Here is a 55924-nt window from a genome sequence, read left to right as displayed (position 1 = left end):
ATGCGGCGGAAAGCGTTTCGGCCGCCCTGCTGATGCTGCTTGAAGGCGCAACGCTGATGGCGCGGATGGGCCGGCCCGACGCCGCCATTCGCGATGCCCGCAGTGCGGCAATGGCCATTCTCGCCACGCGGGAGAGACCGCAATGAGCGCGACAGTCATCAGCCTGGCATTGTTCGCCGCGATCCTGCACGCCGGCTGGAACGCGTTTCTGCGAACCGGCAGCGACAGGCTTTGGACCGTCACGGTCATGAGCTTCTCGGCAACGATCGCCGCCATTCCGTTGGCGATCTTCAATCCCCTTCCGGCGGCGTCGGCCTGGCCGTATGTCATGCTCTCGGCCTGCCTTCAGGTCGGCTACAGTCTCTTTCTGGTGGCAGCCTACCGTTATGGCGAATTGGGACAGGTCTACCCGATCGTTCGCGGCTCGGTGCCGCTTCTGGTGACGCTAGGCGGTTTCGTTCTGGCAGGCGAGCGTCTGAGCTGGCATCAGTCGCTTGGCGTCGTTCTCGCCGCGCTCGGCATCATGAGCCTTTCGCTTGGCAAAGGGCGCGCGGCAACGACATCAATCCTATATGCCCTGGCGACCGGCACGATCATCGCCGCCTATGCGACGGTCGATGCTATCGGTGTCCGATCGGCGGGAAGTTCAGGCGCCTACACGGCTTGGGTGCTGTTGGTCTACGGCGTGCTGCTGCCGGTCACCTTCATCATCTGCCGCGGCAAGCTCACCGTTGACTTTCGTTCGCCCGATGCGCTGAAGGCGCTCGGCGGCGGGATTTTCGCCTTGGTTGCCTATGGCGCCGTGCTCGCAGCCTTCGCGCTCGGGCCGGCCGGTCCGATCACCGCCATGCGCGAGACGAGCGTGGTTTTCGCGGCGCTGATCGGCCGGCTGTTTCTGGGAGAGACCCTGACGCCGAGACGTATTGCGGCTTGCGGCGTTGTCGCTCTAGGCGCGATCTGCCTCGGCTATCAAGGGTAATGCTGTTCCCGCCGCGCTAAGCCCCTGCCCGCTTGCGGCGCTCGTACATCATCACCAGCGTTTCGGCCGTCAGCGCCGGCTTCTGCTCGCCCTCGATCTCGACGGTGTTGGCTGCCTTCATAAGATACTGGCCGGGACCACGGTCCTCCATGGAAAGCAGCGTGGTGCGCAGCCTGATGCGCGCGCCGGCTTTGACCGGCGCCAGGAAGCGCACCTTGTCGAAGCCGTAGTTGAAGGCGGCCTGGGTGTTCTCCGGCACGATGCCCATCTCCAGCGCCAGCGCGCCGATGATCGACAAAGTCAGGTAACCATGCGCGATCGTGGTGCGGAACGGGCTCTGCCGTTTCGCCCTTTCGGGGTCGACATGGATCCACTGATGGTCGCCCGTGCATTCGGCGAACTGGTCGATGCGCTGCTGGTCGACCGTCGTCCAGTCGGACACGCCGAGTTCCTGCCCGGACATCGTGCGCAACTGTTCGAAGGTCGGCGGCGTTCTCGGCCGTGCTTCCGTCATTCCGGGTTTCCCATCACTCTTGCCTGTCTCCCGACCATGAAGCGGCGGCCTCTGTCAATTCGCCGCCCCGCGATTTTCGCCGGTAGAGTTGATGCTTTTACGGCAAGCCGAGAACGCTCGGCCGACAGGGCCGGTTGCATCGCATGTCGGTCGATGGTGGATCCGAAAGCGCCGGATAGGCTATTTCTTTTCGTAACCGGCGCGGATCTCCGCCATCGCATCCCTGATCCGGTCGCGCAGTATCTCGACCGATTCGGTGCTGGATTTCCGCACAAGGCCAGCCACCTCGCTGGCATTCTTCAGCGTCGTCTCGAACGACCTGCGGGCAAATTCAGCCTGCTTGGTCATGAGGTCCTGCGGATTGCCGGGCGTCTGGTAATTCTGCGCCATCCGCGTGATCTCGTGCATGGCATTCTGCACCATCTCATGCTGCCTCGCCAGCACCGAGGATGCCCCTGCCGCACCCGCCCTTGCCGATTTTTCCAAGGCTTCGAGATTCTTGCGATGATGATCCAGGATCGCCTGGACATCGACATTCGGCAGCTTGAGGTCGCGACCGAACCTGCTGAACATGTCGAGGAACGAATAGGATTCCGGTTGTTTTGCCATGCTCTGCCTCCCGTTTTGCCGCGTTCGCGGCGCCCTCAAAAGCAATTCCAGGAAAAGTGTGTAGCGGTTTTCCGCCCGGAATTGCTTAAGACCCAAGGCAGAATAGTGCGCCTTGGGCCAGCGTCAATTGACGAGAAACAGCCGCTCCGCCGTATAGAGCGCCAGCCCGGCAAGCCCGCCGATGATCATGCCGTTGAAGCGGATGTATTGCAGGTCCTTGCCTATGTTCGTCTCGATCAGCCGCGTCAGCTGCGCCAGGTCCCAGCGCTTGACCTGGTCGGCGATGAATTTCGACACGCCGCTCTTCTGGCTGTCCACGAACGAAGCCAGCGCCACGACAAAACCCTGGTTCATGTCGGCCCTGATCTGGGCGTCGTCGGCCAGATGCCTGCCGACCTCGACGAACATGTTGGCGAGGTGCGCGCGGATCGTCGAATTCGGCGCATTGATGTCCTGCTCGATGAACAGGCGCAGGCTTGTCCACGCATCGCCGGCCAGCGCCTTCACCTCCGGACGGCCGAGAAAATCGCGCTTCAGCTTCTCCGCGCGCCTTGCATATTGCTTCGAGGTCCTGAGCCGCTCGATGAAGCCGAGCGCGAAGCGGTCGAATTCGGCGCGCATCGGGTGATCTGGATCGGCCCGCACCTCATCGAGCAGAGAGCCCGCCGAAGCGACGATCTTCTTCAAGAGATAGGCATCGGCGCGAAACAGGTTGAACAGCGACGGCAACTCCTCGCGGATCTTTTCGCGCATCGTCTCGAGCGCCTCCTCGTCGTTGAGGAAACGCCCGATCACCCTGGTGAACTCGTCGAACAGCTTCTGGTGCCGGCGATCGTCGGTCAGCGTCGACAAAAGATCGGCCGCGAGCGGCGCCAGCGGCACCCTTTCGATCTGCTCCAGCATGCGGCTGGTGACGAAATCGCGCAGGCCGGATTGCTCCACCGCCGTCAATGTCTGCGGCACCAGCCGCGCGACAAATCGCGACAGGCCGGCTGCGCGCTCGGCATCGGCCAGCCAGTCGGCGACCAGGGCGGCGAAGTCGACCTCGGCGAGCTTTTCGCGCACCGGCTCCGGCGCCAGGAAATTGGCCTCGATGAAGCGGCCGAGATTGTCGGCGATCCGGTGCTGGTTCTCCGGGATGATGGCCGTATGCGGGATCGGCAGCCCGAGCGGCCGTCTGAACAGCGCCACCACGGCATACCAGTCGGCGAGCCCGCCGATCGTCGCCGCCTCGGCGAAGGCCGCGACGAAGCCGAGCCACGGATGGCTGCCCTCGAAGGACTTAGCGAGCGCAAAGACGAGGATGCACAGCGCGAGCGCTGCGGCGGCGATGAATTTGGTCCGCCGCAACGCCGATAGCTTCGCCTTGGCATCGGCGTCGAAACGAACCGGCGCGAAAGCCGGAGTTGATTGTGACATGGAAGGCCGTTCCCTGTTGCACCCGCATCTATCTAGTGGCTGCGCCGTCAAAACGCTCGCTCGAAGCGCAGAAGCGATATCCGGCGACTATCCGCGCCGGCTTGCACAAAAAGTTGACACGATTATTCAGCTATGTACCGGTCCAGTCTGGAATTGTTCCAAACTATGGGCCATATTCGGCTCAAGCTAATATTTCGCGAGGATACCATGCGGCTCACGCGCCAGACCAACTATGCGATGCGCATCCTGATGTATTGCGCCGCAAACACCGACAGGCTGAGCCGCATCCCCGAGATCGCCGCCGCCTATTCGGTGTCGGAACTGTTCCTGTTCAAGATCCTGCAGCCGCTGGTCGAGGCCCGCTTGGTCGAAACCGTGCGTGGCAGGAATGGCGGCGTGCGGCTCGGCCGTCCGGCCGAACAGATCAACCTGTTCGATGTCGTGCGCGTCACCGAAGAGAGCTTTGCCATGGCCGAGTGTTTCGAGAACGACGCCGCCGAATGCCCGCTGGTCGACAGCTGCGCCCTGAATTCGGCGCTGCGCGAGGCGCTCAACGCCTTCTTCGCCGTGCTTTCACGCTACACGATCGCAGATCTCGTCGCGGCGCGCCCGAATGTGCGCAGCCTGCTCGGCATCGACCTTCTGGAGCAGCGCGCGCCTGCTGCGTGATCAAGACCTGGCGACCTGCTTCTCGAAGGCCACCGCCCACGGCTTCCCGGGTGTGGCGCCACCCTCGACTTCGTCATTCTAGGGCGGAGCAAGGAGCGCAGCGACGCAGCGCAGACCCTAGAATCCATTCCGTGACGTGCGAGCGCCGCGGCGATGCAGAACGAGCGGCGTCGGCGCCAGCGCTCGTTCTGGACCGCTGCTTTCTTCGGTTGATGTCACGGAATGGATCCTCGGGTCTGCGCTGCGTCGCTACGCTCCTTGCTCCGCCCGTGGATGACGAAGTTCGCCGCCAAGCCTACGCCGCCGACTGCGGCAATACGAACGGCACGCTTCCCGCAGGCAATACGCCGACCTTCAGCCTGCAGTCGAACACCTTCTCGATCAGCTCGTCATTCAGCACGTCCGTCGGCGAGCCGGCGGCGGCCAGCTGGCCGTGGGAGAGCACGAAAATGCGGTCGGCGTACATGGCCGTCAAGTTGAGGTCGTGCAGGATCGCCACCACGCCGCCGCCGCGCCGGACGAAATCACGCGCGATGTTCATGATGATGAGCTGGTGCTTGACGTCGAGGCTGGAGACAGGCTCGTCGAGGAAGAGATAGCGCGGCCTGCCCTCGAGCACCGGCGCCCAGACCTGGCAGAGCACACGGGCAAGCTGCACGCGCTGCTGCTCGCCGCCGGAAAGCTCCTGGTAGAAGCGGCCGGCAAAACCGTCGAGGTCGACGCGCGCCAGCGCCCGCTCCGGCAAACGCGCATCCTCGCCGGGCAGCACGCCGGAGCGCCCGCCGATCAGGCCGAGGCGAACGATCTCGCGCACCGTGAAGGGAAAGGACAGCGCCGTCGATTGCGGCAGCACCGCGCGCAGCGTGGCTGCCTCGCCAGGCCTCATGGCCGACAGGTCGCGGCCGTTGAGCGTGACGATGCCGGTATAGGCGAGCTCGCCGGTCAGCGCCCTGAGCAGGGTCGTCTTGCCGGACCCGTTCGGTCCGACGATGGCCGAGACCTCGCCGGGCCGTGCGGCGAAATCGACATGCGAGACGATGCGCTTGCCGCCGATCGCCACCGAGATGTCGCGCGCTTCGATCATGGCAGCTCACAGATCAATGACGCCGCGCTTGCGCAGCAGGATCCACAGGAAGAACGGCGCGCCGGCAACCGCCGTGACGATGCCGATCGGCAATTCGGCCGGCGCGACGATGGTGCGGGCGACCGCGTCGGCTAGCAGAAGCAGCGAGGCGCCGAGCAGGGCGGAAGCCGGCAGCAAATAGCGGTTGTCCGGACCGATCGCCAGCCGCAGGACATGCGGCACGACGATGCCGATGAAGCCGATGCCGCCGCTGACCGCGACCGAAGCGCCGACCGCCGCCGACACCGCGACAATGGCCGTGTATTTCAGCCGCTGCACCGGAATGCCGAGATGACCCGCGGTCGCTTCGCCCAGCGCCAGCGCGTTGAGGCCACGCGACAGGAACGGCATAGCGGCCATCGCCAGCACGATCACCGGCCCCACGGTGCCGATCTTCGGCCATGTCGCGCCGGCAAGCGAGCCGAGCTGCCAGAAAGTCAGGTCGCGCAACTGCCGGTCGTCGGCCATGAAGATGAGGATGCCGGTGAGCGCCATGGCAAGGGCGCTGATGGCGATGCCGGCAAGCAGCATCGTGGCGACCGACGTCCGCCCCTGGCGCGTGGCGATGGCATTGAGCAGCAACGTCACCGCCAGCCCGCCGAAGAAGGCCGCGAGCGGCAGCGCGAGCGTGCCGAATGCAAGCGTGACGGGCGCAAGCCACGTGGTGCCGAGCACGATGATCGCCACAGCGCCGAGGCTGGAGCCGGCGGAAACCCCGATCAGGCCGGGATCGGCAAGCGGATTGCGGAACAGCCCCTGCATCACCGCGCCGCAGACGGCGAGCGCGGCGCCGATCAGCGCGCCGAGCAGCACGCGCGGCATGCGGATGTCGTAGACGATCAACTGGTCGCGCGCGGCCAGCGCCGCGTCGGCGGGCATGGCGCCCGTAAACCAGTCGCAGATGACGCGGACGGCGGAGGCGTCGGAGGCGCCCGACGTCAGCGACAGGAACACGCAGAGCGCGAGCGCCAGGCACAAGAGCAGGATGACAAGCCTTGCCCGGGCCGAGCGGTCGCCATCGGCCGCCATCACCCTGACCGCGCCGGCAATGGACTGTTCGGCCATCGCCGCTCAGTCCGTGACCTGGTTGCCATAGAGCGAGACGGCAAGATCATGGATGGCTTCGGCCGTGCGCGGGCCGAAGCCGAGCAGATAGCCGCCCCACATGCTGATCATCTTGCGGCTCGTGCCCGCCGGTGTCGAAGCGACGGCCGGGTTGGCGAACAGCTCCTCTTCCGAGATCGGCGGTCCGCCGCCCTTCATCGTCAGGATGACATCCGGCCTGGCGCTGACGATCGCCTCGTCGGTCATCCCTTTGTAGCCGGAAAAGCCCTCGACCGCGTTGACCGCGCCGGCAAGCTTGATGATGCCGTCGGCCGCGGTGTCGCTGCCCGCGGCAAGGATCTTGCCGCCTTGCGTCGACAGCACGAACAGCACGCGCTTGCGATCCTTGATCGCAGCCGTCTGCCTTTCCGCCGCCGTCAGCTTCGCGTCCGTCTCCGCGGCGAGCTTCTCCGCCTTCGCCTCGACCCCCAGCGCCTTGCCGACGATGCGGATCTTTTCGAGGATACCCTCACGATTGTAGTGGTCCGGCACCTCGATGAAGGGCACGCTCGACTTCTTCAGCACGTCGACCGCTTCTTTCGGACCGCTGCCGTGCAGCGCCAGGATTCCGGTCGGATTGACCGACAGGACACCCTCGGGCGAGAGCGCGCGCATGTAACCGACATCCGGCAGCTTCGCCGCCGCCTCGGGATAGTTGCTGGTCGAATCGCGGGCCACGAGACGGCCTTCCTCGCCGAGCGCGTAGACGATCTCGGTGATCGAGCCGCCTATGGAGGCGATCCGCGAGGTGTCCGAAAAGACGGCCACCCCCTCGTTAGCGCCAGCCGGCGGCGCGGTGAACGCAAGCAGCACACCGAGCATCGGCGCAAGCGCCGCGCGGAAACTGAGAACAAAGCGCATTGGGTGCTACCTCATGCAGCGGTCGGATTGGGGATGCGGGGCAGGTTCTCGGCCAGGAGGCGCCAGTCTTCCCGCTCGCCTTCGCCTTCATGACGCTTGCCGAAGAACTGGATGATCATGTCGCCATTGGCGTCATAGGCCTCCAGCGACGTGACATGACCGTCCTTGGTGGGCTTGCGCACCGCCCAGACCTCGTGGATGTGGTCGGTCCTCAGGTGCAGATGGAAGGTTTCGTCGAGCACGTTGATCCACCGCCCCATCGGCTTGACCGACTTGATCGGACCGGAATGGATCTGGATGCAGCCGCGGTTGCCCACGAAGCACATGATGGGCATCTCGCCTGCCGCCGCGTGATGGAACATGGCGCTCACCGCGTCGTTGTCGAGCAACCAAGCATAGTCCTGGCCCACCATGCGCACCGCCTCGCGGCGATTGAGCTTCAGCGTCTTCAGCATGCCGAAGAACTGATGCACGTCGGTGAGCCGGCTCCAGCGGTCGCGCAGATCGTCGATCGAGGCGGCAGAACCCTGCCTCTCACCCTCCCCTTCCGCCGCGCTTGGGAGGATCGCGACGGTCGGCTCCTGGTTCGACGATTCGAGGCTCGCCACCAATTTCTGGTAGGCATAGAGATTGGATGCGGGCTTCAGATGCACCTTGTGCACCGCCTCGCCCGCCGCATCGAAGAACTGCAGACCGCGGCGGATTTCGCTGCCGTCGCGTTTCTCTACGGCAAAGCCGTGCGCCCAGACCTTCGGGAAGATGCGCAGGTCGATGTTTTCGCCGAGCACCATGGCGTTGTGGTTGCCGGTGACGACCTTGTCGTAGACGCCGATCTTTTCATGCACGGCGCTTTCGTTGCGGGTCAGCGCCATCACCTCGCCGACCGCCTCGAGGCCGGTCAGCAGATCGTTGACGCGCGGCTCGACGCGGACAGCGCCGACGCCGCACTGCGCCGCGACCAGCTCCGCTTCCGAAATGCCCAATTGCGCCGAAAGATCGCGCTCCCGCATTTTCGGATTTTCTTCTCGCGCCCGCCGGATTCCCTCCGGCGACGGCTTAACGCGCTGGTCCATGACTTCCACCTGCAATGTCTTCCACCTGTGATGTCTGATCTGTGCTCGCCTGCCCCACCGCCGATCCTCACTTGTTGAGGATCAGCTTGCCCTGGCGGGTGATCTTCAGGCGGTAAAGCGCGCCGTGATGCTCGATGCCGATCTCGTGTTCACCCTGGAACAGCGTGTTGCTGGACAGCGTCCTCACCGCCAACGGCACCCTTTCGTAACGCATCTGCGTGTCCTCGGGGCGGCGGACGCGATAGCGGAAATCGTTGGGATTGTGCGTGTTCATCGGGTCGGTCCTTTTCTCTGACGGCCACCTTGGCCGCAGCCTCGTAAAATGCCGATTAAATTCTTGACTCGAATAATCATGTTTATTAGTCAGTGCATTACCGGACTAAATGAGTCAACATTTAAGACGCCGGACGTGATCAAAAATGCGAGCGAGCCACTGGCCAGCCAGCTGTGAGCCTGAATCTGGAGTTGGGGCATGGGGTTGGTGACTTGGGGACGGACGGGCCTGGCGGGCGACAGCGCGGGCCCGGGCTTCCGATCGTTGGCGCGGGCGGTGACGATATTGATGGCCGGTTCGGCGGTGATCGCGCTTGGGGCGCCCGCCGCCAAAGCGCAGCAGGCCGCGCAGCCGGCGGCCGACCAGCAGCAGGCCGATCAGAAAAAGAAGGCTGATGAAAAGGCCGCGGCCGAAGGAACCCTGCTCGACAAGATCCTCGTCATCAGCCGCACGGGCGAAACGGCGATCCAGTCGCTGGCCTCGGCCAGCCATGTCGACCAGGAGCAGCTCGACCGCCGCATGGCGACCACGCCGAACGAAATGCTGCTCGGCGTGCCCGGCGTCGCCGTGCAGGCCGACGCGCGCCGCGTCAGCTCCAGCATCAACATCCGCGGCCTGCAGGATTTCGGCCGCGTCGCGGTCATCGTCGACGGCGCCCGGCAGGACTTCCAGCGCTCGGACCACGGCACGCAGTCGACCTTCTATGTCGATCCCGAGCTCATCAAGTCGGTCGACGTCATCCGCGGTCCGGTCGCCAACACCTACGGTTCCGGCGCCATCGGCGGCGTCGTCTTCTTCGACACCAAAGACGCAGCCGATTTCCTCAAGCCGGAAGAGACCTGGGCCGGATCATTGACCGGGCGCTATGAAAGCAACGGCAAGGGCTGGACCACCAGCGCCACCGGCGCCTACCGGATCAACGAGAACTGGGACGTTCTGGGCAACATCGTCTACCGCGACTATGACGACTACAAGAACGGCGGCGGCGACACCGTTGCCGGCACCGGTTTCGACGTGTTGAGCGGCCTGCTCAAGACCACCATACGCCCGACCGAGAACAGCGAATTGAAGCTCGGCTGGGTCGGCTCGGGCGACGGATGGACGGAAACCAGCGGCGGCGTGCCGGCCAATGACGTCGATCTGAAGTCGAACACCTTCACGGCCCGCTACAACATCAGCGACGACGCCAGGAGCTGGCTCGACCTCCACATCAACGCTTCCTACAACAAGACAGTTCTCGACCTGACCACGCTCACCGCGCAGAACCGCTTCGACCCGACCACCGGCCTGCCCGTGGTGCTGCCGGCCGGCTCGCTGTCCACTTTCGACGTCGGCACGACCGGCATCGACATCTGGAACACGTCGCGCTTCGAGACGGCGAGCGTCGCCCACGAATTGACCTATGGCGGCGACTGGGTCGGCGACGATGTCGAGACCGGCGGCACGGCCGGCGGCGACAGCTTCTACACGCCGTCCGGCAAGCGCAACGTCTCCGGCGCCTATATCCAGGACAAGCTGACCTGGGAGTGGCTCGAGGTCATTGGCGGCCTGCGCTACGACAATTACAGCCTGAAGGACGACACGAATGAGACCTCCGGCGACCGGGTATCGCCGCGCATCACCATCGGCGTCTCGCCCTTTGAAAGCGCCGGCTTGGCCGGCCTGCAATTCTATGGCACCTACGCGGAAGGCTATCGCTCGCCCTCGCTGACCGAGACACTGATCAGCGGCAACCATCCGGCCGGCGTCAGCTTCCCGTTCCTGCCCAACCCGAACCTGAAACCCGAGACCGGCAAAACCGTCGAGTTCGGCGTCAACTACAAGCAGAACGACATCATCGAGGGCGGCGACGCGCTGCGGCTCAAGGCTGCCTATTTCAACAACAATGTCGACGACTACATCGACGGCGTGACGCTCTCGCCCTTCGATCCGACCAGCGGCTGCCCGTTCGGCCCGGGCATTCCGATCTGCTTCCAGTACCAGAACTTCGCCAAGGCCAAGATCGACGGCTTCGAGCTGGAAAGCGTCTACGACGCCGGCTGGGGCTATGCCGGCCTGTCCGCCTCCATAATCAATGGCCACACCATCTCCTATGAAGGCGAGCGCGCCGACCTGGCCACCGTCCCCTCTTCCCAGGTGACGGCCCAGCTCGGCCTGCGCTTCCTCGAGGACAAGCTGACCGTCGGCGGCGAAGTGCAGTACAACGGCAAGCCCAAGGGCAATCCGGTGGCCAAGGACTTCACGCTGGTCAACGCCTTCGCCAGCTACCAGGCGACGGACAATCTCAAGCTCGACTTCCGCGCCGACAATCTGTTCGACGTCAAATACACCAACCCGCTCAACGGAAGCACGACCGCCGTCCTCTACGAACCCGGCGTCACGCTGAAGCTGGCGGCAACCATGCGCTTTGGAGGTTGAGGAAGACATGAAACGCTTGACGGCATCCTTTCGTCTGCTGACCTCGACGTTTGCGATGTCGCTTGCGATGGTGCCGGCGTGGGCCCAGTCCGCGCCGGCTCCGGCCCTGAACCTGGAGCTCAATGCGGCACAGCCTTCGGACAAGGGCTGCCGGCTGACCTTCGTCGTCAACAACGCGCTCGGCGCCGACCTGTCCAAGGCGGCTTTCGAGATTGCGCTGTTCAACGAGGCCGGAATCGTCGACCGCCTCACGGTGCTCGATTTCAAGGACCTGCCGGCCGGCAAGACCAAGGTCACGCGCTTCGACCTCGCCGGCGCCGACTGCGGCAAGCTCAGCCGCGTGCTGATCAACAGCGCGACCGAATGCGCCGGCACCGGCGTCGAGCCGGCGGCCTGCATGCGCGGCCTGAAGACCTCGACCAAGACCGCCATCGCTTTCGGCGTATAGCGGTGGGACTGCATCTGGCCTTCCCGCTTGACGCAATGGCGTCGCCTGCCTGCGGTCCGCCGCCATGGGCGGCAACCGATCTTGATTTGACAATTCCTTGTCGCGTGCGGCAGGTCTCGGCGCGAGACATGCAGGATATCGATCACCCTTCCGATGCAGGCAGTGAACTGGCGATCAAGCCGGCCGAGCCGCTCATGCGGACGCGGCAATCCGCCGGAGACCGCAGATGGACGGTGGCGATCATCGCCTCCGGCCTGCTCCATGGCGCCGCCGCGGCGGCGTTTCTGATCGCACCCGCGGGGACTTTCGACTCTGCGGACGCGATCAGGGCCGAGGGCGCCGACCAGTCCGGCGCCAACGTCATCGGCAGCGCCTTGGATGACCAGGCGTCCGGCGCGGTGGATGTTACCCTGGTGCCGGATCCGCAACCGGCAAAACGCCAGGCTGTCCAGCCCGCTCCGCCGGCCGAGCCGCCGCAGCCGGTAAGTGAACAGGTGACGCCTCAGCCTCCGCCGGAAGCCGTCAAGGAGCCGGCCCCCACGCCGGATATCCTGGCGGCCGCCACGCCGCGCCAGGATGATCGGAGCGTCCCCACGGACAGCAAGCCGACGCCTGCGATCGAGCCGCAAAGCATACAAGCGCCCCCTGCCGAGCCTGGGCAATCACCGGTCCCGAGCACGACATCGAGCGCGCCAGCCGGATCGGCGGGGCCAAGTGAAACCGTTGAACCGCGCGGCACGGCGGATGGCGACACGCGCGATGCGCCGGTCATCGCCAGCAAGGGGAAGAAACAGGCCGCCGGCAATGCGCTCGAATCCCGCTACAGCGGTGAAATCCAGAAGAAGCTTGCCCGCGCCAACCGTCGCGTTTCGAAATCGATCCAGGCCAAGGCTCGCAACAATGCCAGGGTGGTTTTCGTCGTCGCGGCCGACGGCAGCGTCAGCGACCTGCAGCTCGCTGAGAGTTCAGGGTCCGCCGAGCTCGATCAGTTCGCTTTGACGCTGGTGCGCAAGCAGGCACCATTCCCTCCCATTCCACCCGAGACCGGAAAATCAAGTTGGGTGTTCAAGGCGCGGATCGGCCCTTTTTAAACCTTCGCCACCCTAAGAATTCGTCCATTTCGAAAGGAACCAGATGTATATCGCCATGAACCGCTTCAAGGTCCAGAACGGCTCGGAAGAAGCCTTCGAGGACGTCTGGAAGAACCGCGATTCAAGCCTCTCCGAAATGCAGGGTTTCAGGGAGTTCCACCTGCTGCGCGGCCCGGTCAACGACACCGAGGGCTATACCCTGTTTGCCTCGCACACCGTCTGGGCAAGCCAGGAGGATTTCGTCGCCTGGACGAAATCGGAGAACTTCCGCGCCGCCCATCGCAATGCCGGCGGCTCGAAGGTGCATTATCTCGGCCATCCCCAATTCGAGGGCTTTTCGGTCGTCGAAGGCGCCTGAAACGCGCCTCCGCCAAAAGGGCTGGTCTCGAGCTGACTATGCAGCCGCCAGCAGGCTGGCGTTACCGCCTGCGGCCGTCGTGTCGACGCAGACCGCGCGCTCATGCGCGTAAGCCGCCGGGTTGAGCACCTCGCTGACCAGCGGCACGATCGGACCGGAGCGCTCGGCGATCACCTTGCGCACGATCCGCGCCGCCTCCGGCGTGCCGGAGAAGGCGACGACATCGACCCGCAGCGAGCGCGCCTCGACCGGGTCGGGCCGGCCGTCGATGGCCGCCAGCGGCAGGCCCTTGCCGGTCAGCGCCGACAGCGCCGCCGGAGCGCCCGGCGCCACCGCCAGCACGGCATTGCCGGCCGCGAGCGCCTGGATCGTCTGCGAAAGCAGCGTCTCGGCATCCGGGCCGAGGCACAGCACCCTCCCGCGCGGCGACAGCGACAGCGTGTTGGCTTCGCCGGTCGGTCCCGGCAGGTCGACCTGGCCGAAATCGAGGCTTGCTGCGGCGGCGATTGCCGCCGCGCCCTTGCCACGCAGATGCTTCCTCAGGATCGCCACGCGATCCGGCCGCGTCGACCAGCCGCCGAGCGTCGGATCCGGCAGATTGTCGGCAAGCTCCGTCGCGGTCACCTTGTGACCCTCGCCAAGCTCGGTGCCAGCCTCCGGCCCCTTGCGGAAACGGCGCAGGTAATGCGGCCCGCCGGCCTTCGGGCCGGTGCCCGAAAGCCCCTCGCCGCCGAAAGGCTGCGAGCCGACGACGGCGCCGATCTGGTTGCGGTTGACATAGATGTTGCCGGCATGGATGCCGTCGACGAAATGCTGGACGCGGCCCTCGATGCGGGTGTGCAGGCCGAAGGTCAGGCCGTAGCCCTTGCGGTTGATGGCGGCGATCACCGCGTCGATCTCGTCGGCATCGAAGGTCGCGACATGCAGCACCGGGCCGAACACCTCGCGCTCCATTTCCTCTATGCCTTTGACGCGGAAGACATGCGGCGCGACGAAACGGCCGGTTGCCGGCGCTTCCAATTTCGCGATCAGCCGACCCTCCAGACCTTTCTTCTTGCAATAGTCGCTGATCGAAGCTTGCGCCTCATCGTCGATGACCGGGCCGACATCGGTCGAGATTGCCCAGGGATTGCCGATAGTGAGCGCTTCCATCGCGCCTTTCAGCATCTGCAGCATCTTCTTCTCGACGTCCTTCTGGACGTAGAGCACGCGCAGCGCCGAGCAGCGTTGGCCGGCGCTCTGGAAGGCCGAGGCGAGAATGTCGCGCACCGCTTGCTCCGGCAGCGCGGTGGAATCGACGATCATCGCATTCAAGCCGCCGGTCTCGGCGATCAGCATGGCATCGGGCGCCGCGGTTTCGGCCAGCTGCTTTTCGATCAGCTTGGCAACCTCGGTCGAGCCGGTGAAGCAGACACCGGCGATGCGCGGATCGGCGGTGAGCGGCGCGCCGACCGACGGGCCATCGCCCGGCAGAAGCTGGATGACGTCCTCCGGCACACCGGCCTCGCGCAGCATCTCGACGGCGCGGAAGGCGATCAGCGGCGTCTGCTCGGCCGGCTTGGCGACGACCGAATTGCCGGTGACCAAAGCCGCGGCGATCTGGCCGGTGAAGATCGCCAGCGGGAAGTTCCACGGCGAGATACAGACGATCGCGCCGCGCGCTTGCGTGCCCGCTTCGGCATTCGCCGCCTCGGTCGCGTAGTAGCGCAGGAAGTCGACCGCCTCGCGCACCTCGGCGACCCCGTCGGCCAGCGACTTGCCGGCCTCGCGAGTGGCGAGAGCGAAGAATTCGGCGGCATTGGCTTCGTAGAGGTCGGCGGCGCGGTTGAGGATCGCGGCGCGCTCGGCAACCGGGCGCTTCGCCCAGGCGGGTTGCGCGTCGACGGCGATGCGCACGGCGGACGCCACCTGTTTGGCCGCCGCCTCATGCACGGTGCCGACGACCTCGTCGGGCTTTGCGGGACTGACGATCTGGCGCGGCTTACCGTAGCCGGCGGCGCGCGTGACCGGCTTGGCGTGCCAGCGGTCCGTCCCGGCGAATTCCGCCCTCGCCTTCTCGATGGCCGCAAGCGTCACCGGATCGGTGATGTCGAAGCCCCTGGAATTGCGGCGTTCGGCGCCGAAAATCGCGGCGGGGCGCGCAATCGCCGGATTGGCGGCCGGCCCCTGCGTCTCGATGGCCTCGAGCGGATCGCGCGCGATCTCCTCGGGCTCTACCTCCTCGTCGGTCAACTGATGGACGAAGGAAGAGTTGGCGCCGTTTTCCAGCAGACGCCGCACCAGATAGGCGAGCAGGTCCGAATGCGCGCCGACCGGCGCATAGATGCGGCAGCGCGTGCCTTCGGCCTGCCGCACCGTCTCGTGCAGCGCCTCGCCCATGCCGTGCAGGCGCTGGAACTCGAAGCTGTCGCGGTCCTTCGCCATCGACAGGATGGCGGCAACCGTGTGCGCGTTGTGGGTGGCGAACTGCGGGTAGATGCGGTCGGTCATCGACAGCAGCTTTTTCGCGCAGGCCAGATAAGAAACGTCGGTGTTGGCCTTGCGGGTGAAGACCGGATAACCGGACAGGCCGAGCGTCTGCGCCCGCTTGATCTCGGTGTCCCAATAGGCACCCTTCACCAGCCGCACCATGATCCGGCGGTCGTATTTTTTCGCGAGCGCATAGAGCCAGTCGATGGCGAAGGCCGCGCGCGGCCCATAGGCCTGGACGACGACGCCGAAACCGTCCCATCCGGCGAGCTCCGGCTCGGCCAGCACGCGTTCGATGACGTCGAGCGACAGGTCGAGCCGGTCTGCTTCCTCGGCGTCGATGTTGAGGCCCATGCGCGAATGCCGCGCCGCTAGCGCCAGCGACAGAAGCCGCTCGGCCATCACCGGCAGCATCTTTTCCTTCTGCGCCTCTTCGTAGCGCGGGTGCAGGGCCGAGAGCTTCACCGATATGCCGTGGTTGTAGCGGATGTCGGGCCCGTTGGAGCCGGAATCGAGCGAGGAGATCGCGTCGGCATAGGCGCGGTGGTAGCGCAGCGCATCGGCTTCCGTGCGGGCCGCCTCGCCCAGCATGTCGAAGGAATAGAGATAGCCCTTCTGCGTCATCGGCCGGCCGCGCTTGATCGCCTCGGCGATGGTGCGTCCGAGCACGAACTGCTCGCCCATCTCGCGCATGGCGGCGGCCACCGCCTTGCGGATCACCGGCTCGCCCAGCCTGCGCACCATGGCGCGCAGCGTGCCTTCGATGCCGCCCTCGCCTTCGTCGAGCACGCGGCCGGTCAGCATCAGCGCCCAGGTCGAGGCGTTGACGAAGATCGAGCTCGAGCCGCCCGAATGCGCCGACCAGTCATGCGGCGCGATCTTGTCGGCGATGAGGTCGTCCATCGTCTCGGTGTCGGGCACGCGCAGCAACGCTTCGGCCAGGCACATCAGCGCCACGCCTTCCTTGGTCGATAGGCCGTAGGCCGAGAGGAAGACCTCCATCAGCCTGGGGTCGGTCGAGCCGCGCACCGCCCGCACCAGATCGGCCGCGCGGGCCGAGATCGCCTTGCGCTCCGGCGCCGAAAGCCCCGCCGTCGCCGACAGGCGCTTCACCGCCTCGTCTTCGTCGGGCAAATAATTGGCGCGGATCTGCTGGCGGATGGCGTCGAGCGGCATGTCGGGTCCATGAAAGCGAGCGTGAGCGAGCGGTCTGGCGGTCGCCGGACCGAATGGCGCAAGCTAGCACAGCTGCGAATTTCAGTCGGTCCAAAGAAATCGACAAAGCAGTCCGTTCGATCTATCATATAGGTATCCTTTCAATCGTATTGACTGCAATATCGATGATTGAAGACCAATTGGACCGCATCGATCGCAACATCCTGGCCGCGCTTGGGCGCGACGGCCGGCTTTCCATGTCGGAACTCGCAAGCAAGGTCGGCCTGTCGAAGACACCGGTTCAGGCGCGCGTGAAGCGGCTGGAGAAGGACGGCTATATCAGAGGCTACCGCGCCGTCATCGACCGTGAACGCATGGGCGAAGGCCATGTCGCCTTCGTCCAGGTGAAGCTGTCGGACACGCGCTCGGCGGCATTGGACGCGTTCAACCGCGCGGTGCAGGGCGTGCCGGAGATCGAGCAGTGCCACATGATGGCGTCGAGCTTCGATTATCTCTTGAAGGTCCGCACCACCGACATCGCCGCCTATCGGCGGGTGCTCGGCGAGCGCATCTCGGCCCTGCCCCATGTCGCCCAGACGTCGACCTTCGTGGCGATGGAGACGGTGAAGGATCGCTAATCCGACAGCGTTTTCAGGAAAGCTATCAGCGCCGCCCGCTCGCGCTCGGAAAGGTCGAGCGGGTGCACTTCGGAAACGCCTTCGACGGCAAGCGGCGCTTTCGAATAATGCGCAACCACCTCGTCGAGTGTCGAGAACTGGCCGGCATGCATGTAGGGCGGCCGGCTTGCGGCGCCCCTGAGCGACGGCGTCTTGTAGGCGCGCATGATCTGCGGACCGTCCTTGACCATGAAGCGCAGCTCGCGGCAGGCGCTTTCGTCGCCGTCGCGGAATTTGCCGAAGCAGTTGAACGGGTCGGCCTCGACCTGCGCCACCGCATCGACGCGCCCGCGGTCCGGCGGCAGCCCTTCGACCGGCGGCACGCCGGTGTTGTGGAAGGAATTGTCGGTGAAGCGCGGACCATTGTGGCAGGTCACGCAGTTGGCCTTGCCGATGAACAGCTTCAGCCCGAGAATCTCCTCCGGCGAGAACGCGGCGTCGCCTTGCGGCGCTGCCCCGGTGGCCAGATCGATGGCGAAGCGGTCGAAGCGCGTTTGCCGAGGCTCGATCGAGCGTTCGAAGGCGGCGATCGCCTTGCCGATATTGGCATAGACGCGGTTGACGTCGTCTTGCTGGCCGGCGGGCATGGCGTTCCACGCCGCCTTCTCGGCATCCGTGCCGAGCGGGCTGGCGTTGGCCGGCACGGTCGAAAGGTCCGGCAGCGGCCCGAAGATGCGTTCATAGCGCTCGCCGAACCGCTTCTTGATGTAATGCGCGAAGGCGGCGCGGTTTCCCGCCTGCTCCAGCGGATTTTCCAGCGGCGTCAGCGCCTGCGCCCACAGGCTGTCGCGCCTGCCGTCCCAGAAGAACCAGGGATCGCGCGCCACGCCTGCCAGCGGCATGGTGCGGCGGTTGGTGCGGCTGACGCCGACCGCCTGCGGCAGGTCGTCCTGGAACTGGCGGTCGATCTTGTGGCAGGTCGAGCAGGACACCGTCCCGTCGCGGCTCATGCCGACATCGAAGAACAGCGTCGAGCCAAGCGCGGCGGCCGCCGGCACATCCGCATACTGGTTCGTGGTGTCGGGTTTGAGCGAGGGCAAGGTGTTCAACGCCAGTGAGGCGATGGTCTTCTTCTCCGCATCGCTGAACTGCGGCTTGCCGCAACCGCCGAGGAGCAAAAGCGTCGCCAATGCGAGCAGACCTGCAACGCTGGCCAGCCGTCTCATCGCCCGCTCACAACACGACGTTGAAGACGACGGAATCGGACCCGGCCGCCGCCGAAATACCGAAGTGCAGCTGCCACCAGCCGCTCATCGTGAACTTCACGCCGTCGATGCGGTAGCGTCCGTCGCCGAGGTAATCGGTCGCCTGCGGACTGGTCGGCAGGCCGTGGTCGTGCTGCGGCATCCCGCCGGAGACGGTGATGGCTGCCCCCTCCACCGGCGCGCCGGCGGCGGTCTTCAGCGTCAGCAGCCAGGACTGCAGCTCGCCCTGCCGGATCACGCCGCGCTCCGGCTCGAAGCTCGCGACGAACAGGCCGTTCGCCGTCTTCTTGGAGCGTGAAATGTCCGGGCCGGACGCCGATTGCGGCAGCATCAGATAGACCGCGGCCACGATGCCGACCAGCAGAGCGGCCAGGCCGAGACCCGCAAGAATGTAACGCCATATCGATGCCAAACCCGTTCCTCTTCGGCTGTTAACGTCGCGGTTCGCTTGTCGCGTCCCGCCCTGCCTGTGGGAAATCGCTTCTGGCGCAAAATTCGCCGCTAGCCAAGCATGGCGCTGCCGGCCGCAAAAAGCTACAGCAACAATATCTTAGGAAGGGACAAGCCCGCATGGCCAAGGGTATCGCGTCGATCGGCGAATGCATGCTGGAACTGTCGGGCCAGACCGGCCCGAACTGGCGCATGGGTTTTGCCGGCGATACCTTCAACACCCTCTGGGCGTTGCACGCCTTGAGCCCGGATCGGCCCGCGACCTACGTGTCGGCCTTCGGCGACGACCCCTTCTCGCGCGATCAGATTGCCTTCCTTGCCGAGAACGGCATAGGCGTCGGCAACAGTCCAATCATTGCCGGCGCGCGCCCCGGCCTTTACGCCATAACGCTCACCGGGGCCGAGCGCGCCTTCACCTACTGGCGAAGCGACGCGGCCGCGCGCCAGCTTGCCTCCGATCCGGCAGCACTCGCGAAAAACCTTGAAAACCAGGCGCTTGTCTATCTTTCCGGAATCACCCTGGCAATTCTGGACGAGGCCCCGCGGAAAACTTTGCTGACGGCCATAGTTGCGGCCCGGGCCGCCGGCTCGCTCGTCGCCTTCGACCCGAACTACCGGCCGCGTCTGTGGCCAAGCCGTGAGATAGCCCAAGCCGCGATCATCGATGCGCTTGCCGTGGCCGACATCGCGCTGCCGACTTTTCCTGACGAGCAGATGCTGTTCGGGGATCCGACGCCGCGGGCGACGGCGGAGCGCCTTGCCAAGCTGACCGGCGAGGTCGTGGTCAAGAATGGCGAGCAGCCGGCCCTGATTGCGCTGAACGGCGTTTTACAAACTGTCGACGCGGTGCATGTGGCCGCCCCTGTCGACACCACCGGCGCTGGTGATTCCTTCAACGGCGGCTATCTCGCTGCGCGGCTTGCCGGCCATGCGCCCGACGCCGCCGCTCGCCGCGCGCATAAAGTCGCCGCCGCGGTCGTGCAGGTTCGCGGCGCGCTTGCCCCGTTCGATACGTTGAGGGCAGCCTTCGACAGTTAAGCTCCATCGAAGCTTAGGCGGGCATCACTTCAATACCCTAGAACTTTAAGGCAGCCGGAACCGATATTCCGTCACCTGATGATAGATCTGTCCCGGCCACAGCGTCGCCTGCGGGAAATAGGGCCGGTTCGGCGCGTCAGGCCAGGTCTGCGCTTCGAGGCAGAGGCCCGAAAACGCCCTGTAGCGGCGGCCGTCGAGCCCCGGCGATGTCGGCGCGACGAACTGACCGCTATAGAGCTGCAGTCCCGGTTCGGTGGTCCACACTTCCATCTCGACGCCGGAATTGGCGCCTTGCACCCAGGCAGCCTGGTGTAGCGGCCCGCGGCTGGAGGCCAGGCAGTAATTCAGGTCATAGCGAAGCTGCTCGCCTTCCATTTCCATGCGCAGCGCCCGCGCCTGCCGGAAATCGAAAGGCGTGCCGTCGACCGGCTTCACCACGCCGGTCGGGATCATCTCGTCATCGACGGGCGTGTAGGCGCCGGCGTTGAGCATCAACCGATGGTCGAGGATGTCGCCCGCCCCGCCATCGTCGAGATTGAAATAGGAGTGCTGCGCGAGGTTGCAGAGCGTCGGCTCCTCGCAGGTCGCGGTCAGTTCCATGCTGAGCGTGCCGGGGATCTTCAGCCGGTAGGTGCAGGTGACGTCGAGCGCGCCCGGGAATCCCATGGCGCCGTCCGGATCGTGCAATGTCAGCGTCACGAAATCGCGGCCGTGCAGCGAGACGGTCCATGGCCGGTGGAAAAAGCCTTCCGAGCCGCCATGCAGCGTGTGCTTGCCGAGAAAATTCTGCTCGGTCTGGTAGCGGTTGCCGGCGATGGTGAAGCGGCCGCCGCCGATGCGGTTGGCGAAGCGTCCGACTACCGCCCCGAAGAAGGCGCGGTCGGTCTCGTAGGGTTCGAAACGGTCGTAGCCCAGCACCAGCGGCGCATCGTGGCCGCTCAGCCTGAGATCCTGGACGATGGCGCCAAGCCCGATGATGTTGGCGGTGATGCCGCCGCCGCGAATGGTGAAGCGGCGCACAGCCTCGCCCGCCTGCGTCGTGCCGAAGACCTCGCCGTCTTTCATCGCCATGCCCGAAATGTCATTTCCTGATCCGTGGATTTAGGCCGATGGCGCATCATCCGGCAAGGGCAGGCCAAACGCCTGCCCTATCCCAGGGATCGATATCAGAGTCCGAGGCCGCCGAAACAGGCATATTTGGTATCGAGATAGTCCTCGATGCCCTGATGCCCGCCTTCGCGGCCGAGACCGGATTCCTTGACGCCGCCGAACGGCGCCTCGGGCGTGGTGATCAGGCCTTCATTGACGCCGACCATGCCGTATTTCAGGCCTTCCATCACCCGGAAAGCGCGACCGAGATCGCCGGTGTAGAAATAGGCGGCGAGGCCGAACTCGGTGTCGTTGGCCAAGGCGACCGCCTCTTCCTCGGTCTCGAACTTGAACACGGGCGCGATCGGCCCGAAGATCTCTTCCTTCATGAAGCGCATCTTCGGCGTGGCGTCGGCAATGACCGTCGGCTGGAAGAAGGAGCCGCCCAGCGCATGGCGCTTGCCGCCGGCGACGACCTTGCCGCCCTTCGAGGTTGCGTCGGCGATGAACTCCTCGACCTTCTCGACAGCCTTCTCGTCGATCAGCGGCCCCTGCTGCACGCCTTCCTCCAGGCCCGAGCCGACCTTGAGGTTGTTGCTGGCGGCGGCGAGCTTCTCGACGAACTTGTCGTAGATGCCGGCCTGCACGAGGAAGCGGTTGGTGCAAACGCAGGTCTGGCCGGAGTTGCGGTACTTGGCAGTGATGGCGCCGGCCACCGCGCGGTCGACATCAGCATCGTCGAAGACCAGGAACGGTGCGTTGCCGCCGAGCTCCATCGACACTTTCTTGACCGTCGTTGCCGACTTCTGGATGAGGATCTTGCCGACCTCGGTCGAGCCGGTGAAGGTGATCTTCTTGACCAGCGGATTGGCGCAGATTTCGTCGCCGATCTCGCCAGCCGAACCTGTCACGACATTGACGACGCCTTTCGGGAAGCCGACTTCCTCGACCAGCGCGCCCCAGGCGAGGCCCGAATAAGGCGTCTGCGAGGCGGGCTTGACCACCGCCGTGCAGCCGGCGGCCAAAGCCGGGCCGATCTTGCGGGCGAGCATCGAGGACGGGAAGTTCCACGGCGTGATGGCGGCGATGACGCCGACCGGCTCCTTGGTCACCAGGATGCGGCGGTCGCCCCATGGCGACGGCACGATGTCGCCATAGACCCGGCGGCCTTCCTCGGCGAACCACAGGATGTAGGCCGCGGCCGAGCCGATCTCGCCCTTGGATTCGGCGAGCGACTTGCCCTGCTCGATGGTCAGCAGTTCGGCCAGCACGTCCTGATTGTCCATCATCGCGTCATGCAGCTTGCGCAGGAGCTTCGAGCGCTCGAGCGCGGTGGTCTTGCGCCAGCTCTTGAAGGCTTCCTCGGCCGCCTCGATGGCGCGGCGAGTCTCCGCCTTGCCGGCCTTCGGCACGGTGCCGATCTTGAGGCCCGTCGCCGGATTGTTGACGTCGATGGTCTGGCCGCTGTCGGCCTGCACCCATTCACCATTGATGAGATTGGCCTGGCGCATGAAATGACTGGTTTTCTGAAGCATGGTCTGGCCTCCGTTCGGCGCGCTGATCGGCCGTTTTTCTGGATATCCTTTGAAGCGTGCTCGCTAGCCGCACGCTGGCGCATTGCTCTTACCTAGGGAAAGGCGGGCAAGCAATCACAAGATGGCATATAGGGGTTGGGCCAGCAAAAGCGAGCGCGGATTGCTTGCGTGCGAGATTGGTCGAGGATGTTGAGATTCAGGTCAGGCCGAGCCGAAAATAGCGATTTCCGAGAACCGGAGCGGAGCGTACCTAAAGTACGTGAGCACCGGAAGCGCAGGAAATCGGTGTTTGCAGGCCGGCCTCACCTGAATAACGACATCCCTTATCCGAAGACGTGGATCACCACCGTCAACCAGAACGACGTGGTCACCACCGCGCTTGCGGTGGCAAGCGTCATCTGGTTCGAGGCCAGCGCCTGGCCGGTGTTGAACTGGACGGCGATCAGGTAGGAATTGATGCCCGAAGGGAGTGCTGCAACCACCACGGCGACCTTGGCAGTCAGCGGCGGCAGGTCGAGCAGCCACACGAAGGCCAGCACCAGCGCCGGCATCAGGAACAGTTTCAGTCCAGACAGCGCCAGCGCCGGCCGGATATTGCCGGAGATGCCGAAGCGGCGCAGGCTGAGCCCCATGGCGAACAGCGCCACCGGACCGGCCGTGTCGGCGAGCGTATCGACCAGCCGTTCGATAAGGTCCGGCAGCGCCGCGCCGGTGAGGCGCCAGGCGAGCCCCGCCAGGATGCCGATGATCAGCGGATTGATGAACAGCCGCCTGAGGAAGCTTTTGACGACGCGCAGCGGATGGATCGTCTCGCCGCTGCCGCGCCCGAACATCTCGAACAGCACGATCGAGGCCATCATCATGATCGGCAGGTGGACCGAGACCAGCAGCGACAGCACCTCGAAGCCGCTCGCGCCGAAGATGCCGAGGATGAAGGGCGCGCCGAGCAGCACGACATTGGAATAGGCCGACGACACGCCGCCGACGATGCCCGCGCGCGCATCTCGCCTGAACAGCCGCGTCATCACCAGATGACCCGCGGCCCAGGTGATGGCCACGGCCGCGAAATAGGCGCCCCACAGCGACCAAGGCGTGACGCCATGGAAGTCCGATTTGACCATGGTCTGGAACAGCAGCAACGGCATCGCCACGTTGACGGCGAATTCGGAAATGCCCTCCCCGCTCGCCGGCCTCAGATAGCCGGTGAGCCCGGCCAGATAGCCGAGCGCAACAAGGCTAAAGACGAAGAGGACGGTTTCGGTGAGCGGAGTCATTTTCTGGGCGGAGACATTTTTCCCGTGATAGGCGAGCCCTGTTCGCCATGCAATTGGCGCCGCGCGCCTATCTCCAGGGCCTCTGCTTGTTTTCCGGCCGGCTTTGCGATCCCTATATGCCGATCACGGTCTTGGCCCCGCTGGGCCGCCAAAGGACTTCCGATGCTGCGAATTGTTCTGGCGCTTTTTCTCCTGGCCGGTCCGAGCCTTGCCCACGCGACGGACGCCGGCTGGGCGTTGCTGCGCGACGGCGGCCATGTCGTGCTGCTTCGCCATGCCTTCGTCACCGGAGCTGCCGACCCGGCCAATTTCGACATCGGCAATTGCGCCACGCAGCTCAACCTGTCGGAGCGCGGCAAGCAGCAGGCAAGCCGCATCGGCGCGCTGTTCGCGGCCCGCGCGGCTCCGATCGATCACGTGCTCTCGAGCCGCTACTGCCGCTGCCTCGACACTGCCCGCATCGCTTTCGAATCCGAGCCGCAGCCCTTCGCGCCGCTCGACCTGCTGAAAACCGACCCGGCCGAGAAGGCCGCGCAAATGGAAGCGGTCATGAAGGAAATCCGCGGCTATTCCGGCTCCGACAATCTGGTGCTGGTCACGCATGTGGAAAACATCGAGGCGCTCACCGGCGTAGCGCCGCGCGAGGGCGAAGCCGTGGTTGTGGTGCCGGAAGGCGACGCCCTCAAGGTGCTCGGCCGCGTCACGTTCTGAGGGCGCCGGCCCGCGCGGCTCGCTACCGTGGCCGAAATGCCACATCCGGAAGAAGCCGCACATCCGCCGCGACAATGCCGCTTGCGACAACCCGTCGCAGGGTCTATAGGCGCGCTCCCGGTCACGAAAACCGAAGCGAGCACAACGGTTGGAGCTTTCGTCTCCGCCCGCGCAGCCGGCTTTGCCGCGCTGTGTACGGCGCCGTTTCGGGGATTGGGATCGCGGATGTAGCTCAACTGGGAGAGCGCCGGACATAATCCGGAGGTTGTGGGTTCGAGTCCCGTCATCTGCATCACGGATAGCTCAGCTGGAAGAGCATCAGACTTGTAATCTGACTGTCGAAGGTTCGAATCCTTCTCCATTGGCCTGATACCCCATCCGAAAACGGTCCGGGGACCGGAATGCGAGGACTTCACGGACGGCAGGGCTTCGGCCTTGCCGGGCCGCGATGTTCTGCGCCATCGGCTCGCGGCCAGGCCCGCGGTGACGATCAAGGCGCGGCGCGGCCGGCAAGGGAAGCTTCGGCTTCCGGCGCCCGCTTCGCCGCCCCGCGATCCGCTCCCGAGGGCCCGCCGCGGATCGATGCCACCGGTCCCCGGATCATTCGTGCCCGGGAAGATGAAGTACGACGACGTGAAACGAGAAACGAAAGGACGCTTCGACGCATGACGTGACGCCTCGCATGGGGCCATGCCCGACAGGAGTAAGACAATGAAGACCATTCTCGCAAAGCTTCTTGGACGCCAGCGCGTCCTCGTGAAGGAAAGTGAACGTGCCGTCGCCCTCTACAAGGGCGAGATCCAGGCAATCCTGATGCCGGGCGAGCATTGGCTCGCCAACCGGCGCGGAAACCTGGAAATCTCCAGGCACGACCTGAAGAACCCGGAATTCGTCTCGGCTTACGAGAAGGCGTTGTTCGACAAGCTCCCGGACGTGGCCGCGCGTCATTTCACCGTCGCCCGCACCGGGCGCACGGATGTCGCTGTCATCGAGCGCGACGGCGCCCTCCACGCTATTCTGGCTGCGGATCGCAAGCTCGTGCTTTGGACCGATGCCGGACCGTGGAAGGTGACGTCTGTCGACACGGCGGCCGATCTCGCCGTCGATCCGGGCTTGATGCGCCGGATCGGCCAGGCCCGGAAGACGGAGCACATCTTCGTCAATCCGGTCGTGGACGGTCAGGTCGGGCTGCTCTTTGTGGACGGCGTCCTCGCCCGCACGCTTGAAGCGGGCGTGCACGCCTTCTGGAATGTCGGGCGCATGGTCCAGGTGAAGGTCGTCGACATCAAGCGCCAGTCGCTCGATGTCGCGGGGCAGGAAATGCTGACCAAGGATCGCGTGACGATCCGCGTCAACATCGCCGCCGAATACCGGGTCGTCGATCCGGTCAAGGCGGTGAGCACGGTGAAGGACTTCTCGGAAGCCCTCTACCGCGCCCTGCAGTATGCCTTCCGCAAGACGCTTGGCGCGCTCACGCTCGACCAGATCCTCGACAAGAGGGTGACGGTCGACGAGGACGCGGCGGCCAAGGTGCGCGACGACATGGCCGCGATCGGCGTCGAGGTCAGCGATATCGCCCTCAAGGATGTGATCCTGCCGGGCGATATGCGCGAGATCCTCAACCAGGTGGTCGCGGCCGAGAAGCAGGCCGAGGCCAACGTCATCCGCCGCCGCGAGGAGACGAACGCCACGCGTTCGCTGCTCAACACGGCCAAGGTGATGGCCGAGAACCCGGTGATGCTGCGGCTGAAGGAGCTCGAGGCTCTCGAAACCATCGCCGGCAAGGTCGAGCGGCTCACCGTCCACAACGGGACGGGCGGGCTGCTCAACGACCTGGTCAAGCTCCGCGACTGACGCATGTCGCCCAAAAGTGGTTCCGGTTTTGGAACAACGACATGCATCGGAATAGAAAGCTGACGCCGCGTAAAATGGGAAGGGCCGCCGGATAGACCGGCGGCCCTTCTTGCGTTCCCAAAGCCGGCATCCCATCTGCCCCGGCGCATCAGGCCTTTTCCTGCCGGGAAAAACCGATTAGACAGCGCCCAAACAAGATGCGGACAGATTCCGCCCGCAACCGAAGGAAGAGCCCTTGTCCACCACGTTCGAGAAAGTCGCCAAGATCATTGCCGACACCAGCGAGATCGATATCGACACCATCACGCCCGAGAGCCACACGATCGACGATCTCGGCATCGACAGCCTCGATTTCCTCGACATCGTCTTTGCCATCGACAAGGAATTCGGCATCAAGGTGCCGCTCGAGAAGTGGACGCAGGAGGTCAATGACGGCAAGGCCTCGACCGACGACTACTTCGTCATGAAGAACCTGTGCGCCAAGATCGACGCGCTGGTCGCGGCCAAGGCCGCCTGAGCCGGCTCGGGCGCGGTCTTGACGCGCCCTGCCAGCTGACCCACAACGGCCGCCCATGAGTTCTCACGACGTCGTCATCACCGGCATCGGCCTTGTCTCTTCGCTTGGAGAGGGTCCGGATGCGCATTGGCAGAAGCTCACCCGACCGGGCCTTGAGCCGGTGCTCGAGGCAGAGCGCTTTGCGCCTTACACCATCCATCCCCTGCCCGAGATCGACTGGAACCTGCAGATCGCCAAGCGCGGCGACCAGCGCCAGATGGAAACCTGGCAGCGCCTCGGCACCTATGTCGCCGGCCTGGCGCTGGATGACGCCGGCATCAAGGGCGACGACGAGCTTTGCGCGACCATGGACATGGTGGTGGCGGCCGGTGGCGGCGAGCGCGACGAAGCCGTCGATGCCGCGATCCTCGCGGCCTCCGAGAGCCGCAACGACCGCGACGTGCTGCTCAACGAGAAGCTGACCACGGAACTGCGGCCGACGCTGTTCCTGGCCCAGCTCTCCAACCTGCTCGCCGGCAACATCTCGATCGTTCACAAGGTCACCGGCTCCTCCCGCACCTTCATGGGCGAGGAAGGCGCCGGCGTCTCGGCCGTCGAGACGGCGGCCGCGCGCATCCGCTCGGGACAGTCGACCCATGTTCTGGTCGGCGGTGCCTTTCAGACCGAGCATTCCGACATGCTGCTCGGCTATGAGCTCGCCGGTTACCTGCATCGCGGCCCATGGAAGCCGGTCTGGCAACGCCAGGGCGCCGAAGGTGGCGGTGTGGTGACGGGCTCCGGCGGCGCCTTCCTGGTGCTGGAACAGCGCGAGCACGCAAAAAACCGCGGCCGCAAGATCTACGCCGAGCTTGGCCCCGTCATCTCCGGCCGCGCCAGGCGCCGGCGCGGCGAACTGAATGCCGAAATCGCCGCATTGCTGAAGCAGGCCGCCCTTCCCGACGGCGATCTGCTGACGATTTCCGCCGCTTCCGGCGCCCACGCCGCCACGGCGGCCGAAAAGGCGATGCTCGACGGCAACTCGGCCTTGGCCGTGCGCGCCTTCTCGACATTGACCGGCCATATGAAGGAGGCTCAATTCCCCTTTGCGGTTGCGCTCGCGGCAATGGCCGTCGACCGCAAGGCCGCCTACCCTGTCTTCGATGCCACAGCGGAACGGCAATTCGAGGGCGCGCCCAATAGCGTCCTTGCAACGGCGATCGGCTATCACCAATTCGAGGGCCTGGGGCTGATCAAGGCCGCCTAGAAAGAGACGCAAACATGGCCAATCTCCGAGACCATATGGGCAGGCCTATCGTCGCCGTGACCGGCATCGGCGTGGTGACCTCGCTCGGCGTCGGCAAGAAAGAAAACTGGGCGGCGCTGACCTCGGGCAAATCCGGCATCCATCCGATCACCCGCTTTCCGGTCGATCAGCTCAACACCCGCATTTCCGGCATGGTCGACTTCCTGCCGTCGAGCTCCAAGGGCGCCAGCCACCTCACCTACGAGCTGGCCGAGACCGCGGCCCAGGAGGCCGTCTCGGAAGCTGGGTTGGAGTCCGGCGATTTCGGTGGCCCGCTGTTCCTGGCCTCGCCGCCGGTCGAGCTCGACTGGGCCGACCGCTTCTCGCTCTATAATTCCGACAAGCAGGACGCTGGTGCCGAAAGGTTGCTGCGCGTGGCGCGCGGGTTGAAGGAACTGGATGTCTTCGAGACCACGCAGTTCGGCTCGATCGCCGATCGCCTGGCCGACCGCTTCGGCACGCGCGGACTGCCGATCACGCTGTCGACCGCCTGCGCCTCGGGTGCCACCGCCATCCAGCTCGGGGTCGAGGCGATCCGGCGCGGCGAATGCGACAAGGCGCTGTCGATCGGCGCCGACGGCTCGGCAACCGCCGAAGCGCTGATCCGCTTCTCGCTGCTCTCGGCGCTTTCCACCCACAACGATATCCCCGAGAAGGCCTCAAAACCCTTCTCCAAGGACCGCGACGGCTTCGTGCTGGCGGAAGGCTCCGGCGCGCTCGTGTTGGAATCGCTGGAAGCCGCCCTTGCGCGCGGCGCGACGATCCTCGGCATCATGCGCGGCTGCGGCGAAAAGGCCGACGATTTCCACCGCACCCGCTCCAAGCCCGATGGCTCGCCGGCTATCGCTGCCGTGCGCGCCGCCCTGGCCGACGCGGGCCTCGGCGAAGACGAGATCGACTACGTCAACGCGCACGGCACCTCGACGCCTGAAAACGACAAGATGGAGCACCTGTCGCTGTCCACCGTCTTCGGCGAGCGCATCGGCTCGATGCCGATCTCGTCCAACAAGTCGATGATCGGCCACACGCTGTCGGCCGCCGGCGCGGTCGAGGCCGCCTTTTCGCTGCTGACCATGCGCGAAAGCGTCATCCCGCCGACCATCAACTACGACAATCCCGATCCGGCTATCGTGCTCGATGTCGTGCCGAACAAGAAGCGCAACGCCGAGGTCGGCACGGTTTTGTCGAATTCCTTCGGCTTCGGCGGCCAGAACACCTGCCTTGTCATGGCGCGGGAACCGGTCTAAGCGGATTTTTTCCGCTAATGCATGTCGCGCAAAAGTGAAATCGGTTTTGCTACAACGACATGCATAAACAAAGAAACTAAAGCGCATCGCGCTTTAGAGCAGAACCTGACAGGCCACATGCGCGCATTGCAACTTATCGAGGACCGCCGCCTTGAAACGGTGGACCTGCCGCCTCCCCCGCCGCCTTCGCAGGGCGAAGTGACGCTCCGCATCAAGGCGGTGGCGCTCAACCATATCGACGTCTGGGGCTGGCGCGGCATGGCGTTTGCCAAGCGCAAGTTGCCGCTGGTCGTCGGCGCCGAGGCCGCCGGCGAGGTCGAGGCGGTCGGACCGGGCGTCTCCAACCTTCTGCCGGGACAGTTGGTGTCGATCTACGGCGCGCGCACCTGCGGGCTCTGCCGTGCCTGCCGCGAAGGCCGCGACAATCTCTGCGAGCATGTTTCCGGCGTCCATGGCTTCCATCTCGACGGCTTTGCCCAGGAAAAGATCAATCTGCCGGCGCGCCTGCTGGTGCCCGCGCCTCCCGGCGTCACCGAAATCGGCGCGGCGGTCGCGCCGGTCACCTTCGGCACGGTCGAGCACATGCTGTTCGACAACGCGAAGCTGGAACCGGGCGAAACCATTCTCGTCCATGCCGGCGGCTCCGGCATCGGCTCTGCTGCCATCCAACTCGCCAAGAAGATGGGTTGCACGGTGATCACCACGGTCGGCTCGAACGACAAGAGCGACAAGGCCAAGGCGCTCGGCGCCGACCATGTCATCAACTACCGCGAGGATCGTTTCGAAGGCGTGGTGCGCAAGCTGACAAGGAAGAAGGGCGTCGATGTCGTGTTCGAGCATGTCGGCGCCGACACCTTCGCCGGCTCCATGCTGTCCTTGAAGCGCGGCGGCCGTCTCGTCACCTGCGGTTCGACCTCCGGCGTGTCGACGCAGGTCAACCTGATGCAGCTCTTCCAGCAGCAGCTGAAACTGCTCGGCTCCTTCGGCTGCCGCATGGAGAACATGGCCAACGCCATGCAGAAGATGGCGGCGGGGCTCGTTGCCCCGGTCATCGATACCGAAGTCGGCTTCGACGACATCGACGCCGCGCTGAAGCGCATGGAAGGCCGCGACGTCTTCGGCAAGATCATCCTGCGCGTTTCCTAAGACAAGATGGTCGGCAAGGTGCTCAGGAAAGCCCGCCGGGACTTCATGTTCCGCTACGGCCGGCGACTGCGCCAGCTGGAGCATTGGCTGGTCGCTAAGCTCGCGATCGTTCTGCTCTCGCTGCTGCGCCTTCTACCGCCGGACAGCGCGCTCAATTTCGCCGACCGCATCGCCCGCCGCATCGGTCCGATGGTCGGGCGCCATCGCGTTGCGGTCAACAATCTGCGCCTTGCCTATCCGCAAAAGAGCGACGCCGAGATCGAAGCCATCGCGCGCGACATGTGGGGCAACATGGCCCGCCTCGCGGCCGAGTACATCTTCCTCGACGCGCTGTTCGACTTCGATCCGAACGCTTCGAAGCCGGGCCGGGTCGAGGTGCGCGGCGTCGAGCATTTCCTCGAGATCGCCGATGAGAAGAAGCCACATATCCTGTTCACCGGCCATCTCGGCAATTTCGAGTTGCTGCCGGTGGCCGCCGCCACGTTCGGCATGAACATCACGGCGCTGTTTCGCCCGCCGAACAACCCCTATCTGGCCGACTACATCCACTCGACGCGCCGCTCCTCGATGGGCGCCCTGCTGCCCTCCGCCGCCGGCGCGTCGTTCGCCCTTGCCGCCATCCTGGAGAGGGGCGGCAATATCGGCGTGCTGGTCGATCAGAAATTCTCGGGCGGCGTGGAGACGACTTTCTTCGGCCGCCCGTGCCAGAGCAACCCGATGCTCGGCATGCTGGCCCGTCACTATGACTGCGATGTCTACCCCGCCCGCTGCGTCAGGCTGCCGGGCAACCGCTTCCGTCTGGAAATAGAGGACAGGCTGACCTTGCCGCGCACCGAAAGCGGCAGTGTCGACGTCGCTGCCACCACCCAGCTGCTCACCGATGTGGTCGAGCGCTGGGTGCGTGAGGACCCTGGACAGTGGATGTGGTTCCACAAGCGCTGGGAAATCAGCGGGCGTCGCCGCAAGCGTGGACAGGCGAAGGCGACAGCCGGCCAGTAATCGGTCGCTCCGCCGTCCCGGATCAGTTGGCGACGACGATCCGCGTGTTGCCGAAGCCGACTTCCTTGACCATCGCATAGAAGGTGGCGGCGTTGGCCGGATGCAGGCGCACGCAGCCATGCGAGGCCGGGCGCCCGAGGTTTCTCACCGACCCGGTGCCGTGAATGGCGTAGCCGCCGTGGAAGAACACCGAATAGGGCATCGGCGAGTTGTCATACTTGCGCGAATACCACATCCGGGCGGTCCATTGCGGCCGATAGCTGCCGCGCGGCGTGAAGTAGCCCTTGCGCGCGGTCGACACGCTCCAGCGATAGACCACCTGGCCATATTTGCTGACGGTCATGGTCTGCGACGAGACGTCGATATTGGCGACCAGCGTGGCCGCCCGGCTTGCGACGGACATGCCGAACAACGCGGTTGCCAGCATGGTTGCCATGAGAACGAACTTTTTCATGCGATCAAACCCCTTTGATTGCCCCCTGCCATTCGCGCGGTTTTTCCATCTTTTTGCCGGCAGATGCGTTAAGTACCACACACTCCTTGACGATTCCGCCAATCCAATGCGACGAATTTGAACGATTTTCGCGGTATAGTTGCCGCGTCGCCACGCACCCTCTGAAGTTTAGGCGAGGCGTTGGTCCATGCTTCGGTCGTTGTGTGGCAATGAGCGACTGGTTGCTTGCAAAAGTGCTGCGTTCCTTCTTCAATCCGCCGCATGAATGAACGACTTCTCAAGGCGGTCGAGGACCGGGTCGACGACCTCGTTGCGCTGACCGTGGACCTGATCCGCTTTCCGACCGTCAACCCGCCAGGCGAGGCCTACCGGCCATGCGCCGAGTTCCTTGGCGCGCGTCTCAGGAAACGCGGCTTCGAAACCGAGTTCATCCGTGCCGAAGGCGCGCCCGGCGACTGCGACCGCTACCCGCGGGTCAATGTCGTCGCCCGCTTCGACGGTCGCTCGCCCGGCCCCTGCGTGCACTTCAACTCGCATATCGACGTGGTCGAGGCCGGCGACGGCTGGACCGTCGATCCCTTTGCCGGCGTGGTGAAGGACGGCAGGGTCTATGGCCGCGGCGCCTGCGACATGAAAGGCGGCCTGGCCGCCTCCGTCATCGCTGTCGAGGCCTTCATGGAGGTCTATCCAGATTTTCCGGGCGCCATCGAGATATCGGGCACGGCGGACGAGGAATCCGGCGGTTTCGGCGGCGTCGCCCATCTGGCGCGGCTCGGCTATTTCTCGAAGCCGAAAGTCGACCACGTCATCATCCCCGAGCCGCTGAACAAGGACCGCATCTGCCTTGGCCATCGCGGCGTCTGGTGGGCCGAGATCGAGACCAAGGGCGAGATCGCGCACGGCTCGATGCCGTTCCTCGGCGACAATGCGGTGCGCCATATGGGCGCCGTCCTGCAGGCCTTCGAGGAGGAATTATTCCCGGCGCTCGACCACAAGATGACGCGCATGCCTGTGGTGCCGGAGGGCGCCCGGCGCTCGACCATGAACATCAATTCCATCCATGGCGGCCAGACCGAGGATTTCCGGCCGGGGCTTCCCTCGCCCAACGTGCCGGATTCCTGCCGGCTCACCATCGACCGGCGTTTCCTGCTCGAAGAGGACATCGCCGCCGTCAAAGGCGAAGTCACGGACATCCTCGAGCGGCTGAAGCGCGAGCGCAAGAAATTCGACTACGAGATCCGCGACCTGATGGAGGTTCTGCCGCTGATGACCGAGCGCGACGCGCCGGTGGTGCAGGCTGTCGCGAAAGGCATCATGGCGGTGTTCGAGCGCGAGCCCGACTATGTGATCTCGCCCGGCACCTACGACCAGAAGCATGTCGCGCGCATCGGCCACCTCTATGACTGCATCGCCTATGGCCCGGGCATTCTCGACCTCGCCCATAGGCCGGACGAATGGGTGGGCATCGCCGACATGGTGGAATCGGCCAAGGTGATGGCGATCGGCCTCAATGTGCTTTTGAGAGGAACGACGGACTGATCGGGACGACGGGTGGGAAAAACATTTCCCCCGGCGCGGCAAGGCAGCATGAAACGCGATTTACTCGCGCGCGAAATCACGCTTCTATCCGCCAGCTTGAGCACGTTTGAGCAAATGGGAGTTCAGTGATGAAACTGTGGAAGACCATCCTGGCCGCGGCCGCGCTGTCGCTTGCCGCCGCCACGTCGGCCTTTGCCGCGCGCACCGATCTCACGCTCGGGATCGTGCTCGAGCCGCCGCATCTCGATCCGACCGCCGGCGCGGCCGCTGCCATCGGCGAAGTCACCTATGCCAATGTCTTCGAAGGGCTGACGCGCATCGACGACAACGGCCAGGTCCAGCCCGCTCTCGCCGAGAGCTGGGCCGTCTCCGACGACGGCAAGGTCTACACGTTCAAGCTGCATTCCGGCGTGAAGTTCCACGATGGCTCGGCCTTCAGCGCCGACGACGTGAAATTCTCGCTGGACCGAGCGCGCGCCAAGGATTCGCTCAATCCGCAAAAGCAGCTCTTTGCGCACATCACCGATGTCACGGCGGTCGATCCGTCGACCGTCAAGGTCACTCTCGACGGGCCGCAGGGCAGTTTCCTCTACGACATGGGCCAGGTTGCGGCGGTGATCGTGGCGAAGGGGTCGGCCGACGGCAATAAGGACAAGCCGATCGGCACCGGTCCATTCAAGCTCGATCACTGGGCCAAAGGCTCCGAGATCACGCTCGTCAAGAACCCGGACTACTGGGGTACGCCCGCCGCGCTCGACAAGGCGACATTCCGTATCGTGCCGGACGCGGCCGCGGCTGTCCCCGCATTGCTCTCGGGCGACATCCAGGCTTTCGCCAACATGCCCGCGCAAGACGCGCTTGCACAGCTCCAGTCCGATCCGCGCTTCAGCGTCGTGATCGGCTCGACCGAGGGCGAGACAATCCTGTCGATCAACAACAAGAAGCCACCTTTCGACAAGCTTGCGGTTCGGCAGGCGCTCGCCTCGGCGATCGATCGCAGCGCCATCATCGACGCAGCCTCGAACGGTCTTGGAAAGCCGATCGGCTCTCATTTTTCGCCAGGCGATGCGGGCTATGTCGATCTCACCGGCGTCTACCCGCACGACATCGCCAAGGCCAAGAAGTATCTGAAGGAAGCGGGGTTGGAGAACGGCTTTTCGGCCACGATCAAGCTGCCGCCCGTACCTTACGCACGCGATGGCGGCCAGGTGATTCAGTCCCAACTGAAGGAGATCGGGGTCAATCTGCAGATCATTCCGGTCGAATGGGCGGAGTGGCTGAGCCAGGTCTTCACCAACAAGGACTACGACCTGACGATCGTTTCCCATGTCGAGCCAAACGACATCGATATCTATTCGCGGCCCGGCTACTATTTCCAGTATGACAATCCGAAGTTCAACGATGTCATCAAGGAGCTCGGCACCACGGTCGACAAGGACAAGAGGCTGGAGCTGCTGGGTGAGGCCCAGAGGATTCTCGCGCACGACGTGCCCGCCGTCTACCTGTTCGAGCTGCCCAAGATTGGCGTCTGGGACGCCAAGCTGCAGGGCATGTGGACGAACTGGCCGATCGAGGCTGACGATCTCACCAAGGTGAAGTGGACGGATTGAGGCCGGCGCGATCGCCCGATCGCCTCCCATGACCGCATACCTCGTAAAGCGCCTGATCATCGCGGCCCTCACACTGGTGCTGGCCTCGATGGTGGTGTTCGCGGTCATGGAGATCCTGCCCGGCGACCCGGCGCGCCTGATGCTGGGCCTCAATGCCAGCGCCGACCAGGTCGAGGTGCTGCGCGACCAGATGGGGCTGAACGCGCCGCTGGTCCTGCGCTACCTGCACTGGGCGGCGGGCTTGCTCAGCCTCGATTTCGGCCGCTCCTACACCTATTCGGTGCCTGTCATCGACCTCGTGCGTGAGCGCGTCGCCGTCTCCCTGCCGCTGGCGCTGATCGCGCTGGCGCTCTCGACCATCATCGCCATTCCGGTCGGCGTGTTCTCGGCCAGCCGGCAGGGCCGGGCCGGCGACACGCTGGCCATGGGCGCCGCCCAGCTCGGTGTCGCCGTGCCCAATTTCTGGTTCGCTCTGATGCTGATCTATCTGTTTGCCGTCTGGCTGCACCTGGTGCCGGCCGGCGGCTTTCCGGGCTGGGGCGCCGGCATCTGGACGGCGCTGAAGTCTCTGGTCTTGCCGGCCGTGGCTCTGGCGCTGCCGCAGGCGGCGATCCTGGGGCGCGTCGCCCGCTCGGCGCTGATCGAGGTGCTCAACGAGGACTATATCCGCACCGCGCGCGCCAAGGGCCTGCCCTATCGCGCCGTGCTCTGGCGCCATGCGCTGCGCAACGCCATGATCCCGGTGCTGACAATCCTCGGCCTGCAATTCGCTTTCCTGCTGGCCGGCACCATCATCATCGAGAATGTCTTCTACCTGCCTGGACTGGGCCGGCTGATCTTCCAGGCCATCACCCAGCGCGACCTGATCGTCGTCGAGAGCATCGTCATGCTGCTGGTTGCCGCCGTGATCCTGATCAATCTCGTTGTCGATTTCTCCTACGCCATCGTCGACCCACGCCTCAGAGGCCGGCAATGACCATGCGCGTTGACCTGCCCGAGGAAACCCTTGCCCGCGTGCTCGCCAAGGCTTTTGGCAACCGCTCATTCCTGATCGGGCTTGTCATCACGCTGCTGATCGTGGCCGTCGCGCTCGTCTCGTTCCTGTGGACGCCTTACGACGTCACCAGGCTGGTGATCGCCGACAAGACGCAGGCGCCCTCCTGGGCGCACTGGTTCGGCACCGATCATTTCGGTCGCGACATCCTGTCGATGATCATGGTCGGCGCCCGCAATTCGATCGCTGTCGCGCTGGTCGCGGTCGGCATCGGCATGGGCATCGGCCTGCCGCTTGGCGCCTTCGCGGCGGCGCGCGGCGGGATAGCCGACGAGGCGCTGATGCGCGTCAACGATCTCGTCTTCGCCTTTCCGGCCTTGCTCTCGGCAATCATGATCACCGCGATCTTCGGCCCGGGCGCCGTCAACGCCATCATCGCAATCGGCATCTTCAACATCCCGGTCTTCGCCCGCGTGGCGCGGGCCGGCGCTTTAGCCATCTGGCCGCGCGAGTTCATCCTTGCCGCGCGCGCCGCTGGCAAGGGCATGACGCGCATCAGCATCGAGCACATCCTGCCCAACGTCGCGACGCTGCTGCTGGTCCAGGGCACGATCCAGTTCGCGCTCGGCATTCTCGCCGAAGCCGGGCTTTCCTATGTCGGCCTTGGCGCCCAGCCGCCGATGCCGAGCTGGGGCCGCATGCTGTTCGACGCCCAGACGCGCATGGTGACCGCACCCTGGATGGCGATCTTCCCCGGCATGGCGATCGTCATCACCGTGCTTGGGCTGAACCTGCTCGGCGACGGCATTGCCGACATCCTCGATCCGAAATCGCGGCGGCGCCGATGAGCCTGCTCGAGATCGAAAACCTGTCGCTTTCGATCGGTGACACGCCGATCCTGAAAGGCGTCGAGCTGACAATCGCGCCCGGCGAGGTGGTCGGCCTGGTCGGCGAATCCGGCTCCGGCAAGTCGATGACAGCGCTGACGATCATGCGGCTTTTGCCGCATCTGGCCCGCGCCGAAGGCCGCGTCGCCTTCGACGGCATCGATATCCTTGCCGCGACCGAAGACCAGATGTGCGCCCTGCGCGGCGATGACATCGGCATGGTGTTCCAGGAACCGATGACGGCGCTGAACCCGGTCAAGACCATCGGCGAGCAGGTCGCCGAAGGCATCCGCTGGCACACCGGGGCGGGCCGCGCCGAAGCGGAGGAGCGCGCGCGAAAGATCCTCGACCGCGTCGGGCTGCCGGAGGCCAAATTCCCGCTGTCGCGCTACCCGCACGAACTGTCCGGCGGCCAGCGCCAGCGCGTGGTCATCGCCATCGCCTGCGCGCTTAAACCGAAATTGCTGATCGCCGACGAGCCGACAACGGCGCTCGACGTGGTGCTGCAGGCCCAGATCCTCGACCTTTTACGCAATCTGGTCAGGGAAAACCGCATGGGACTCCTGCTCATCTCGCACGACCTCGCGGTTGTGACCGAGATGGCCGATCGGCTGACTATCCTGCGTCACGGCGAGGTGACGGAGGCCGGCGACACCGCACGCACGCTGTCGGAGCAACAGCATCCCTACACGCGAGAGCTGGCGTTGGCCTCGATGCATGTGCCGGCGCGCCCGAAACCGCACCTTGCCGGCTCGGCAAAACCCTTGCTCGAAGTCGAAAACGTCGGCCGGGACTATCCGGGACGGCGCATATCCCTGTTTCGGCCGGCGCAATCGATCCGCGCCGTCGAGGATGTCTCGCTCACCATCGAGCCCGCCCAATCGGTGGCGCTGGTCGGCCGCTCGGGCTGCGGCAAGTCCACGCTTGCCCGCATGATCCTCGCCCTGGACAAGCCGACGGCGGGCACGATCCGCTTTCGCGGCGAGGCCATCACCGGCAAGCCGGAATCTGCGCTGAGGCCGGCCCGGCGCGACATGCAGGTGGTGTTCCAGGATCCTTACGGCTCCTTCGACCCGCGCCAGAAGGTGGAGAAGCTGGTGGCCGAGCCGCTGCATCTTCTGGAAAAGCAGCCGGCAAAGGCTGAGAGCCGCGAGATGGTCGCGCATGCGCTCGATGAAGTTGGCCTTGGGCGGCGCGACATGGACAAATACCCGCATGAGTTCTCCGGCGGCCAGCGCCAGCGCCTGTCGATCGCCCGCGCCATCATCACGCGGCCGAAGTTGGTGGTCGCCGACGAGCCGGTCTCGGCGCTGGACGTCTCGATCCGCGCCCAGATCCTCGACCTTTTCGCCGAGCTCAACCAGAAGCTCGGCATCGCCTATCTCTTCATCACCCATGACCTGACGGTCGCCCGCGCCATGGCGGACGAAGTGCTGGTCATGCATGAGGGCAAGATCGTCGAACGCGGCCGGGCGGCCGAAGTGCTCGACCATCCGCGCTCGGAAGCGGCGCAGGCGCTGGTCGCGGCGGCGCCCGACCTTCACCGTGCGATCGCGCGCAAAATGCAGGAACAGGGGTAGTTCAGCTCTCCGGCTTCACCAAATCGACGGGGCTGATGTCGAGCAGGTCGAGCGTGCGGCGCAGGAGCTTCACCTCGCTCTCCGCCAGCCTGGCATCGGCCTTGGCGATCTCGGCCATGTGGCGCGCAAGCAGCTTTCGGCGCTCGACATCGAGGTCGCGGAACAGCGCGATCGCCTGCGAGCCATTGGTCTCGTAGCCATAATCGTTGAGATATTCGATGACGCTATCGATCGAGGCCTCCGGAATGCCGAAGGCTTCCTTGCAGATATGCCGGAAGACGACCATCTCGCTCTCCGAGACCGAGCCGTCGGCCAGGATCATGCGGAACAGCATCAAGAGTTCCGCCGACAGCACCGGGTCGTCCGCCACCTTGCGCACACCCGGGTCACCGTCGAAGATCGAACGTATCTGGTCGAGCAGCGTCATCGCCACCAAGCTCCCTTTGCGATTCCGGTTGGATTGTTAGAGCAATTCCAGGAAAAGTGTAAGCGTTTAGGCTCGGCGACTTCGCCGTAGCCTTCCGTCCGGAATTGCGCCAAAGCGAAGGACGGGCGGTTCGGCGTGAAACGTCGAACCGATCTAGCGTGGAATTGGTCTTGCGCAAACTGGTGGAGCGTGATGGAAGCTGCGGCTTCCTTCCAGGCACCCCTCCCCGATGATCGACCTTACCCTGCAGACCGTCCTTATTCTCGTCGCCGCCGGTTTTGCCGCCGGCTTCGTCGACTCGATCGCCGGTGGCGGCGGGCTGATCACGATCCCGGCGCTGCTGCTCGCCGGCTTTTCGCCGGTCGCGGCACTTGGCACGAACAAATTGCAGGGCATGTTCGGGTCCGGCTCGGCCACCATCCATTATGCCGCCAACGGTCAGGTCGACCTGCGCCGCCAACTGCCATCGGCGCTGCTGGCACTTGTCGGCGGCGCGGTCGGCGCCCTGTTGGCGACAGTCGTGCCCGGCGATTTCCTGCGCGCCCTGCTGCCGCTGCTGCTGATCGCCATCGCCCTCTATTTCGCGCTGAAGCCGAACATGGACGACGTCGACCGCGCCGAACGGCTATCGCCTTTCCTGTTCGGGCTGATCATCCCGCCGCTGATCGGCTTCTATGACGGCGTCTTCGGTCCCGGCGCCGGCTCCTTCTACATGCTCGCCTTCGTCACCCTTGCCGGCTACGGCGTGCTCAAGGCGACGGCGCATACCAAGCTGCTCAACTTCGCTTCCAACATCGGCGGTTTCGTCGTCTTTGCCGCCGTCGGCGTCATCGACTGGAAGATCGGCTTGATGATGGGCGTGGCACAGTTCATCGGCGCCCTTGTCGGCGCGAGCCTTGCCATCCGCATCGGCGCCAAGCTGATCAAGCCGTTGCTGGTGGTCGTCTGCCTGGCGCTCGCTGTGAAGCTGCTGGCCGATCCGGCCAATCCCTTACGCCAGCTCATTGGTATGTGAGGCGCATGCTGGTAGAATTCGGGTGTTGCGAATCAGGTTGGAGGGACCAGACATGAATCTCAGTGCGCCCACCCAGATCGTGTTCATTATTTCGTTGGTCATCGCCGTCATCGGCCTTATCGCCGCTCTTGGCGTTCTTGCATTCATTCCGCTTGCGTCCGTTTGGATCATGCTCATCGCCTATATCGTGCTTGCCGCCGGCTGTTTGATGCGCGGCACCTAAAGCAATTCCAGGAAAAGTTTTCCGTCCGGAATTGCATTAACCGTTAATAGCCAATCTCAGGCAACTCGGAGCGCCCGGCCCTGCCGGGCGCTTTTGATTCTTGCGAGCATATTCTGATAGGCTCTCGGCATGTCCGACGAGACAGAGCGCCTTCGACAGGATAACCGCTCTCCCACCATCCATTTCGAGATGGTGCGGCGCAAGCCCTCCGCCTCGCTGGCCGGCATTGTCACGGATATCTGCGGCTATCGCGAGACATTGCCCGGCCATTTCCACATCGTCGAATATGCCTCGCTGACCGTGCCGCTGGTGATCAGCTTCGCCGAAGCCTTCGCCATCGGCCTCGGTCACAGCCCGGGCGACAACGATCGCTACGCCAGTTTCGCCGCCGGTCTCTATGCTGGGCCGGTCATGATCGAATCCTTCGGCGGCTCCTGCTGCGTCCAGGTCAATTTCACGCCGCTTGGCGCCAGGCGGTTCTTCGGCCTGCCGATGAGCGAGTTGCGCGATCGCATGGTCGGGTTGGACGACGCGCTGGGCTTTGACGGCATGGCATTGCGCGAACGGCTTGGCGAGGCATCGGATTGGAACGCGCGCTTCGACATTGCCGAGGGCTTCATCGCCGGCCGCCTTGCGGAGGCGAATGCGCTTTCGCCCGAAATCGCCTGGGCGTACAGAACAGTCATCATGTCGGGCGGCCGCACCCGTGTTTCGGCGCTCGCCGGCGAGATCGGCTGGAGCCGCAAGCATCTGGCGGCGAGATTCACCGACGCGATCGGCATCGGCCCGAAGACATTGTCGCGCATCGTGCGCTTCAACCGCGCGCTCTCGCTGTCCAGGCGGCAGGAAGACGACTGGGCCGGCATCGCCGCCGATTGCGGCTACGCCGACCAGGCGCATCTGGTGCGCGAGTTCCGTCAGTTGGCCGGAGAAACGCCGACAGGGCTCGCGGCGTCGATGTAGGCCTGACCGAGGTAACATTTCTTCAAGACGCGGAAACCGCTTTCGCACAGGCTGGCATTCATCAACCGACACAGGGAGATTGTCATGCCGACAGCAAACGAAGCACCCCGTCTCTATCCGGCCCTGCGCTACAGGAACGCCGCTAAGATGATCGACTGGCTCAGCGAGGCCTTCGGCTTCGAACTGCGCGCCCGCTATGGCGAGGGCGACATCGTCCACCACGCCGAGCTCACTTTCGGTTCCTCGATGATCATGCTGGGCACGGCGCGCCACGACGATTACGGCAAGATGGTCGGCGAGCCTGGCGGCGGCGGCAAGTCGATCTACATCGCCGTCGACGACGCCGATGCCACCTATGCCAAGGCGAAGCAAGCCGGCGCGAAAATCATCCAGGAACTGGTAGACCGCGACTATGGCAGCCGCGAGTTCATCTGCCTCGACCTGGAAGACAATGTCTGGTCCTTCGGCACCTATTGGCCGAAGGCGGGAGAGAAGGCATAGGAAGTCTCACCGACGTTGGGGATTGGCAACAGCGCCTGAACTTCGTCATCCACGGGCGAAGCAGGAGCGCAGCTCCGTCGCGCAGACCCGAGGATCCATTCCGTTACTTTCGCCGAAGAATGCAGCGGAGCGAATTCTGCACCGTTGCAACACCTTGACGTCGCGGAATGGGTTCTATGATCTGCGCGCGTCGCTTCGCTCCTTGCTCCGCCATAGAATGACGACCGCATGAACGGCTCGGCTAATCGCCAAGGCACGCGATCCTCAGGCACATCCGGCCGGTCCAGTCCCCCTGCGGTGGAACTGACCTATCGCGCCAGTCTAAAAATAGCATCGCAGTCGAGATGCCGCTCCAGCTCGTCCGCGACCTCGTCCAGCGCCCTCTCGACGTCCGCGCGATAGTCAATGCCGCCTCCCCTGACGCCAAGGCTCTCCAGGTAGGCGGCGCGAAAGGCGTCGGCGGAAAAAAGCCCGTGCAGATAGGTGCCGATCACCTTACCGTCGGCGGTAACCGCGCCGTCCTCGACACCGTTGAGGATCGTCGACGGCCGCGCCGTGTCCGGGCCGGTGGTGCGGCCGAGATGGATCTCGTAGCCTTCGAGCGGCAGGCCGAACTGCACCGAATGCGCGCTTGAATTGCGCACGGTCTTTTCAGGCTCCATCACCGTTTCGATATCGAGCAGTCCGAGGCCTTCGGCTTCGGTGACGCTGCCTTCGATGCCGTCGGGATCGCGCACCATGCGGCCGAGCATCTGGTAGCCGCCGCAGATGCCGACCACATGGCCGCCGCGCTTGCGGTGAGCGAGAAGATCCCGGTCCCAGCCGTTCTCGCGGAATTTGAGCAGGTCTCCGATCGTCGACTTCGAGCCGGGGACGACAACCAGCCCGGCATCTTCCGGCAGCTTCTTGCCCGGCGGCACGAACACGACCTCGACTTGCGGCTCGGCTTTCAGCGGGTCGAGATCGTCGAAATTGGCGATGCGCGCCAGCATCGGCACCACCACCTTCAGCGCCCGTTTCTCGCCGGAAGCGAGGCGCTCGAGCCCGACCGAATCCTCCGAAGGCAGCCTGCCGGCCGCCTTCAGCCAGGGCACGATGCCGAAGCAGCGCCAGCCGGTGAAGGTTTCTATCGCCTTGATCCCGTCGTCGAACAACGACACATCGCCGCGAAACTTGTTGATGAGATAGCCGGCGATCATGCGCCGGTCTTCCTCCGGCAGGATGAGATGCGTGCCGGCCACCGAAGCGATGACGCCGCCGCGGTCGATGTCGCCGACCAGGATCACCGGCACATGGGCGCGCGTCGCAAAACCCATATTGGCAATGTCGCGGCTGCGGAGGTTGATCTCGGCTGGCGAGCCCGCGCCCTCGACGATCACCAGGTCGGCGCCGGCGCCCACCTTGGCCCAGGAATCGAGCACCGCATCCATCAGTCCGGCTTTCATCGCCTGGTAGTCGCGCGCCCGCGCCTCGCCATAGACCTTGCCCTGAACCACCACTTGCGAGCCGATGTCGCTCTGCGGCTTGAGCAGCACCGGGTTCATATGGACAGTCGGCCGGACGCCGCAGGCCAGCGCCTGCAGCCATTGCCCGCGGCCGATCTCGCCCTCGCCGGCCTTGTCGCCGCCGGGAATGTCGGCGACGGCGGCGTTGTTCGACATGTTCTGCGGCTTGAACGGCCTGACCCTCAGCCCGCGATTCTTCGCGGCGCGGCAAAGCCCCGCGACCAGCACCGTCTTGCCGACATCCGAGCCGGTGCCCTGCAGCATGATCGCCTTGGCCATCAGCCTCTGCCTCCCGAGCCGATCGTCGACTTCTGCGCCAGCGGCCCGCCGCGCCAGAGATAGAGAGCCATCAGCGGCTCCTTGCCCGTGCGCATGGCATGGCTGACGTTGGAGGCGTGGTGAATGACCTCGCCGGCGTCGCGAAATTGAAAGTCCCCCTCGCCCATCCGCCATTCCGTGCCGCCGGTCAGCGGGACGTAGATTTCCTCGGCGATGTGGTGATGGTCGGGATAGACGATGTCCGGCCCGAGGATCAGCAGTCCGGCCGCAACCGCGTCATTGACGAAATGCCCGCGCGTGCCGAACACTTCCAGCCAGCCGTAATTGTCGACAAAGCCCTGCCCGAAATCGGCGGCGGTATAGGTCTGCCCCCAGCGTAACTCATCCCGATGGTCGGCAACGAACCGCGCCAGCGGCTTGGCGTCGGCCGGCGCAAGCTCGGCGATGCGATCGAGATAGCCAAGGCAGCCAAGCGCCCGCGGTTCGAGCGAACGGACAGGCATGTCCCAGCCGATGCGCGCGACTTCGTCCGCGACCAGATTATTGTCGGCGCCGGCGAGATAGGCGTGGAACCGCTCCAGCAACTCATCGAAAATTGTCGGCACGCAGGGCTCCGTTGGTCAATCCATGCACAACCGGTCCGCAGGAGGCCGGGTTGCGCGGCGGCATCATTGGTCTAGATTGAACGGCGCGCAAAGCCAAAAACGACAGGCCAGAAGGCCTGAAACGACAGGGAGCACGCCATGGACGCGGCAGTCGATGCGGGCACTGGCCAATTCGAACTCACTGAGGAACAGCGCGCCATCCAGGAGATGGCCCAGGCCTTCGCCGCGGACCGCGTTGCGCCCAATGCGCTCGACTGGGACAAGACAAAGCACTTCCCCGCCGATGTGATCCGTGAGACCGGGCCGCTCGGCCTCGGCGGCATCTATGTGCGCGACGATGTCGGCGGCTCGGCGCTTGGGCGGCTCGATGCGGTGCTGATCTTCGAGGCTCTGGCCCACGCCGACCCGGCCTTCTCCTCCTTCATTTCCATCCACAACATGGCGGCCTCGATGATCGACCGCTTCGGCAGCGACGAGCAGCGCCAGCGCTTCCTGCCGAAACTGACCTCGATGGAATGGCTGGCGAGCTATTGCCTGACCGAGCCCGGCTCGGGCTCGGACGCAGCGGCGCTTAAGACGCGCGCGGTGAAGAGCGGCGGCGACTATGTCTTGAACGGCGCCAAGCAGTTCATCTCCGGCGCCGGCGACAGCGACCTTTATGTCGTGATGGCGCGCACCGGTGCCGACGGTCCGAAAGGCATCTCGACCTTCGTCGTGCCGAAGGACGCGCCGGGCCTCTCCTTCGGCGCCAACGAGCACAAGATGGGCTGGCACATGCAGTCGACCCGCCAGGTCGTCTTCGAGGACTGCAAGGTGCCGGCCGAAAACCTGCTTGCCGCAGAAGGCGCCGGCTTCGGCATTGCCATGGCGGGGCTCGATGGCGGCCGGCTCAACATCGCCGCCTGTTCGCTGGGCGGCGCGCAGTCGGCGCTCGACAAGGCGCTGGCCTATACGGCCGAGCGCAAGGCCTTCGGCTCCAAGATCAACCAGTTCCAGGCACTGCAGTTCAGGTTGGCCGACATGGAGACGGAGCTGCAGGCCGCCCGCATCTTCCTCTATGCCGCCGCTTCCAAGCTCGACCGCAAGGCGCCGGATGCCGGCAAATGGTCGGCGATGGCCAAACGCTTCGTCACCGATATCGGCTTCGACATCGCCAACCAGGCGCTGCAGTTGCATGGCGGCTATGGCTATCTGCACGATTACGGCATCGAGAAGCTGGTGCGGGATCTCCGCGTTCACCAGATCCTTGAAGGCACCAACGAGATCATGCGCGTCATCATTGCGCGGGCGCTGATTGGTAGGCAGTAGGCAGTAGGCAGTAGGCAGTAGGGAAAGATGATCGGCAAGATAAACTCGTACAAGGATTTGATCGTCTGGCAGCAGGCCATTGATTTGGCTGTGGCTACCTACTCCTTGACCAAGGCATGGCCAAAAGAGGAATTGTATGGGCTGACCAGCCAAATTCGCCGCTCAGCCACATCTATCCCTGCAAACATTGCGGAAGGTTACGGCCGAGATAACACCGGCTCTTACCAGCAGTTTCTCAGGATAGCCCAAGGCTCTCTAAAGGAGCTTGAAACGCATCTCCAGATCGCTGAACGCGTCGGCCTGACCACTCGTGATGAGGTTCATCATATGCTGTCAGCCACAGAAGCCATCGGAAAAAATGCTTCGCCAGCTTATTATCAAACTCGCACCTGAATAGACTGCCTACTGCCTACTGCCTACTGAAATCACGGGAGCACTACTATGGCAACGATCGCCTTCATCGGCTTGGGCAACATGGGCAATCCGATGGCCGCCAATCTCGTTAAGGCGGGGCACGCGGTGCTGGGCTTCGACCTTGTGCCTGAAAACCTCACGGTTGCGAAAGAGCACGGCATTACAGTCATGGCCAATGCCGTCGCCGCGGTGAAGGACGCCGATGTCGTCATCACCATGCTGCCGGCCGGCAAGCATGTGCTGTCGGTTTATGAGGACATCGCGCCCAAGGCAAAGAAAGGCGCGCTGTTCATAGATTCCTCCACGATCGATGTCGAATCGGCGCGCAAGGCGCATGCGATTGCCGCGAAGCATGGCTTGCAGTCGATCGATGCCCCGGTCTCCGGCGGCACGGGCGGCGCCACCGCCGGCACGCTCACCTTCATGGCTGGTGGCTCAGATCAGGCCTTCGCCGCCGCCGAGCCGATCCTGAAGCCGATGGCCGGGCGTGTCGTTCACTGCGGCGGCGACGGCGCCGGACAGGCGGCCAAGATCTGCAACAACATGATTCTCGGCATCTCGATGATAGGCGTCGCCGAAGCCTTTGTGCTCGCCGAAAAGCTCGGCCTGTCGCACCAGGCGCTGTATGATGTCGCCTCCACCTCGTCGGGCCAATGCTGGTCGCTGACCACCTATTGCCCGGTCCCCGGCCCTGTTCCGGCCTCGCCGGCCAACCGCGACTACAAGCCCGGCTTTGCCGCGGCCCTGATGCTAAAGGACCTGAAATTGTCGCAGGAAGCCGCGCAGGGCGCGGGCGCCGTGACCCCGCTCGGCGCCGAAGCCACGCAGCTCTATGCCTTGTTCAACGCCCAAGGTCATGCCGGCGCCGATTTTTCCGGAATTATTAATTTCCTGCGCGGAAATCCGTCGTAAGATACTGATTTTCTAAGGTTATTTTCGATATCCGCCGATCAGAAGCCGGCAAATTTAGATTTGCTTAAGGTCTCGCTAACTCACCGGTAACGATGTGCCTTTAAAACGGACTGCGAGGCGGACATCGCGTCTGCCCGGCGCTCCGGATCAGGTCTCGCGTACCGGAGCCAGTAAGTTTCGCAAGTATTCCTGTAGCGAAATGCCATGCGTATCTGGCAGAGCCGCGTTCCCGAAGGGACGCGGTTTTTGCGTTTCCGGAACATCGAGATCGAACGGGCGCCCCTCTTCGAAGAGCGCCCGAAGTCCAATTACCGCTTCCGCAAATCCGCGTCCGCGAGATCGAGCGCCTTGGCGATGCGTTCGCAAGCCATGTCGATCGTGTCGCGCGTCCAGATCAGCGGCGGCGACAGGATCATCGTGTCGCCGGTGGCCCGCAACATCATGCCGTTCGCGATCGCGTGGTCGCGCACCGCGACCGCGGCGCTTCCCGAGGGCAGATAGCGTTCCTTGGTCGCCTTGTCCTTGACGATCTCGATCGCACCCATCAGGCCGATCGAACGCACCTCACCAACCAGCCTGTGCCCGGCGATCCGCTCCTGCAGCGCCTGCGCGAAATAGGGGCCGGTGTCGTTCTTGACCCGCTCGACCAGCCCTTCCTTCTCGATGATCTCGAGGTTCTTGAGCGCCACCGCGCAAGCCACCGGGTGACCGGAATAGGTGTAGCCGTGATAGAACTCGCCGCCTTTCTCGACCAGCGTCCTGGCCACACGGTCGCCGACCAGCAGCGCCGACAGCGGCTGGTAGCCCGAGGTCAGCGCCTTGGCGGTGGTGATGGTGTCGGGCTCGATCCCGAACGTCTGCGCCGCGAACCATTCGCCGGTGCGGCCATAGCCGGTGATGACCTCGTCCAGCATCAACAGCACATCGTATTTGCGGCAGATGCGCTCGACTTCCGGCCAGTAGCTCATCGGCGGGATCTTCACCCCGCCCGCGCCCATCACCGGTTCGCCGATGAAGGCGGCGACCTTGTCGGCGCCGGCTTCGAGGATTGCATCCTCGACCGCCTTCGCCGCGCGGATGCCGAAATCATGGTCGCTTTCGCCGGGCAGCGCGAGTTCATAGGCATAGGGCGTCATCACATGGACGATGTTGGGCACCGCGCCGCCGAGCTGCTTGTGCATCGGCTCCATGCCGCCGAGCGATGTGCCGGCGATCGTCGAGCCGTGATAGGCCGACTTGCGCGAGATGACGCGGTTCTTCTCGGGCTTGCCTTCGAGCGCCCAATAGTGGCGGACGAGCCTGAGCGCCGTATCGTTGGCCTCCGAGCCGGACGAGCCATAAAAGACCTGGCTGACATGCTTGGGCGCGAGTTCCGCCAGCTTCTTCGACAACAGCACCGGCGTCGGCGTCGAGCATTTGAAGAAGGAGTTGTAGTAAGGCAGCTCCTTCATCTGCGTGTAAGCCGCTTCGGCCAGCTCGTTGCGGCCATAGCCGACATTGACGCACCACAGGCCCGCCATGCCATCGAGGATTTCGGTGCCGTCGGCATCGTAGATGAACGGGCCGTTGGCATGGGTGATGATGCGCGAGCCGGTTTCACGCAGTTCCTTGTGGTCGGTGAAGGGATGGAGGTGATGCGCGGCGTCGATCTGCTGAAGCTGCTTCAGCGAATAATTCTGATAGGTCATGGGTTTGATCTTTCCTCTTGAATCAATCCGGCAGCGGCCGGGGCGGATTCGTCAGAGGAAGGCAGGCGGCGAATAGCCGATGCGGGCGCACAGCCGCAAAAGCTCGGCGCGCAGCGTCCGCGGTGACGGCGTCACCGCGACCCCGAAGGCGCCTGATGTGCTGAAGCGGATCATGACGGCAGCTTATGCCGCCTCAGGCGCAAAATTCAAGCGGTTCCAGTCAGGCGGTCTTACCGAGCGACCGCTTGAGGAACATATAGCGCATCGCCGTCTGCGCCGCTTGCGGCCGGCGGTCGCCGCGCCCGCCATGGCCGCCTTCGGTTTCCTCGAAGAACAGCGTCTTGCCGTGACCTGCCTCCCGCAGCCGCGCCGCCATCTTGCGCGCATGTCCGGGGTGCACGCGGTCGTCGGCGGTCGAGGTCATCAACAGGACCGGCGGATAGGCAGCATCGGCCGCGACGTGCTGGTAGGGCGAATAGGCGCCGAGCCAGGCCGCCTCCTCCGGCTTCGACGGGTCGCCATATTCGGCGATCCAGGAGGCGCCGGGCGGCAGTTCGGTGTAGCGCAGCATGTCGAGCAACGGCACGTCGATGATGACGGCGCCGAACAGTTCCGGCCGCTGCGTCAGCGACGTGCCGGTGAGCAGGCCGCCGTTGGAGCCGCCGTGGATGCCGAGCTGCGCCGCCGTGGTGATGCCGCGCTTGACCACATCCTCGGCAACGGCAGCGAAATCGTCGAAGGCGTTCTGGCGCTTGCCCTTGAGCGCGGCCTGGTGCCAGGCCGGACCGAACTCGCCGCCGCCGCGGATGTTGGCCTGGACATAGGCGTTGCCCTTGTCCAGCCAGAGCTTGCCGCGGATGCCGGCATAGCCCGGCAGCAACGGCACCTCGAAACCGCCATAGCCGTAGAGCAGCGCCGGCACCGGTCCTTTCTGGTCGCGGCGCCGCACCACGAAATACGGGATCATCGTGCCGTCCTTCGAGCGCGCCTCGAACTGCTCCGAAACATAAGGCGAGGCGTCGAAGCGGGCCGGCTGCGACTTCACCGTTTCAAGTGTCTCGCCATTGTCGTCCGACCAGATGATCGAGCTCGGCGTCAGGAAATCGGTGAAGGAGAAGGACACGCTGGAGCCGAAATGCTCGACATGGCTGATGCCGACATTGCCGTTGTCGGGCAGCGCAATCCGTTTCAGCGACCAGCCATCTGCGGCGCGGTCGCAGGCGATGACCTTGCCGCGCACATTGTCCATCAGGTTGATGAACAGCCGGTCCTGCGTCCTGGCGAGGCCCGCAATGGAAACGCGGTGCTCCGGTTCGAGGAGCGTCTCGATCCGTTCGAACGCACCCGTTTCAATCCAGCGATCGAAATCGACCGAATAGAGCCCATCGGGCAGGCAGTGCGTGCCGTCCGGCGCCGTCCAGGGGCTGCGCACGCCGAAGATAAGCTGGCCCTTGAAGATCGCCGTGTCGGTGGCGTCGTCGGGCAGCGGGATGCGCCGGTTCTCGCCCGAAGCCAGCCGCAGGAAACTGTGGGAGGTGAAGAAGTCGAGCGTCTTGCCGAGCAGGACATGCCGCTTGTCGCCGTCATGCTCCACGCCGCCACCGACCGCCAGATGTTGCTTTTCGCCTTCGAAGATCGGCGTCGCGTCCTCGAGCTTGGTGCCGCGCCGCCACAGCTTGATCACGCGCGGATAGCCGGACTGCGTCCTGTCGTCTTCCTCGAAAGCGGCAGAGACGATGACGGTATCCTTGTCCAGCCAGGAAAAGCCCGACTTGGAAGCGCGCGCGGAAAACCCCCCTTCGACAAAGGACCTCGTCGCGATGTCGAACTCGCGCATCTCGCTAGCGTCGCCGCCATCGGGCGACATGTAGAGCAGGCAGCGGTTGAAATCGGGATAGAGCCGGCTCGCCCCGCCAAACACCCATTTCACGCCTTCCTTCGCAGAGAGCTGGTCGAAATCGATGATCGTCTCCCAATCCGGCTTGTCGGTCTTGTAGGAAGCGACGGGCGTGCGCCGCCACAGTCCAAGCGCGTTGGTCTTGTCCTGCCAGAAATTATAGACGTAGCCGGCAAGCGCCGCCCCGACCGGCATATTGTCCTCGGCGGTCATCAGGTCGAGCGCGGTTTCGAATGTCGCCTGATAGGAAGGATCGCCCTGCAGTTCGGCGACCGTCAGCGCGTTCTGGCGATGAACCCAGTCCAGCGCTTCCTTGCCGTTGCGATCCTCAAGCCAGAGGTAGGGATCGTTGGCGGTCAATCCGGGCTGGGTTCTGGTCATCGTGCTGGTCATGCAGGTCTCCATCTGGCGGCCTCGCCTACATCGCGTTCGCTGCCTTGATATTCAAGAGCCATGTCGGGACCGATTACAAAACCCGCCGGCGCGCGATCGTCGCCGCCGCCAGCGCCGCGCAGATTGCGCCAAGCGTGACCGGCAGGCCGGCGGCGCCGATGACATCCATAACGCCACCGGTCAGCGGCGGCACGATGATGCCGCCAAAACCCCACGTCAGCGAGAAGGCGGCATTGCCGGCGACCAGCGCCGAGCCGGTGAAGCGTTCGCCGAGCTCGATGATCGACATCGTGTAGATGCCGTAGGAAACGGCGCCCCAGATAAAGACGCAGCCCCAGATCAGCGGCGTCTCGATCAGCGCCGGCAAAAGCGCGCATCCAAGGATGGTTACCGCCACGCAGCCGAACCGCACCAGGCGCGCCGTCAGTTTTTCGGCGAGCAGGCCGAGCGGCACCTGCATGGCGATGTTGCCGGCGATCATCACCGAAAGCAGCGCCGACATGCGCGCCTCGGGAATGCCGTGATGCGTCCCATAGACCGGCAGCAGCGCCAGTATAGCCTGCTCGAAACCGGCCGCGACGACGACCGCCGACAGAAGCAGCCAGGCCAAGGGTATGAAGCCCAGCACCGACACCTTGTTATCGGCCTCGTCGACCTTCGGCAGCCGCTTCACCACCGCGACCAGGCAACCGCCGCAGAAGAGGAAGGCTAGAATGCCGACCAGGAAAGGCGGCCAGCCTTCGGTGCCGACGGCGAGCAGGCAGAGCGGTCCGGCCGCGAAGCCCGCCGAGATGATTGTCGAATAGATGCCCATGACGCGGCCTCGCCGGGCCGGCGGCGCAAGCGCAATCACCCAGATTTCGCTCAAGACATAGAGCGGGTTGGTCACCATGCCGATCAGGAGGCGCAGCGGAAACCACAGATAGACACTTTGCGTCCAGCCGATCAGCGCCAGCACCAGCGCCGAGAGCGCGGCGCAAGTGAGCGCCGTGCGCCCTGCCCCGAACCGGCGCGCCAGTCCCGGAATCAGCGGCGAGGACAGGATGAAGCCGACCGGCGTCATTGCCGCCGACAGCCCGATCATCGCCGGCGAAACGCCCTGACGCTGCAGGATGAAGCTGAGCAGCGGATAGGAAAGTCCTTGCGCGATGGCGAAGACAGATACGGTCGCGATCACGCCGGTGATCGCGGCCCACTGCACCGTCTCGCCGCTCTCCGAACCAGCCAGAGCCATCGGTCTTGCTCCAATCGCCTGGAGGCTTAGCCGGTATGGCCGGCTGCCGTAAGAGCCAACTGGCGGCGAAAGCGCATGTTCCAGCCGGTCCCTGTCAGGAGCGCTGGCGCTGCAAGGTACGGTACAAGGCGAACGACACCAGCAGCACATCGAGCCCAACGATGACGGCAGGCAGCCCGAGCGGGCCGATCGCCTGCATCAGGGCCCCGGCGCCGGGCGGGCCGACAATACCGCCGACGCCCCACAGCAACGCGAAGGCGGCATTGCCGGTGACCAGCAGCGAGCCCTTGAAGCGGCTGCCGAGCTCGACCAGCGCCATCGTGTAGACGCCGTAGCCGACCGCGCCCATCACCAACAGCACGCCCCAGATCAGCGGCGTGGCGATCAAGAGCGGCAACAGGATCGCGCAGCCCGTCGTCGCCACCGCGCAGGCGAGGATCATCGGCCGCCCGCCGAAGCGTTCGGCGAGCAGGCCAAGCGGGATCTGCAGGATGATGTTGCCCAGCGAAAGCATCATCACCAGGGCGGCAAGCATCGCTTCGGGCAGGCCGTAACCCGCGCCGAAGACAGGCACCAACGCATAAGTGCTCTGCTGAACGGCGGCGGAGACCAGCACGGCCAAAAGCAGCGCCGGCGCGAGCCGCGCGAAACCGACAAAACTACCGGCGGGCTGGCCATCGTCCTCGAAACCGGTGAGCTTTGAGGAGACGAGGCGAAGGATGATCGCGCAAAGCAGGAAGCCGACAATGCCGACGCTGAACGGAGCCCAGCCTTCGGTGCCGAGCAGCGTCAGCGCAAACGGACCGGCGGCGTAGCCGGCGCCCATCAGCGTGTTGAACACGCCCATGACCCGGCCGCGGCGCGAAGGCGGCGCCAGCGACAGCGCCCAGACCTCGCCAAGCACATAGAGCGGGTTGATGACGAGGCCGATGATGAAGCGGATGACGTACCAAGCGACCCAGTTCTGCAGATAGAAGATAGCCAGGAAGCAAAGCGCGCCGACCAGCGAACAGCCAACCGCCAGGGTCCGCGCGCCGAACAGCCGCACGGCGGCCGGCACGAAGGAGGCCGACAGGATCAGCCCGACCGGCATCATCGCCGCCGACAGGCCGATCAGGCCGGGCGAAAAGCCTTGGCTCTGCATCAGCAGGGTGAACAGCGGCGAGCTCAACCCTTGCGCCGCGCCGAACATGGCGAGCGCGGCCGTGACCCCGGCAAGAGCCGCCCATTGCGGTCGATCTTCGGCGGTCTGGGCGGAAGCGGTCATTGTGGCTCGCAATTGAACAATCACGGCATCATTATCAGTGGCGAGAGCCCACCTGATGCCTCAGCGGAAGCAATTCGGCGATCCAGTCCGCTCCCCTTCGGTCATGTCGCTTCCCTCGCCCTAGTGGTCGCCGCCTCCTCACCGGCGACATTGCCGCCAGTTCATTATGCCGCCAATTTCGCATCCTCACGAGGCTTCTCATGACTGCCGCCCTCCATCCCGCCGAACCGGCATTGGCAACAGATCGCGCCCGCCGTGGCGGCCGCGCGGGAAAGCGCGCCGGCGGCTCGGCCGCCTTCGAGCAGCCCGCCTTCCGGCAGCTGAAGAACCCGCTGTCGCCGACCAGGCTCGTGTCCGACGACGAATTGGAATCGATCCACCTTGCCTCGCTGCGCGTGCTGAAGGAGATCGGCGTCGACGTCCTGCACGACGAAGCCCGCCGCATCATGAAGGCGCATGGCGCGGACGTGCGCGAAGGCTCAGAGCGCGTGCGCTTCGACAGCGACATGATCCTCGAGCTTGTCTCGCACTGTCCGTCGGAATTCACGCTGCATGCCCGCAACCCGGCGCACAATCTGCGTTTCGGCGGCAACAACGTCATCCTGTCGATGATGGCGTCGGCGCCGAACTGCTCCGACCTCGACCGCGGCCGCAGGCCCGGCAACCAGGCCGACTACCGCAACTTCCTGCGGCTCGCGCAGATGCACAACATCCTGCACTGCACCGGGGGCTATCCGGTCGAACCGATCGACATCCATCCGTCGGTCCGGCATCTGGAATGCATCCGCGACCTCGCCACGCTGACCGACAAGGTCTTCCACATCTATTCGCTCGGCAAGGAGCGCAACGTCGACGGCATCGAGATCACCCGCATCGCGCGCGGCATCAGCCGCGAGCAGCTGATGCAGGAGCCTTCGGTCTTCACCATCATCAACACCAATTCGCCGCTCAAGCTCGACGTGCCGATGATGGAAGGCATCATCCAGATGTCGAGCATGGGCCAGGTCGTGATCGTCACGCCGTTCACGCTGTCGGGCGCCATGGCGCCCGTCACCGTCGCCGGCGCGCTGGTGCAGCAGAACGCCGAGGCCCTCTCCGGCATCGCCTTCGCGCAGATGGTGAAGAAGGGCGCGCCGGTCGGCTATGGCGGCTTCACCTCCAATGTCGACATGAAGTCCGGCGCGCCGGCCTTCGGCACGCCCGAATATATGAAGGCGCAGCTTGTCGGCGGCCAGCTTGCCCGCCGCTACAACATCCCCTACCGCACCTCCAACACCTGCGCCGCCAACACGGTCGACGCGCAGGCCGCCTATGAAAGCGTGTTCTCGCTGTGGGGCGCCATCCAGGGCGGCGGCAACCTGATGATGCACGGCGCCGGCTGGCTTGAAGGCGGCCTGCGCTGCTCCTACGAAAAGACCATCCTCGACATAGATCTTTTGCAGATGGCGGCCGAGTTCCTCACCCCGCTCGACCTCTCCGAGGACGCGCTCGGCTTCGACGCCATCCAGTCGGTCGGTCCCGGCGGCCATTTCTTCGGCACCCCGCACACGCAGGCGCGTTACAAGACCGCCTTCTATTCGCCGATCGTGTCCGACTGGCGCAACTTCGAGACCTGGACCGAGGCCGGCTCGCCGACGGCGATGGAGCGGACCAACAAGGTCTGGAAGGAGCGCCTTGCCTCCTACGAGGAGCCCTATATGGATCCGGCCATCCGCGAGGAACTCAACGACTTCGTCGAGAAGCGCCGCGCCGAAGGCGGCGCGCCGACGGATTTCTGATCATCGGTCGGTTGGGCAACTGCCCGCCCGCCCATTTTCATTTCTGACTCCACATTGCACGAAACGGACCTATCTTCATGAAATCCCACGTAAAAGCGGTTGTCATCGGCGGCGGCGTCGTCGGCTGCTCGGTGCTCTATCACCTCGCCAAGGCCGGCTGGACCGACATCATGCTGATCGAGCGCTCGGAGCTGACCTCCGGCTCGTCCTGGCATGCGGCGGGCGGCTTCCACACGCTGAACGGCGACCCGAACGTCGCCAAGCTGCAGGCCTATACGGTCCAGCTCTATAAAGAGATCGAGGAACTCTCCGGCCAGTCCTGCTCGCTGCATCTGACCGGCGGCGTCATGATGGCCGATACGCCCGAGCGCATGGACTTTCTGCGGCTGGCTCACGCCAAGGGCCGCTATCTCGGCATGGATACCGAGCTGATCACGCCCTCGGAAGCCAAGGCGATGTTCCCGCTGATGGACGAGACGAACTTCGTCGGCGCCATGTGGGATCCGGTCGAAGGTCATCTCGACCCTTCGGGCACCACCATCGCCTATTCCAAGGCGGCAAAAAAGCTCGGTGCCGAGATCGTGCTGCGCAACCGCGTCGTCGACCTCACTCAGCAGCCGGACGGCACCTGGAACGTCGTCACCGAGCAGGGCACGGTCCATGCCGAGCATGTCGTCAACTGCGGCGGCCTTTGGGCGCGCGAGATCGGCCGCATGGTCGGCGTCGAGCTGCCCGTGCTGGCCATGGAGCATATGTACCTTTTGACCGAGCCGATGCCGGAAGTCGAGGAGTTCAACAAGTCGACCGGCCGCGAGATGATCGGCGTGCTCGACTTCAAGGGCGAGATCTACACCCGCCAGGAG

At 64.7% G+C, this 55924-nt stretch carries 52 protein-coding genes, 2 tRNA genes and 1 pseudogene (1 of these 55 cut by a window edge); 32 read left to right on the top strand and 23 right to left on the bottom strand.

The genetic code is table 11. From position 1 onward, the window contains the following. Positions 1 to 146 carry the 3' end of a TetR/AcrR family transcriptional regulator gene (locus FJ424_RS26905; RefSeq protein ID WP_140659784.1) on the top strand. 436 nt of this gene lie to the left of the window's left edge, so the window shows 146 of its 582 coding nt (coding positions 437-582); the start codon falls outside the window, past its left edge; the stop codon is at positions 144 to 146. Continuing rightward, positions 143 to 979, top strand: coding sequence for an EamA family transporter (locus tag FJ424_RS26900; protein WP_140659765.1), 837 nt, complete (start codon positions 143 to 145; stop codon positions 977 to 979). The genes FJ424_RS26905 and FJ424_RS26900 overlap by 4 nt, the downstream gene beginning before the upstream one ends. 16 nt (positions 980 to 995) lie before the next feature. Here the strand turns inward: FJ424_RS26900 and FJ424_RS26895 are convergent, their stop codons facing one another. The 3 genes from FJ424_RS26895 to FJ424_RS26885 all read right to left on the bottom strand — a co-directional run bounded on the left by FJ424_RS26895 (position 996) and on the right by FJ424_RS26885 (position 3521). Beyond that, positions 996 to 1493: a MaoC family dehydratase gene (locus FJ424_RS26895; protein WP_140647679.1), complete on the bottom strand. Its 498-nt coding sequence runs from the start codon at positions 1491 to 1493 to the stop codon at positions 996 to 998. Positions 1494 to 1673: 180 nt separating this feature from the next. Beyond that, a complete protein-coding gene (phaP, locus tag FJ424_RS26890; protein ID WP_140659764.1) occupies positions 1674 to 2102 on the bottom strand; it encodes a TIGR01841 family phasin in 429 nt (142 codons plus the stop codon). 123 nt (positions 2103 to 2225) lie between these two features. Further along, a complete protein-coding gene (locus FJ424_RS26885; RefSeq protein ID WP_140659763.1) occupies positions 2226 to 3521 on the bottom strand; it encodes a DUF445 domain-containing protein in 1296 nt (431 codons plus the stop codon). Positions 3522 to 3728: 207 nt separating this feature from the next. Here FJ424_RS26885 and rirA point away from each other — a divergent pair, with 207 nt between their 5' ends. Beyond that, the gene (gene rirA / locus FJ424_RS26880) at positions 3729 to 4190 is read left to right on the top strand and encodes an iron-responsive transcriptional regulator RirA (protein WP_140647676.1); all 462 of its coding nucleotides are present in this window, start codon (positions 3729 to 3731) and stop codon (positions 4188 to 4190) included. Positions 4191 to 4485: 295 nt separating this feature from the next. Here rirA and FJ424_RS26875 read toward each other — a convergent pair whose 3' ends face one another. The 5 genes from FJ424_RS26875 to hemP form a co-directional block, all read right to left on the bottom strand. Then, positions 4486 to 5274: a heme ABC transporter ATP-binding protein gene (locus tag FJ424_RS26875; protein ID WP_140653404.1), complete on the bottom strand. Its 789-nt coding sequence runs from the start codon at positions 5272 to 5274 to the stop codon at positions 4486 to 4488. A 6-nt stretch (positions 5275 to 5280) separates the two neighbouring features. Further along, the gene (locus FJ424_RS26870; protein ID WP_140653405.1) at positions 5281 to 6378 is read right to left on the bottom strand and encodes an iron ABC transporter permease; all 1098 of its coding nucleotides are present in this window, start codon (positions 6376 to 6378) and stop codon (positions 5281 to 5283) included. Between the two features lie 6 nt (positions 6379 to 6384). Continuing rightward, positions 6385 to 7278 (bottom strand): hemin ABC transporter substrate-binding protein, encoded by an 894-nt coding sequence (locus FJ424_RS26865; protein WP_140653407.1) that lies wholly within the window; start codon positions 7276 to 7278, stop codon positions 6385 to 6387. An 11-nt stretch (positions 7279 to 7289) separates the two neighbouring features. Next, the gene (locus tag FJ424_RS26860; protein ID WP_140653409.1) at positions 7290 to 8351 is read right to left on the bottom strand and encodes a hemin-degrading factor; all 1062 of its coding nucleotides are present in this window, start codon (positions 8349 to 8351) and stop codon (positions 7290 to 7292) included. Between the two features lie 67 nt (positions 8352 to 8418). Further along, positions 8419 to 8625, bottom strand: coding sequence for a hemin uptake protein HemP (hemP, locus tag FJ424_RS26855; protein WP_040981784.1), 207 nt, complete (start codon positions 8623 to 8625; stop codon positions 8419 to 8421). Between the two features lie 288 nt (positions 8626 to 8913). Here hemP and FJ424_RS26850 point away from each other — a divergent pair, with 288 nt between their 5' ends. The 4 genes from FJ424_RS26850 to FJ424_RS26835 all read left to right on the top strand — a co-directional run bounded on the left by FJ424_RS26850 (position 8914) and on the right by FJ424_RS26835 (position 12940). Next, positions 8914 to 11043, top strand: coding sequence for a TonB-dependent hemoglobin/transferrin/lactoferrin family receptor (locus FJ424_RS26850; RefSeq protein WP_140653644.1), 2130 nt, complete (start codon positions 8914 to 8916; stop codon positions 11041 to 11043). A gap of 7 nt (positions 11044 to 11050) precedes the next feature. Further along, positions 11051 to 11491 (top strand): hypothetical protein, encoded by a 441-nt coding sequence (locus FJ424_RS26845; RefSeq protein WP_140653411.1) that lies wholly within the window; start codon positions 11051 to 11053, stop codon positions 11489 to 11491. 128 nt (positions 11492 to 11619) lie between these two features. Then, positions 11620 to 12582 (top strand): TonB family protein, encoded by a 963-nt coding sequence (locus FJ424_RS26840; protein WP_140653413.1) that lies wholly within the window; start codon positions 11620 to 11622, stop codon positions 12580 to 12582. Positions 12583 to 12625: 43 nt separating this feature from the next. Then, the gene (locus tag FJ424_RS26835; protein WP_140653415.1) at positions 12626 to 12940 is read left to right on the top strand and encodes an antibiotic biosynthesis monooxygenase; all 315 of its coding nucleotides are present in this window, start codon (positions 12626 to 12628) and stop codon (positions 12938 to 12940) included. 36 nt (positions 12941 to 12976) lie between these two features. Here the strand turns inward: FJ424_RS26835 and putA are convergent, their stop codons facing one another. Beyond that, positions 12977 to 16585, bottom strand: a complete 3609-nt coding sequence (gene putA / locus FJ424_RS26830) for a bifunctional proline dehydrogenase/L-glutamate gamma-semialdehyde dehydrogenase PutA (RefSeq protein WP_140653417.1) — start codon at positions 16583 to 16585, stop codon at positions 12977 to 12979. 164 nt (positions 16586 to 16749) lie between these two features. Here putA and FJ424_RS26825 point away from each other — a divergent pair, with 164 nt between their 5' ends. After that, on the top strand, positions 16750 to 17202 hold the full coding sequence (locus FJ424_RS26825) for an Lrp/AsnC ligand binding domain-containing protein (protein ID WP_140653419.1): 453 nt from the start codon (positions 16750 to 16752) through the stop codon (positions 17200 to 17202). Here the strand turns inward: FJ424_RS26825 and FJ424_RS26820 are convergent. Together FJ424_RS26820 and FJ424_RS26815 are read right to left on the bottom strand one after the other, a co-directional pair. Next, the gene (locus tag FJ424_RS26820; RefSeq protein WP_140653421.1) at positions 17199 to 18407 is read right to left on the bottom strand and encodes a cytochrome c peroxidase; all 1209 of its coding nucleotides are present in this window, start codon (positions 18405 to 18407) and stop codon (positions 17199 to 17201) included. The genes FJ424_RS26825 and FJ424_RS26820 overlap by 4 nt on opposite strands. Before the next feature lie 7 nt (positions 18408 to 18414). Continuing rightward, positions 18415 to 18858 carry a FixH family protein gene (locus FJ424_RS26815; RefSeq protein ID WP_140647664.1) on the bottom strand — a complete coding sequence of 148 codons (444 nt, stop codon included), beginning with the start codon at positions 18856 to 18858 and terminating at the stop codon, positions 18415 to 18417. A 158-nt stretch (positions 18859 to 19016) separates the two neighbouring features. Here FJ424_RS26815 and FJ424_RS26810 point away from each other — a divergent pair, with 158 nt between their 5' ends. After that, the gene (locus FJ424_RS26810; protein ID WP_140653423.1) at positions 19017 to 19934 is read left to right on the top strand and encodes a sugar kinase; all 918 of its coding nucleotides are present in this window, start codon (positions 19017 to 19019) and stop codon (positions 19932 to 19934) included. Between the two features lie 45 nt (positions 19935 to 19979). Here the strand turns inward: FJ424_RS26810 and FJ424_RS26805 are convergent, their stop codons facing one another. From FJ424_RS26805 to FJ424_RS26795, 3 genes are all read right to left on the bottom strand, one after another. Next, complete coding sequence (locus FJ424_RS26805; protein ID WP_140653424.1) at positions 19980 to 21005, bottom strand: aldose epimerase family protein; 1026 nt, start codon at positions 21003 to 21005, stop codon at positions 19980 to 19982. Between the two features lie 95 nt (positions 21006 to 21100). Further along, positions 21101 to 22558, bottom strand: a complete 1458-nt coding sequence (locus tag FJ424_RS26800; protein ID WP_140647661.1) for an NAD-dependent succinate-semialdehyde dehydrogenase — start codon at positions 22556 to 22558, stop codon at positions 21101 to 21103. Between the two features lie 323 nt (positions 22559 to 22881). After that, the gene (locus FJ424_RS26795; protein WP_140653436.1) at positions 22882 to 23832 is read right to left on the bottom strand and encodes an AEC family transporter; all 951 of its coding nucleotides are present in this window, start codon (positions 23830 to 23832) and stop codon (positions 22882 to 22884) included. Positions 23833 to 23994: 162 nt separating this feature from the next. Here FJ424_RS26795 and FJ424_RS26790 point away from each other — a divergent pair, with 162 nt between their 5' ends. From FJ424_RS26790 to FJ424_RS26750, 9 genes are all read left to right on the top strand, one after another. After that, positions 23995 to 24543, top strand: coding sequence for a histidine phosphatase family protein (locus FJ424_RS26790; protein ID WP_140653438.1), 549 nt, complete (start codon positions 23995 to 23997; stop codon positions 24541 to 24543). A 221-nt stretch (positions 24544 to 24764) separates the two neighbouring features. Next, positions 24765 to 24835 (top strand) — tRNA-Tyr (locus FJ424_RS26785). A 5-nt stretch (positions 24836 to 24840) separates the two neighbouring features. Continuing rightward, a tRNA-Thr gene (locus FJ424_RS26780) sits at positions 24841 to 24908 on the top strand. A gap of 346 nt (positions 24909 to 25254) precedes the next feature. Beyond that, entirely contained in the window at positions 25255 to 26397 is a 1143-nt protein-coding gene (locus FJ424_RS26775; protein ID WP_140653440.1) for a slipin family protein, read from the top strand. A 235-nt stretch (positions 26398 to 26632) separates the two neighbouring features. Beyond that, positions 26633 to 26914 carry an acyl carrier protein gene (locus FJ424_RS26770; protein WP_027167184.1) on the top strand — a complete coding sequence of 94 codons (282 nt, stop codon included), beginning with the start codon at positions 26633 to 26635 and terminating at the stop codon, positions 26912 to 26914. A gap of 55 nt (positions 26915 to 26969) precedes the next feature. Beyond that, on the top strand, positions 26970 to 28157 hold the full coding sequence (locus FJ424_RS26765) for a beta-ketoacyl-ACP synthase (RefSeq protein WP_140653442.1): 1188 nt from the start codon (positions 26970 to 26972) through the stop codon (positions 28155 to 28157). Between the two features lie 14 nt (positions 28158 to 28171). Next, positions 28172 to 29443 carry a beta-ketoacyl-ACP synthase gene (locus FJ424_RS26760; protein WP_140653444.1) on the top strand — a complete coding sequence of 424 codons (1272 nt, stop codon included), beginning with the start codon at positions 28172 to 28174 and terminating at the stop codon, positions 29441 to 29443. A gap of 117 nt (positions 29444 to 29560) precedes the next feature. After that, positions 29561 to 30589: a zinc-binding dehydrogenase gene (locus FJ424_RS26755; protein WP_140653446.1), complete on the top strand. Its 1029-nt coding sequence runs from the start codon at positions 29561 to 29563 to the stop codon at positions 30587 to 30589. A gap of 6 nt (positions 30590 to 30595) precedes the next feature. Continuing rightward, positions 30596 to 31588: a lipid A biosynthesis lauroyl acyltransferase gene (locus FJ424_RS26750; RefSeq protein WP_140653460.1), complete on the top strand. Its 993-nt coding sequence runs from the start codon at positions 30596 to 30598 to the stop codon at positions 31586 to 31588. Between the two features lie 22 nt (positions 31589 to 31610). Here FJ424_RS26750 and FJ424_RS26745 read toward each other — a convergent pair whose 3' ends face one another. Continuing rightward, positions 31611 to 32042: a L,D-transpeptidase gene (locus tag FJ424_RS26745; RefSeq protein ID WP_140653462.1), complete on the bottom strand. Its 432-nt coding sequence runs from the start codon at positions 32040 to 32042 to the stop codon at positions 31611 to 31613. Positions 32043 to 32303: 261 nt separating this feature from the next. On the opposite strand from FJ424_RS26745, the gene FJ424_RS26740 reads away from it, so the two are divergent. From FJ424_RS26740 to FJ424_RS26720, 5 genes are all read left to right on the top strand, one after another. Further along, positions 32304 to 33581 carry an acetylornithine deacetylase/succinyl-diaminopimelate desuccinylase family protein gene (locus tag FJ424_RS26740; RefSeq protein WP_140653464.1) on the top strand — a complete coding sequence of 426 codons (1278 nt, stop codon included), beginning with the start codon at positions 32304 to 32306 and terminating at the stop codon, positions 33579 to 33581. Between the two features lie 128 nt (positions 33582 to 33709). Continuing rightward, entirely contained in the window at positions 33710 to 35191 is a 1482-nt protein-coding gene (locus FJ424_RS26735) for an ABC transporter substrate-binding protein (protein WP_140653466.1), read from the top strand. Positions 35192 to 35219: 28 nt separating this feature from the next. Continuing rightward, positions 35220 to 36167 carry an ABC transporter permease gene (locus tag FJ424_RS26730; protein WP_140653468.1) on the top strand — a complete coding sequence of 316 codons (948 nt, stop codon included), beginning with the start codon at positions 35220 to 35222 and terminating at the stop codon, positions 36165 to 36167. Then, positions 36164 to 37033 (top strand): ABC transporter permease, encoded by an 870-nt coding sequence (locus FJ424_RS26725; RefSeq protein ID WP_140653470.1) that lies wholly within the window; start codon positions 36164 to 36166, stop codon positions 37031 to 37033. The genes FJ424_RS26730 and FJ424_RS26725 overlap by 4 nt, the downstream gene beginning before the upstream one ends. After that, positions 37030 to 38652, top strand: coding sequence for a dipeptide ABC transporter ATP-binding protein (locus FJ424_RS26720; protein WP_140653471.1), 1623 nt, complete (start codon positions 37030 to 37032; stop codon positions 38650 to 38652). The genes FJ424_RS26725 and FJ424_RS26720 overlap by 4 nt, the downstream gene beginning before the upstream one ends. Before the next feature lies 1 nt (position 38653). Here the strand turns inward: FJ424_RS26720 and FJ424_RS26715 are convergent, their stop codons facing one another. Next, positions 38654 to 39085, bottom strand: coding sequence for a TerB family tellurite resistance protein (locus tag FJ424_RS26715; protein ID WP_140653473.1), 432 nt, complete (start codon positions 39083 to 39085; stop codon positions 38654 to 38656). Positions 39086 to 39308: 223 nt separating this feature from the next. Here FJ424_RS26715 and FJ424_RS26710 point away from each other — a divergent pair, with 223 nt between their 5' ends. The 4 genes from FJ424_RS26710 (at position 39309) to FJ424_RS26695 (ending at position 41781) form a co-directional block, all read left to right on the top strand. After that, positions 39309 to 40094 carry a TSUP family transporter gene (locus FJ424_RS26710; protein ID WP_140653474.1) on the top strand — a complete coding sequence of 262 codons (786 nt, stop codon included), beginning with the start codon at positions 39309 to 39311 and terminating at the stop codon, positions 40092 to 40094. Between the two features lie 52 nt (positions 40095 to 40146). Beyond that, a complete protein-coding gene (locus FJ424_RS26705; RefSeq protein ID WP_140653476.1) occupies positions 40147 to 40317 on the top strand; it encodes a hypothetical protein in 171 nt (56 codons plus the stop codon). A gap of 129 nt (positions 40318 to 40446) precedes the next feature. Continuing rightward, positions 40447 to 41280: an AraC family transcriptional regulator gene (locus tag FJ424_RS26700; RefSeq protein ID WP_140653478.1), complete on the top strand. Its 834-nt coding sequence runs from the start codon at positions 40447 to 40449 to the stop codon at positions 41278 to 41280. A gap of 84 nt (positions 41281 to 41364) precedes the next feature. Beyond that, the gene (locus FJ424_RS26695) at positions 41365 to 41781 is read left to right on the top strand and encodes a VOC family protein (protein ID WP_140653480.1); all 417 of its coding nucleotides are present in this window, start codon (positions 41365 to 41367) and stop codon (positions 41779 to 41781) included. Positions 41782 to 42089: 308 nt separating this feature from the next. Here the strand turns inward: FJ424_RS26695 and FJ424_RS26690 are convergent, their stop codons facing one another. Both FJ424_RS26690 and FJ424_RS26685 read right to left on the bottom strand, forming a co-directional pair. Further along, on the bottom strand, positions 42090 to 43565 hold the full coding sequence (locus FJ424_RS26690; RefSeq protein WP_140653482.1) for a cobyric acid synthase: 1476 nt from the start codon (positions 43563 to 43565) through the stop codon (positions 42090 to 42092). Then, positions 43565 to 44170, bottom strand: a complete 606-nt coding sequence (locus FJ424_RS26685) for a dimethylsulfonioproprionate lyase family protein (RefSeq protein WP_140653484.1) — start codon at positions 44168 to 44170, stop codon at positions 43565 to 43567. Before FJ424_RS26685 ends, FJ424_RS26690 begins: the two co-directional genes overlap by 1 nt. A gap of 138 nt (positions 44171 to 44308) precedes the next feature. Here FJ424_RS26685 and FJ424_RS26680 point away from each other — a divergent pair, with 138 nt between their 5' ends. From FJ424_RS26680 to mmsB, 3 genes and pseudogenes are all read left to right on the top strand, one after another. Then, positions 44309 to 45478: an isobutyryl-CoA dehydrogenase gene (locus FJ424_RS26680; RefSeq protein WP_140653486.1), complete on the top strand. Its 1170-nt coding sequence runs from the start codon at positions 44309 to 44311 to the stop codon at positions 45476 to 45478. Between the two features lie 27 nt (positions 45479 to 45505). Then, positions 45506 to 45875 (top strand): annotated as a pseudogene (locus FJ424_RS26675) (four helix bundle protein). A gap of 44 nt (positions 45876 to 45919) precedes the next feature. After that, on the top strand, positions 45920 to 46804 hold the full coding sequence (mmsB, locus tag FJ424_RS26670; protein ID WP_140653488.1) for a 3-hydroxyisobutyrate dehydrogenase: 885 nt from the start codon (positions 45920 to 45922) through the stop codon (positions 46802 to 46804). A gap of 308 nt (positions 46805 to 47112) precedes the next feature. Here the strand turns inward: mmsB and FJ424_RS26665 are convergent, their stop codons facing one another. The 5 genes from FJ424_RS26665 to FJ424_RS26645 all read right to left on the bottom strand — a co-directional run bounded on the left by FJ424_RS26665 (position 47113) and on the right by FJ424_RS26645 (position 53283). Further along, positions 47113 to 48492, bottom strand: a complete 1380-nt coding sequence (locus FJ424_RS26665) for an aspartate aminotransferase family protein (protein ID WP_140653490.1) — start codon at positions 48490 to 48492, stop codon at positions 47113 to 47115. A 51-nt stretch (positions 48493 to 48543) separates the two neighbouring features. After that, positions 48544 to 48666 carry a hypothetical protein gene (locus tag FJ424_RS26660; RefSeq protein WP_041003987.1) on the bottom strand — a complete coding sequence of 41 codons (123 nt, stop codon included), beginning with the start codon at positions 48664 to 48666 and terminating at the stop codon, positions 48544 to 48546. A 46-nt stretch (positions 48667 to 48712) separates the two neighbouring features. Then, positions 48713 to 50782, bottom strand: a complete 2070-nt coding sequence (locus tag FJ424_RS26655; protein WP_140653492.1) for a prolyl oligopeptidase family protein — start codon at positions 50780 to 50782, stop codon at positions 48713 to 48715. 73 nt (positions 50783 to 50855) lie between these two features. Next, on the bottom strand, positions 50856 to 52016 hold the full coding sequence (locus FJ424_RS26650; RefSeq protein WP_140653494.1) for an MFS transporter: 1161 nt from the start codon (positions 52014 to 52016) through the stop codon (positions 50856 to 50858). A 94-nt stretch (positions 52017 to 52110) separates the two neighbouring features. Continuing rightward, a complete protein-coding gene (locus FJ424_RS26645) occupies positions 52111 to 53283 on the bottom strand; it encodes an MFS transporter (protein WP_140653496.1) in 1173 nt (390 codons plus the stop codon). A gap of 200 nt (positions 53284 to 53483) precedes the next feature. Here FJ424_RS26645 and FJ424_RS26640 point away from each other — a divergent pair, with 200 nt between their 5' ends. Then, positions 53484 to 55061 (top strand): trimethylamine methyltransferase family protein, encoded by a 1578-nt coding sequence (locus FJ424_RS26640; protein ID WP_140653498.1) that lies wholly within the window; start codon positions 53484 to 53486, stop codon positions 55059 to 55061. 77 nt (positions 55062 to 55138) lie between these two features. Then, on the top strand, positions 55139 to 55924 hold a 786-nt coding region (locus FJ424_RS26635; RefSeq protein WP_140786383.1), incomplete at its 3' end, for an FAD-binding oxidoreductase.

The sequence above is a fragment of the Mesorhizobium sp. B3-1-8 genome, assembly GCF_006439495.1.
Taxonomy (GTDB): domain Bacteria; phylum Pseudomonadota; class Alphaproteobacteria; order Rhizobiales; family Rhizobiaceae; genus Mesorhizobium.
The sequence above is the reverse complement of the archived record's forward strand: the minus strand, read 5'-3'. Positions and strand labels throughout refer to the sequence as shown.

Coding starts and splice junctions, on each gene's coding strand:
- FJ424_RS26735 (WP_140653466.1), top strand. CDS start 33,710: ATGAAACTGTGGAAGACCATCCTGGCCGCGGCCGCGCTGTCGCTTGCC.
- FJ424_RS26695 (WP_140653480.1), top strand. CDS start 41,365: ATGCCGACAGCAAACGAAGCACCCCGTCTCTATCCGGCCCTGCGCTAC.
- FJ424_RS26900 (WP_140659765.1), top strand. CDS start 143: ATGAGCGCGACAGTCATCAGCCTGGCATTGTTCGCCGCGATCCTGCAC.
- mmsB (WP_140653488.1), top strand. CDS start 45,920: ATGGCAACGATCGCCTTCATCGGCTTGGGCAACATGGGCAATCCGATG.
- FJ424_RS26870 (WP_140653405.1), bottom strand. CDS start 6,378: ATGGCCGAACAGTCCATTGCCGGCGCGGTCAGGGTGATGGCGGCCGAT.
- FJ424_RS26650 (WP_140653494.1), bottom strand. CDS start 52,016: ATGGCTCTGGCTGGTTCGGAGAGCGGCGAGACGGTGCAGTGGGCCGCG.
- FJ424_RS26765 (WP_140653442.1), top strand. CDS start 26,970: ATGAGTTCTCACGACGTCGTCATCACCGGCATCGGCCTTGTCTCTTCG.
- FJ424_RS26895 (WP_140647679.1), bottom strand. CDS start 1,493: ATGACGGAAGCACGGCCGAGAACGCCGCCGACCTTCGAACAGTTGCGC.
- FJ424_RS26790 (WP_140653438.1), top strand. CDS start 23,995: ATGCTGCGAATTGTTCTGGCGCTTTTTCTCCTGGCCGGTCCGAGCCTT.
- FJ424_RS26810 (WP_140653423.1), top strand. CDS start 19,017: ATGGCCAAGGGTATCGCGTCGATCGGCGAATGCATGCTGGAACTGTCG.
- FJ424_RS26845 (WP_140653411.1), top strand. CDS start 11,051: ATGAAACGCTTGACGGCATCCTTTCGTCTGCTGACCTCGACGTTTGCG.
- FJ424_RS26775 (WP_140653440.1), top strand. CDS start 25,255: ATGAAGACCATTCTCGCAAAGCTTCTTGGACGCCAGCGCGTCCTCGTG.
- phaP (WP_140659764.1), bottom strand. CDS start 2,102: ATGGCAAAACAACCGGAATCCTATTCGTTCCTCGACATGTTCAGCAGG.
- rirA (WP_140647676.1), top strand. CDS start 3,729: ATGCGGCTCACGCGCCAGACCAACTATGCGATGCGCATCCTGATGTAT.
- FJ424_RS26680 (WP_140653486.1), top strand. CDS start 44,309: ATGGACGCGGCAGTCGATGCGGGCACTGGCCAATTCGAACTCACTGAG.
- FJ424_RS26710 (WP_140653474.1), top strand. CDS start 39,309: ATGATCGACCTTACCCTGCAGACCGTCCTTATTCTCGTCGCCGCCGGT.
- FJ424_RS26665 (WP_140653490.1), bottom strand. CDS start 48,492: ATGACCTATCAGAATTATTCGCTGAAGCAGCTTCAGCAGATCGACGCC.
- FJ424_RS26705 (WP_140653476.1), top strand. CDS start 40,147: ATGAATCTCAGTGCGCCCACCCAGATCGTGTTCATTATTTCGTTGGTC.
- FJ424_RS26825 (WP_140653419.1), top strand. CDS start 16,750: ATGATTGAAGACCAATTGGACCGCATCGATCGCAACATCCTGGCCGCG.
- FJ424_RS26865 (WP_140653407.1), bottom strand. CDS start 7,278: ATGCGCTTTGTTCTCAGTTTCCGCGCGGCGCTTGCGCCGATGCTCGGT.
- FJ424_RS26740 (WP_140653464.1), top strand. CDS start 32,304: ATGAATGAACGACTTCTCAAGGCGGTCGAGGACCGGGTCGACGACCTC.
- FJ424_RS26875 (WP_140653404.1), bottom strand. CDS start 5,274: ATGATCGAAGCGCGCGACATCTCGGTGGCGATCGGCGGCAAGCGCATC.
- FJ424_RS26800 (WP_140647661.1), bottom strand. CDS start 22,558: ATGCTTCAGAAAACCAGTCATTTCATGCGCCAGGCCAATCTCATCAAT.
- FJ424_RS26745 (WP_140653462.1), bottom strand. CDS start 32,042: ATGAAAAAGTTCGTTCTCATGGCAACCATGCTGGCAACCGCGTTGTTC.
- FJ424_RS26720 (WP_140653471.1), top strand. CDS start 37,030: ATGAGCCTGCTCGAGATCGAAAACCTGTCGCTTTCGATCGGTGACACG.
- hemP (WP_040981784.1), bottom strand. CDS start 8,625: ATGAACACGCACAATCCCAACGATTTCCGCTATCGCGTCCGCCGCCCC.
- FJ424_RS26730 (WP_140653468.1), top strand. CDS start 35,220: ATGACCGCATACCTCGTAAAGCGCCTGATCATCGCGGCCCTCACACTG.
- FJ424_RS26795 (WP_140653436.1), bottom strand. CDS start 23,832: ATGACTCCGCTCACCGAAACCGTCCTCTTCGTCTTTAGCCTTGTTGCG.
- FJ424_RS26805 (WP_140653424.1), bottom strand. CDS start 21,005: ATGGCGATGAAAGACGGCGAGGTCTTCGGCACGACGCAGGCGGGCGAG.
- FJ424_RS26640 (WP_140653498.1), top strand. CDS start 53,484: ATGACTGCCGCCCTCCATCCCGCCGAACCGGCATTGGCAACAGATCGC.
- FJ424_RS26755 (WP_140653446.1), top strand. CDS start 29,561: ATGCGCGCATTGCAACTTATCGAGGACCGCCGCCTTGAAACGGTGGAC.
- FJ424_RS26820 (WP_140653421.1), bottom strand. CDS start 18,407: ATGAGACGGCTGGCCAGCGTTGCAGGTCTGCTCGCATTGGCGACGCTT.
- FJ424_RS26885 (WP_140659763.1), bottom strand. CDS start 3,521: ATGTCACAATCAACTCCGGCTTTCGCGCCGGTTCGTTTCGACGCCGAT.
- FJ424_RS26850 (WP_140653644.1), top strand. CDS start 8,914: ATGGCCGGTTCGGCGGTGATCGCGCTTGGGGCGCCCGCCGCCAAAGCG.
- FJ424_RS26835 (WP_140653415.1), top strand. CDS start 12,626: ATGTATATCGCCATGAACCGCTTCAAGGTCCAGAACGGCTCGGAAGAA.
- FJ424_RS26660 (WP_041003987.1), bottom strand. CDS start 48,666: ATGATCCGCTTCAGCACATCAGGCGCCTTCGGGGTCGCGGTGACGCCG.
- FJ424_RS26655 (WP_140653492.1), bottom strand. CDS start 50,782: ATGACCAGCACGATGACCAGAACCCAGCCCGGATTGACCGCCAACGAT.
- FJ424_RS26700 (WP_140653478.1), top strand. CDS start 40,447: ATGTCCGACGAGACAGAGCGCCTTCGACAGGATAACCGCTCTCCCACC.
- FJ424_RS26760 (WP_140653444.1), top strand. CDS start 28,172: ATGGCCAATCTCCGAGACCATATGGGCAGGCCTATCGTCGCCGTGACC.
- FJ424_RS26840 (WP_140653413.1), top strand. CDS start 11,620: ATGCAGGATATCGATCACCCTTCCGATGCAGGCAGTGAACTGGCGATC.
- putA (WP_140653417.1), bottom strand. CDS start 16,585: ATGCCGCTCGACGCCATCCGCCAGCAGATCCGCGCCAATTATTTGCCC.
- FJ424_RS26725 (WP_140653470.1), top strand. CDS start 36,164: ATGACCATGCGCGTTGACCTGCCCGAGGAAACCCTTGCCCGCGTGCTC.
- FJ424_RS26750 (WP_140653460.1), top strand. CDS start 30,596: ATGGTCGGCAAGGTGCTCAGGAAAGCCCGCCGGGACTTCATGTTCCGC.
- FJ424_RS26690 (WP_140653482.1), bottom strand. CDS start 43,565: ATGGCCAAGGCGATCATGCTGCAGGGCACCGGCTCGGATGTCGGCAAG.
- FJ424_RS26860 (WP_140653409.1), bottom strand. CDS start 8,351: ATGGACCAGCGCGTTAAGCCGTCGCCGGAGGGAATCCGGCGGGCGCGA.
- FJ424_RS26645 (WP_140653496.1), bottom strand. CDS start 53,283: ATGACCGCTTCCGCCCAGACCGCCGAAGATCGACCGCAATGGGCGGCT.